Source organism: Acidovorax sp. GW821-FHT09B03, assembly GCF_059418305.1.
Genome location: NZ_JBWKPP010000026.1, coordinates 1 through 54,826, shown reverse-complemented (window position 1 = coordinate 54,826; position 54,826 = coordinate 1). Strand labels below are relative to the sequence as shown.

The 54,826-nt window shown below is 67.9% G+C and carries 53 protein-coding genes and 4 tRNA genes (1 of these 57 cut by a window edge); 34 read left to right on the top strand and 23 right to left on the bottom strand.

All coding sequences use genetic code 11. From position 1 onward, the window contains the following. Nucleotides 1-2,471: the 5' portion of a hybrid sensor histidine kinase/response regulator gene (locus AC07PA_RS29980; RefSeq protein ID WP_494609900.1), read on the bottom strand. It extends 1,147 nt beyond the left edge of the window; only the first 2,471 of its 3,618 coding nucleotides appear in the window; its start codon is at nucleotides 2,469-2,471; the stop codon falls past the left edge of the window. 203 nt (nucleotides 2,472-2,674) lie between these two features. On the opposite strand from AC07PA_RS29980, the gene AC07PA_RS29975 reads away from it, so the two are divergent. From AC07PA_RS29975 to AC07PA_RS29935, 9 genes are all read left to right on the top strand, one after another. Then, on the top strand, nucleotides 2,675-2,977 hold the full coding sequence (locus AC07PA_RS29975; RefSeq protein ID WP_055399013.1) for an urease subunit gamma: 303 nt from the start codon (nucleotides 2,675-2,677) through the stop codon (nucleotides 2,975-2,977). A gap of 25 nt (nucleotides 2,978-3,002) precedes the next feature. After that, nucleotides 3,003-3,599, top strand: coding sequence for a HupE/UreJ family protein (locus AC07PA_RS29970; protein WP_494609899.1), 597 nt, complete (start codon nucleotides 3,003-3,005; stop codon nucleotides 3,597-3,599). A 27-nt stretch (nucleotides 3,600-3,626) separates the two neighbouring features. Beyond that, nucleotides 3,627-3,932 (top strand): urease subunit beta, encoded by a 306-nt coding sequence (locus tag AC07PA_RS29965; RefSeq protein ID WP_007855625.1) that lies wholly within the window; start codon nucleotides 3,627-3,629, stop codon nucleotides 3,930-3,932. Nucleotides 3,933-4,006: 74 nt separating this feature from the next. Continuing rightward, nucleotides 4,007-5,725 (top strand): urease subunit alpha, encoded by a 1,719-nt coding sequence (gene ureC, locus AC07PA_RS29960; RefSeq protein WP_494609898.1) that lies wholly within the window; start codon nucleotides 4,007-4,009, stop codon nucleotides 5,723-5,725. Between the two features lie 32 nt (nucleotides 5,726-5,757). After that, nucleotides 5,758-6,399, top strand: a complete 642-nt coding sequence (locus AC07PA_RS29955; protein WP_494609896.1) for a LysE family translocator — start codon at nucleotides 5,758-5,760, stop codon at nucleotides 6,397-6,399. A 32-nt stretch (nucleotides 6,400-6,431) separates the two neighbouring features. Then, a complete protein-coding gene (gene ureE, locus AC07PA_RS29950; RefSeq protein WP_494609894.1) occupies nucleotides 6,432-7,025 on the top strand; it encodes an urease accessory protein UreE in 594 nt (197 codons plus the stop codon). A 39-nt stretch (nucleotides 7,026-7,064) separates the two neighbouring features. Further along, nucleotides 7,065-7,781 (top strand): urease accessory protein UreF, encoded by a 717-nt coding sequence (locus AC07PA_RS29945; protein ID WP_494609893.1) that lies wholly within the window; start codon nucleotides 7,065-7,067, stop codon nucleotides 7,779-7,781. After that, nucleotides 7,778-8,476: an urease accessory protein UreG gene (gene ureG, locus AC07PA_RS29940; RefSeq protein ID WP_494609892.1), complete on the top strand. Its 699-nt coding sequence runs from the start codon at nucleotides 7,778-7,780 to the stop codon at nucleotides 8,474-8,476. Before AC07PA_RS29945 ends, ureG begins: the two co-directional genes overlap by 4 nt. A gap of 19 nt (nucleotides 8,477-8,495) precedes the next feature. Next, nucleotides 8,496-8,583 (top strand) — tRNA-Ser (locus tag AC07PA_RS29935). A gap of 79 nt (nucleotides 8,584-8,662) precedes the next feature. Here the strand turns inward: AC07PA_RS29935 and AC07PA_RS29930 are convergent. Next, nucleotides 8,663-9,124, bottom strand: a complete 462-nt coding sequence (locus AC07PA_RS29930) for an Lrp/AsnC family transcriptional regulator (RefSeq protein ID WP_494609891.1) — start codon at nucleotides 9,122-9,124, stop codon at nucleotides 8,663-8,665. 103 nt (nucleotides 9,125-9,227) lie between these two features. Here AC07PA_RS29930 and AC07PA_RS29925 point away from each other — a divergent pair, with 103 nt between their 5' ends. Together AC07PA_RS29925 and AC07PA_RS29920 are read left to right on the top strand one after the other, a co-directional pair. Beyond that, the gene (locus tag AC07PA_RS29925) at nucleotides 9,228-11,348 is read left to right on the top strand and encodes an aminotransferase class V-fold PLP-dependent enzyme (protein WP_494609890.1); all 2,121 of its coding nucleotides are present in this window, start codon (nucleotides 9,228-9,230) and stop codon (nucleotides 11,346-11,348) included. A gap of 173 nt (nucleotides 11,349-11,521) precedes the next feature. Then, the gene (locus AC07PA_RS29920) at nucleotides 11,522-12,241 is read left to right on the top strand and encodes a glutamine amidotransferase (protein WP_494609889.1); all 720 of its coding nucleotides are present in this window, start codon (nucleotides 11,522-11,524) and stop codon (nucleotides 12,239-12,241) included. A 278-nt stretch (nucleotides 12,242-12,519) separates the two neighbouring features. Here the strand turns inward: AC07PA_RS29920 and AC07PA_RS29915 are convergent, their stop codons facing one another. After that, entirely contained in the window at nucleotides 12,520-13,122 is a 603-nt protein-coding gene (locus tag AC07PA_RS29915; RefSeq protein WP_007855606.1) for a Csu type fimbrial protein, read from the bottom strand. Between the two features lie 254 nt (nucleotides 13,123-13,376). On the opposite strand from AC07PA_RS29915, the gene norR reads away from it, so the two are divergent. Further along, the gene (gene norR / locus AC07PA_RS29910; RefSeq protein ID WP_494609888.1) at nucleotides 13,377-14,945 is read left to right on the top strand and encodes a nitric oxide reductase transcriptional regulator NorR; all 1,569 of its coding nucleotides are present in this window, start codon (nucleotides 13,377-13,379) and stop codon (nucleotides 14,943-14,945) included. 18 nt (nucleotides 14,946-14,963) lie between these two features. On the opposite strand, the gene hmpA is transcribed toward norR, so the two are convergent. Further along, complete coding sequence (gene hmpA / locus AC07PA_RS29905; RefSeq protein WP_494609887.1) at nucleotides 14,964-16,154, bottom strand: NO-inducible flavohemoprotein; 1,191 nt, start codon at nucleotides 16,152-16,154, stop codon at nucleotides 14,964-14,966. Nucleotides 16,155-16,380: 226 nt separating this feature from the next. On the opposite strand from hmpA, the gene AC07PA_RS29900 reads away from it, so the two are divergent. After that, the gene (locus tag AC07PA_RS29900) at nucleotides 16,381-17,181 is read left to right on the top strand and encodes an aminoglycoside adenylyltransferase family protein (RefSeq protein ID WP_494609886.1); all 801 of its coding nucleotides are present in this window, start codon (nucleotides 16,381-16,383) and stop codon (nucleotides 17,179-17,181) included. A 26-nt stretch (nucleotides 17,182-17,207) separates the two neighbouring features. On the opposite strand, the gene AC07PA_RS29895 is transcribed toward AC07PA_RS29900, so the two are convergent. Continuing rightward, nucleotides 17,208-17,519: a hypothetical protein gene (locus tag AC07PA_RS29895; protein ID WP_494609885.1), complete on the bottom strand. Its 312-nt coding sequence runs from the start codon at nucleotides 17,517-17,519 to the stop codon at nucleotides 17,208-17,210. 1,128 nt (nucleotides 17,520-18,647) lie between these two features. Here AC07PA_RS29895 and AC07PA_RS29890 point away from each other — a divergent pair. Together AC07PA_RS29890 and AC07PA_RS29885 are read left to right on the top strand one after the other, a co-directional pair. Next, nucleotides 18,648-19,208, top strand: a complete 561-nt coding sequence (locus AC07PA_RS29890; RefSeq protein ID WP_494609884.1) for a hypothetical protein — start codon at nucleotides 18,648-18,650, stop codon at nucleotides 19,206-19,208. Between the two features lie 39 nt (nucleotides 19,209-19,247). Next, the gene (locus AC07PA_RS29885; RefSeq protein ID WP_494609883.1) at nucleotides 19,248-19,862 is read left to right on the top strand and encodes a DUF8467 domain-containing protein; all 615 of its coding nucleotides are present in this window, start codon (nucleotides 19,248-19,250) and stop codon (nucleotides 19,860-19,862) included. Nucleotides 19,863-19,889: 27 nt separating this feature from the next. Here the strand turns inward: AC07PA_RS29885 and AC07PA_RS29880 are convergent, their stop codons facing one another. Beyond that, complete coding sequence (locus tag AC07PA_RS29880; protein ID WP_494609882.1) at nucleotides 19,890-21,275, bottom strand: hypothetical protein; 1,386 nt, start codon at nucleotides 21,273-21,275, stop codon at nucleotides 19,890-19,892. 190 nt (nucleotides 21,276-21,465) lie between these two features. On the opposite strand from AC07PA_RS29880, the gene AC07PA_RS29875 reads away from it, so the two are divergent. Further along, nucleotides 21,466-22,404 (top strand): LysR family transcriptional regulator, encoded by a 939-nt coding sequence (locus tag AC07PA_RS29875; protein WP_494609918.1) that lies wholly within the window; start codon nucleotides 21,466-21,468, stop codon nucleotides 22,402-22,404. Next, nucleotides 22,385-23,419 carry a Bug family tripartite tricarboxylate transporter substrate binding protein gene (locus tag AC07PA_RS29870; RefSeq protein ID WP_494609881.1) on the top strand — a complete coding sequence of 345 codons (1,035 nt, stop codon included), beginning with the start codon at nucleotides 22,385-22,387 and terminating at the stop codon, nucleotides 23,417-23,419. Before AC07PA_RS29875 ends, AC07PA_RS29870 begins: the two co-directional genes overlap by 20 nt. Nucleotides 23,420-23,488: 69 nt before the next feature. Here the strand turns inward: AC07PA_RS29870 and AC07PA_RS29865 are convergent, their stop codons facing one another. Beyond that, the gene (locus tag AC07PA_RS29865) at nucleotides 23,489-24,643 is read right to left on the bottom strand and encodes an ABC transporter substrate-binding protein (protein ID WP_007855585.1); all 1,155 of its coding nucleotides are present in this window, start codon (nucleotides 24,641-24,643) and stop codon (nucleotides 23,489-23,491) included. A 192-nt stretch (nucleotides 24,644-24,835) separates the two neighbouring features. Between AC07PA_RS29865 and AC07PA_RS29860 the strand changes: the two genes are divergently transcribed. Further along, nucleotides 24,836-25,270: a hypothetical protein gene (locus tag AC07PA_RS29860; RefSeq protein WP_494609879.1), complete on the top strand. Its 435-nt coding sequence runs from the start codon at nucleotides 24,836-24,838 to the stop codon at nucleotides 25,268-25,270. A 109-nt stretch (nucleotides 25,271-25,379) separates the two neighbouring features. On the opposite strand, the gene AC07PA_RS29855 is transcribed toward AC07PA_RS29860, so the two are convergent. Then, nucleotides 25,380-25,721 (bottom strand): hypothetical protein, encoded by a 342-nt coding sequence (locus AC07PA_RS29855; RefSeq protein WP_494609878.1) that lies wholly within the window; start codon nucleotides 25,719-25,721, stop codon nucleotides 25,380-25,382. A 23-nt stretch (nucleotides 25,722-25,744) separates the two neighbouring features. Continuing rightward, nucleotides 25,745-25,924: a hypothetical protein gene (locus AC07PA_RS29850; RefSeq protein ID WP_494609877.1), complete on the bottom strand. Its 180-nt coding sequence runs from the start codon at nucleotides 25,922-25,924 to the stop codon at nucleotides 25,745-25,747. A gap of 263 nt (nucleotides 25,925-26,187) precedes the next feature. On the opposite strand from AC07PA_RS29850, the gene AC07PA_RS29845 reads away from it, so the two are divergent. Together AC07PA_RS29845 and AC07PA_RS29840 are read left to right on the top strand one after the other, a co-directional pair. Next, nucleotides 26,188-26,529 (top strand): I78 family peptidase inhibitor, encoded by a 342-nt coding sequence (locus AC07PA_RS29845; RefSeq protein ID WP_494609876.1) that lies wholly within the window; start codon nucleotides 26,188-26,190, stop codon nucleotides 26,527-26,529. Nucleotides 26,530-26,676: 147 nt separating this feature from the next. Next, on the top strand, nucleotides 26,677-27,852 hold the full coding sequence (locus AC07PA_RS29840; RefSeq protein ID WP_494609875.1) for an MFS transporter: 1,176 nt from the start codon (nucleotides 26,677-26,679) through the stop codon (nucleotides 27,850-27,852). On the opposite strand, the gene hemW is transcribed toward AC07PA_RS29840, so the two are convergent. The 5 genes from hemW to AC07PA_RS29815 form a co-directional block, all read right to left on the bottom strand. After that, complete coding sequence (gene hemW, locus AC07PA_RS29835; RefSeq protein WP_494609874.1) at nucleotides 27,849-29,129, bottom strand: radical SAM family heme chaperone HemW; 1,281 nt, start codon at nucleotides 29,127-29,129, stop codon at nucleotides 27,849-27,851. The two genes, AC07PA_RS29840 and hemW, sit on opposite strands and share 4 nt — an antisense overlap. A gap of 18 nt (nucleotides 29,130-29,147) precedes the next feature. Beyond that, nucleotides 29,148-29,747 carry an RdgB/HAM1 family non-canonical purine NTP pyrophosphatase gene (gene rdgB / locus AC07PA_RS29830; protein ID WP_494609873.1) on the bottom strand — a complete coding sequence of 200 codons (600 nt, stop codon included), beginning with the start codon at nucleotides 29,745-29,747 and terminating at the stop codon, nucleotides 29,148-29,150. 56 nt (nucleotides 29,748-29,803) lie between these two features. Then, a complete protein-coding gene (rph, locus tag AC07PA_RS29825; protein WP_494609872.1) occupies nucleotides 29,804-30,532 on the bottom strand; it encodes a ribonuclease PH in 729 nt (242 codons plus the stop codon). A 136-nt stretch (nucleotides 30,533-30,668) separates the two neighbouring features. Beyond that, the gene (locus AC07PA_RS29820) at nucleotides 30,669-31,571 is read right to left on the bottom strand and encodes a PP2C family protein-serine/threonine phosphatase (RefSeq protein WP_007855569.1); all 903 of its coding nucleotides are present in this window, start codon (nucleotides 31,569-31,571) and stop codon (nucleotides 30,669-30,671) included. 73 nt (nucleotides 31,572-31,644) lie between these two features. Further along, entirely contained in the window at nucleotides 31,645-32,661 is a 1,017-nt protein-coding gene (locus AC07PA_RS29815) for a serine/threonine protein kinase (RefSeq protein ID WP_007855567.1), read from the bottom strand. A gap of 75 nt (nucleotides 32,662-32,736) precedes the next feature. Here AC07PA_RS29815 and AC07PA_RS29810 point away from each other — a divergent pair, with 75 nt between their 5' ends. The 4 genes from AC07PA_RS29810 to AC07PA_RS29795 all read left to right on the top strand — a co-directional run bounded on the left by AC07PA_RS29810 (nucleotide 32,737) and on the right by AC07PA_RS29795 (nucleotide 36,909). Beyond that, complete coding sequence (locus tag AC07PA_RS29810; protein WP_494609871.1) at nucleotides 32,737-33,654, top strand: YicC/YloC family endoribonuclease; 918 nt, start codon at nucleotides 32,737-32,739, stop codon at nucleotides 33,652-33,654. 37 nt (nucleotides 33,655-33,691) lie between these two features. Continuing rightward, nucleotides 33,692-34,312 (top strand): guanylate kinase, encoded by a 621-nt coding sequence (gene gmk / locus AC07PA_RS29805; RefSeq protein ID WP_007855564.1) that lies wholly within the window; start codon nucleotides 33,692-33,694, stop codon nucleotides 34,310-34,312. 19 nt (nucleotides 34,313-34,331) lie between these two features. Then, on the top strand, nucleotides 34,332-34,535 hold the full coding sequence (rpoZ, locus tag AC07PA_RS29800) for a DNA-directed RNA polymerase subunit omega (protein WP_005794722.1): 204 nt from the start codon (nucleotides 34,332-34,334) through the stop codon (nucleotides 34,533-34,535). Nucleotides 34,536-34,632: 97 nt separating this feature from the next. Continuing rightward, entirely contained in the window at nucleotides 34,633-36,909 is a 2,277-nt protein-coding gene (locus AC07PA_RS29795) for a RelA/SpoT family protein (RefSeq protein WP_494609870.1), read from the top strand. Between the two features lie 8 nt (nucleotides 36,910-36,917). On the opposite strand, the gene greB is transcribed toward AC07PA_RS29795, so the two are convergent. The 6 genes from greB to hrcA form a co-directional block, all read right to left on the bottom strand. Continuing rightward, the gene (gene greB / locus AC07PA_RS29790) at nucleotides 36,918-37,514 is read right to left on the bottom strand and encodes a transcription elongation factor GreB (protein ID WP_494609869.1); all 597 of its coding nucleotides are present in this window, start codon (nucleotides 37,512-37,514) and stop codon (nucleotides 36,918-36,920) included. A gap of 547 nt (nucleotides 37,515-38,061) precedes the next feature. After that, entirely contained in the window at nucleotides 38,062-38,421 is a 360-nt protein-coding gene (locus AC07PA_RS29785) for a hypothetical protein (RefSeq protein WP_494609868.1), read from the bottom strand. A 198-nt stretch (nucleotides 38,422-38,619) separates the two neighbouring features. Further along, nucleotides 38,620-38,696: transfer RNA gene (locus AC07PA_RS29780), tRNA-Arg, on the bottom strand. Between the two features lie 266 nt (nucleotides 38,697-38,962). After that, nucleotides 38,963-40,096: a hypothetical protein gene (locus tag AC07PA_RS29775; protein WP_494609867.1), complete on the bottom strand. Its 1,134-nt coding sequence runs from the start codon at nucleotides 40,094-40,096 to the stop codon at nucleotides 38,963-38,965. 395 nt (nucleotides 40,097-40,491) lie between these two features. After that, nucleotides 40,492-40,568, bottom strand: a tRNA-Ile gene (locus tag AC07PA_RS29770). A 51-nt stretch (nucleotides 40,569-40,619) separates the two neighbouring features. After that, nucleotides 40,620-41,618, bottom strand: a complete 999-nt coding sequence (gene hrcA / locus AC07PA_RS29765; protein ID WP_007855554.1) for a heat-inducible transcriptional repressor HrcA — start codon at nucleotides 41,616-41,618, stop codon at nucleotides 40,620-40,622. Between the two features lie 199 nt (nucleotides 41,619-41,817). On the opposite strand from hrcA, the gene AC07PA_RS29760 reads away from it, so the two are divergent. Genes AC07PA_RS29760 through rapZ form a run of 3 tightly spaced genes read left to right on the top strand, consistent with a single transcriptional unit; the run spans nucleotide 41,818 to nucleotide 45,303 of the window. Beyond that, nucleotides 41,818-42,723, top strand: coding sequence for an NAD kinase (locus AC07PA_RS29760; RefSeq protein WP_494609866.1), 906 nt, complete (start codon nucleotides 41,818-41,820; stop codon nucleotides 42,721-42,723). A gap of 2 nt (nucleotides 42,724-42,725) precedes the next feature. Further along, on the top strand, nucleotides 42,726-44,435 hold the full coding sequence (gene recN / locus AC07PA_RS29755; protein WP_494609865.1) for a DNA repair protein RecN: 1,710 nt from the start codon (nucleotides 42,726-42,728) through the stop codon (nucleotides 44,433-44,435). Further along, complete coding sequence (gene rapZ / locus AC07PA_RS29750) at nucleotides 44,425-45,303, top strand: RNase adapter RapZ (protein WP_007855550.1); 879 nt, start codon at nucleotides 44,425-44,427, stop codon at nucleotides 45,301-45,303. The genes recN and rapZ overlap by 11 nt, the downstream gene beginning before the upstream one ends. 10 nt (nucleotides 45,304-45,313) lie before the next feature. Here rapZ and mutY read toward each other — a convergent pair whose 3' ends face one another. From mutY to mutM, 3 genes are all read right to left on the bottom strand, one after another. Then, nucleotides 45,314-46,384 carry an A/G-specific adenine glycosylase gene (gene mutY, locus AC07PA_RS29745; RefSeq protein WP_494609864.1) on the bottom strand — a complete coding sequence of 357 codons (1,071 nt, stop codon included), beginning with the start codon at nucleotides 46,382-46,384 and terminating at the stop codon, nucleotides 45,314-45,316. After that, a complete protein-coding gene (locus AC07PA_RS29740) occupies nucleotides 46,384-48,357 on the bottom strand; it encodes a dynamin family protein (protein WP_494609863.1) in 1,974 nt (657 codons plus the stop codon). Before AC07PA_RS29740 ends, mutY begins: the two co-directional genes overlap by 1 nt. A gap of 148 nt (nucleotides 48,358-48,505) precedes the next feature. Then, nucleotides 48,506-49,321, bottom strand: coding sequence for a bifunctional DNA-formamidopyrimidine glycosylase/DNA-(apurinic or apyrimidinic site) lyase (mutM, locus tag AC07PA_RS29735; protein ID WP_494609862.1), 816 nt, complete (start codon nucleotides 49,319-49,321; stop codon nucleotides 48,506-48,508). 29 nt (nucleotides 49,322-49,350) lie between these two features. On the opposite strand from mutM, the gene AC07PA_RS29730 reads away from it, so the two are divergent. From AC07PA_RS29730 to AC07PA_RS29700, 7 genes are all read left to right on the top strand, one after another. Next, a complete protein-coding gene (locus AC07PA_RS29730; protein WP_494609861.1) occupies nucleotides 49,351-51,150 on the top strand; it encodes a tetratricopeptide repeat protein in 1,800 nt (599 codons plus the stop codon). Continuing rightward, nucleotides 51,150-51,683 (top strand): lipoprotein insertase outer membrane protein LolB, encoded by a 534-nt coding sequence (locus AC07PA_RS29725; RefSeq protein ID WP_494609860.1) that lies wholly within the window; start codon nucleotides 51,150-51,152, stop codon nucleotides 51,681-51,683. Before AC07PA_RS29730 ends, AC07PA_RS29725 begins: the two co-directional genes overlap by 1 nt. A 24-nt stretch (nucleotides 51,684-51,707) precedes the next feature. After that, entirely contained in the window at nucleotides 51,708-52,565 is an 858-nt protein-coding gene (gene ispE / locus AC07PA_RS29720; protein ID WP_494609859.1) for a 4-(cytidine 5'-diphospho)-2-C-methyl-D-erythritol kinase, read from the top strand. A 30-nt stretch (nucleotides 52,566-52,595) separates the two neighbouring features. Further along, a tRNA-Gln gene (locus tag AC07PA_RS29715) sits at nucleotides 52,596-52,672 on the top strand. A gap of 60 nt (nucleotides 52,673-52,732) precedes the next feature. Then, the gene (locus AC07PA_RS29710; RefSeq protein ID WP_007855540.1) at nucleotides 52,733-53,707 is read left to right on the top strand and encodes a ribose-phosphate pyrophosphokinase; all 975 of its coding nucleotides are present in this window, start codon (nucleotides 52,733-52,735) and stop codon (nucleotides 53,705-53,707) included. 175 nt (nucleotides 53,708-53,882) lie between these two features. Further along, the gene (locus AC07PA_RS29705; protein WP_007855539.1) at nucleotides 53,883-54,515 is read left to right on the top strand and encodes a 50S ribosomal protein L25/general stress protein Ctc; all 633 of its coding nucleotides are present in this window, start codon (nucleotides 53,883-53,885) and stop codon (nucleotides 54,513-54,515) included. A 14-nt stretch (nucleotides 54,516-54,529) separates the two neighbouring features. After that, a partial coding sequence (locus tag AC07PA_RS29700) for a hypothetical protein (protein ID WP_494655410.1) occupies nucleotides 54,530-54,826 on the top strand: 297 nt, incomplete at its 3' end.

Sequence of the window (54,826 nt, the reverse complement as noted above, 5' to 3'; positions counted from 1 at the left end):
AGGCCATCGGCAAAGCGCATGGGCGTGACGTCGAGCGTGAGCTTGCCCGACTCGATGCGCGCGATGTCGAGCGTGCCCTCGATCAACGACAGCAGGTGCTCGCCACCGCGGCGGATCACATGCACGGCCTGCTTGCGGTGCGGCGGCACGCCGCTGTCCTCGCCCATCAGCTGGGCATAGCCCAGGATGGAATTGAGCGGCGTGCGGATCTCGTGGCTGATGGCGCTGATGTAGCGGCTCTTGGCCTGGTTGGCCTGGTCGGCGGTGCGCTGGGCCGCCTCGGCCACCTGGCGCGCCTGCTCGGCCACGCTGCGGGCGTTCTGCAGGGCCTCGTCGGTCTGGCGGTGCAGCTCGATCTCGCGCACCAGCAAGCCGGTCTGGCGGTTCGACTCCTCCTGCGCTACCTGGCGGCTCTTGTGCGCCAGCACCAGCCACCAGGCGACGATGCCGGAGATGACCAGGAGCGCCAGGTAGGCCTTGAGCAGGCCCGAGCGCAGCGCCACCTCGGGGGCGGCCAGCACCTCGGTGTTGGTCATGGCCTGGCCGATGGTGTTGAGCTCCTGGTGGTACAGCAGGCCCATGACGGAGGCCAGCAGCGGCGCGATGACCAGCATCAGCAGCAGGAAGTGGCCCAGGCCGGTATCGAGGTAGCGCCACACGGCGCGCGGCAGCACCCAGCGCAGGGCCGAGGACCACTGCACGGCCATGCTCGCGTGGGGCTTGCACAGGTCACCGCAGCGCGCGTCGAGCGTGCAGCACAGCGAGCAGATGCCGCCGCCGTAGGCCGGGCACTGGGCCATGTCGGGCGCTTCGTACTCGCGCTCGCAGATGACGCAGCGCTGTACCGAAAAGCGGGCATAGGTGCCCAGATCGGCCGCGACCTGCCCACTCACCGGGCCGTGCATGGGCACGGCGGACGGCTCGGGCTGGCGCGCGATGTAGTAGCGCCCCTGCGTGGCCCAGGCGATGAGCGGCGCGGTGACAAAGGCCACGGCCATGGCGATCACCGCCGAGAAGGCCTGCGGCAGCGGGCCGAACAGGCCCAGGTGGGCGCTGATGGAGACCACCGAGGCCAGCGCCATGGAGCCCACGCCCACGGGGTTGATGTCGTACAGGTGGGCGCGCTTGAACTCAATGCCCTTGGGCGACAGGCCCAGGGGCTTGTTGATGACCAGGTCGGCCACCACCGACATGATCCAGGCGATGGCGATGTTGGAGTACAGGCCCAGCACCTCGCCCATGGCGCGAAAGACGTTCATCTCCATCAGCATGAAGGCGATGAGGGTGTTGAACACCACCCACACCACCCGCCCCGGGTGGCTGTGCGTGAGGCGCGAGAAGAAGTTGGACCAGGCCAGCGAGCCCGCATAGGCGTTGGTGACGTTGATCTTCATCTGCGAGACCACCACGAACAGCGCCGTGGCCGCCACCGCCCAGCCATAGTGCGGAAACACGTATTCGTAGGCCACCAGGTACATCTGATTGGGGTCGACGGCGCGGTCGGCCGGCACCATGTGGGTCAGCGCCAGGTAGGCCAGCAGCGCGCCGCCCAGCATCTTGAGCACCCCGAGCACCACCCAGCCCGGCCCGCCGGCGAGCACGCCCAGCCACCAGCGCCCGCGCGTGGCCTGGGTGCGCGCGGGCATGAAGCGCAGGTAGTCGGCCTGCTCCCCCATCTGGGTAATGAGCGCGATGCCGACCGTGAGTGCCGCACCAAACAAGGGCAATTGGAACATAGCGCCCCGGCCGGATTCACCACCATAGTGCGATATGCCCGAAAACGCACCAGGATCGTGCGTTATGACGTAGACGAACGGCACCACCAGCATCACCAGCCACAGCGGCTGGCTCCACACCTGCAGCCGGCTGATGGCCGAGACGCCGTGGGTGACCAGCGGAATCACCACGATGGCGCAGATCAGGTAGCCCCAGGTGGGTGGGATGTCGAGCGCCAGCTCCAGCGCATAGGCCATGACAGCCGCCTCCAGCGCGAAGAAGATGAAGGTGAAGGAGGCGTAGATCAGCGAAGTGAGCGTGGAGCCGATGTAGCCGAAGCCCGCGCCGCGCGTGAGCAGGTCCATGTCCACCCCGTAGCGCGCGGCATAGACGCTGATGGGCAGGCCCGCCAGGAAGATGATGAGCCCCGTGGCGACGATGGCCCAGAAGGCATTGATGAAGCCGTACTGCACCAGCAGCGTGGCACCCACGGCCTCCAGGATCAGGAAGGAGGCCGCGCCGAAGGCGGTGTTGGCCACGCGCCATTCGGACCACTTGCGAAAGCGCTGCGGGGTGTAGCGCAGGGCGTAGTCCTCCATGGTCTCGGTGGCCACCCAGCTGTTGTAGTCGCGCCGGACCTTGACGACCTGTTGCGGGGCCTGGGCGTCCGCACCCATGTCTACGCTCACATCCATGCCGCCCCGCGCGGGGACGCCCGCGTCGGGCGGAGCGATGGTGGCGGCGGTGGGTGGCATGGGGAAGGCGTGGGGGTGGGGAGCGGCAGTCCCTGTGCTGGTGCAGTTTCCATGCCACTGGCGTCGTGCGGGCCAGGGCGGATGCGCCAATCGACGTATGGCCGGCACGGCGCTTGCTCACTATGATGGTGCGGACCAGGGCCACCCCCGCCCCCCGCGCGCGGCACCGCGCTGCCCCACCCGATCACCACACCGCCAAGACCATGGAACTCACCCCCCGCGAAAAGGACAAGCTGCTGATCTTCACCGCGGCCCTGCTGGCCGAGCGCCGCAAGGCGCGGGGCCTCAAGCTCAACTACCCCGAGGCCATGGCCCTGATCAGCGCGGCCGTGATGGAAGGCGCACGCGACGGCAAGACCGTGGCCCAGCTCATGAGCGAGGGGCGCACCGTGCTGACCCGCGCCGACGTGATGGACGGCATCGCCGAGATGATCCCCGACATCCAGGTGGAGGCCACCTTCCCCGACGGTACCAAGCTGGTCACCGTGCACCAACCGATTGTTTAAGCCACTCCCCCGGAGACCCTGACCCATGCGCGCATCCCGCACCCTTGCCTTCATCGCCCTGGCCACGCTGGCCGCGGCCGCCAGTGCCCACACCGATGGCGTGGCGCACACGCACCACGATTTCTTCAGCGGCTTCACCCACCCCCTGTTCGGGCTGGACCACCTGGCCGCCATGGTGGCCGTGGGCCTGTGGAGCGCGCTGGCCGCGCGCCGCGCCGGGCCCGAGCTGCTGTGGGGCCCGCTGGGCTTTGCCAGCCTGCTGCTGGTGGGCGCGGTGATGGGCCTGCAGGGCATCGCCATTCCCGCCGTGGAACCGATGATTGCCGCATCGCTGCTGGCCACGGGCCTGCTCGTGGCATCGCGCCTGCGCGTGCCGGGCATCGTGGCGGCGCTGGGCGTGGGCGTGTTCGCGCTGTTCCACGGCCTGGCCCACGGCTACGAGTTGGCCGGCAGCGACAGCGCCTGGCAGACCCTGGCCGGCATGCTGTGCGCCACGGTGCTGCTGCACTGTGCCGGCCTGGCTGCAGGCTGGGCACTGCGCCAGCGCAGCGTGTGGCTGGCGCGCGCGGCCGGTGCCGGCGTGGCCGCCCTGGGCGGCGCCATGCTGCTGCAGCTGGCTTGAAAAACACCCCGACAAGGACACGCCACCATGACCCCAGGCGAGCTGCTGATCGATGCGGGCGAGCATGCCCTGAACCCCGGGCGCCGCACGCTGACCGTGCTGGTGCGCAACACGGCGGACCGGCCCATCCAGGTGGGTTCGCACTACCACTTTGCCGAGACCAACGGCGCCCTGGGCTTCGACCGCGAGGCCGCGCGCGGCATGCGGCTGAACATCGCCTCGGGCACGGCCGTGCGCTTCGAGCCCGGGCAGGAGCGCACCGTGGAGCTGGTGGACTATGCGGGCGACCGCACGGTCTACGGCTTTCGCGGGCTGGTGCAGGGCGCGCTGTGATGCTGCGCCCTGCCCTCTTCTCCATCGCTATCCATTCGAGCCCCGCGCCGGGCACCAGCAAAAGGTTTTGAACCATGGCAACCATTGGACGACGCGCCTATGCGGAGATGTTCGGCCCCACCGTGGGCGATCGCGTGCGCCTGGCCGACACCGACCTGATCGCCGAGGTGGAGGCGGACTACACCCTGCGCGCCGGCGGCTACGGCGAGGAGGTGAAGTTCGGCGGCGGCAAGACCATCCGCGACGGCATGGCGCAGAGCCAGCGCACGCGCGATGCGGGCGCGGTGGACACGGTGCTGACCAATGCGCTCATCATCGACCACACCGGCATCGTCAAGGCCGACATCGGCCTCAAGGGCGGGCGCATCGTGGCCATCGGCAAGGCGGGCAACCCCGACACGCAGACAGGCGTGGACATCATCATCGGCCCGGGCACCGAGGTCATCAGCTGCGAGGGCAACATCGTCACCGCGGGCGGCATCGACAGCCACATCCACTTCATCTGCCCGCAGCAGATCGAAGAGGCCCTGGCCTCGGGCGTGACCACCATGCTGGGTGGCGGCACGGGCCCGGCCACGGGCACGCTGGCCACCACCAGCACCTCGGGCACCTGGAACATGGAGCGCATGCTGCAGGCGGCCGATGCCTTTCCGATGAACCTGGGTTTCCTGGGCAAGGGCAATGCCAGCCTGCCGGCGCCGCTGCGCGAGCAGATCGAGGCTGGGGCCATTGGCCTGAAACTGCACGAGGACTGGGGCACCACGCCCGCAGCCATCAGCAACTGCCTGGACGTGGCCGAAGAGACGGACACGCAGGTCGCCATCCACAGCGACACGCTCAATGAATCGGGCTTTGTCGAGAACACCATTGCCGCCGTGGGCGGGCGCAGCATCTGCGCCTTCCACACCGAGGGCGCGGGCGGCGGCCATGCGCCCGACATCCTGCGCGTGGTGGGCGAGGCAAACTTTTTGCCCTCCTCCACCAACCCGACCATGCCCTACACGGTGAACACGCTGGACGAGCATGTGGACATGCTCATGGTGTGCCACCACCTGGATGCCGGCATTGCCGAAGACCTGGCCTTTGCCGAAAGCCGCATCCGCAAGGAGACTATCGCGGCCGAGGACATCCTGCACGACCTGGGCGCCATCAGCATGATGAGCAGCGACAGCCAGGCCATGGGCCGGGTGGGCGAGGTGATCCTGCGCACCTGGCAGACGGCGCACAAGATGAAGGCCCAGCGTGGCACGCTCGAAGGCGACAGCGCGCGCAACGACAACACGCGCATCAAGCGCTATGTGGCCAAGTACACCATCAACCCGGCCATCGCCCACGGCATCAGCCACGAGGTGGGCTCCATCGAGGTGGGCAAGTGGGCCGACCTGGTGATCTGGAAGCCCGCCTTCTTCGGCGTGAAGCCGGCGCTGATCTTGAAGGGCGGCTTCATCGCCATGGCGGCCATGGGCGACCCGAATGCCTCCATCCCCACGCCGCAGCCGGTGCATTACCGGCCGATGTTCGGCGCCTTCGGCGGGGCCATCGCGCGCACCTCGCTGACCTTTGTCTCGCAGGCAGGGCTGGCGGCGGGCATTGGCGAGCGCTTCGGGCTGGCCAAGAGCCTGGTCGCGGTGCGCAACATCCGCGGTGTGCGCAAGGAGCACATGGTGCACAACAGCTACACCCCGCGCATGGAGGTGGACGCCCAGACCTACACCGTGCGCGCCGACGGCCAGTTGCTCACCTGCGAGCCGGCCACCCAGCTGCCCATGGCACAGCGATACTTCCTGTTCTGACCGATCGCTGAACGAACCCCGGAGTACCGCCCATGCTGCCCGAAACCCATTTGCTGCTCGCCTTTGCGGGCGCCAGCCTCGTCCTTGCGCTCACCCCCGGCCCTGCGGTGGTCTACATCGTGGCGCGCACGGTGGCCCAGGGCCGCGCCTGCGGCCTGGCCTCGGTGCTGGGCGTGGCGCTGGGCAACCTGGGCAATGCGATTGGCGCGGCGCTAGGCTTGGCGGCGCTGTTCGCCGTGTCGTCGGCCGCCTTCACGGTGGTGAAGTGGGCTGGCGCCGCCTACCTGGTCTACCTGGGCCTGCGCATGTGGTTCGCGCGCCCAGCCGCAACCACGAGCGACGGCACGGCAGCATCCCGCCAGCCTTTGGGCCGCGTGTTCCGCGACGGCTTCGTGGTGGCCCTGCTCAACCCCAAGACCAGCCTGTTCTTCGCCGCCTTCCTGCCCCAGTTCATGGACGCGCAGGGCAGCGCGCTGGCGCAGACCCTGGCACTGGGCTGCACCTTCGTGGCCATCGCGGCCTGCACCGACCTTTTCTATGTGCTGGCCGCCAGCCTGGTGGCGCCTCGCCTGGGCCAGGCCACGCGCCATGCGGTGTGGGGCAACCGCCTGGCCGGCACCTCCTTCATCGGCCTGGGCGTGCTCACGGCCATGGGCTCGCGCCCCACGCGCTGAGCCCGCTCCCTCCTATTTCTCCCTTGGCATCCATGATTTCCGTCGGCAAACTCCTCGCGCAAGGCCATGGCTTGGCCCCCGTTCTGCTCAAGCGCGCCACCACGGTCGAACTCGACTGGGACGTGCGCCAGAAGAGCCGCTTTTCCACCACCGACTCCAGCGGGCGGGAGCTGGGCGTGTTCCTGCCCCGCGGCACCGTGGTGCGCGGTGGCGACGTGCTGGTGGCCGAAGACGGCTCGCTGGTGCGCGTGCTGGCGGCCCCGCAGGCGGTGCTGTACATCACCCACTGCAAGAACCACGGCACGCCGTTCGACCTGGTGCGCGCGGCCTACCACCTGGGCAACCGCCACGTGCCCATCGAGCTGCAGCCCGACCACCTGAAGATCGAGCCCGACCATGTGCTGGCCGACATGCTGCGCGCCATGCACCTGATCGTGCACGCGAAAGACATGGCCTTCGAGCCCGAGGGCGGCGCCTATGCGACAGGGCATGGCGGCGGGCACGGCCACCACGGGCATGACCATGGCGACCATGGCCACGCGCACGAACACTCCCACGACCATGGGCACGATCACGATCACGATCACGACCATGGTGACGGGCACGGCCACAAGCATGCGCACTGAGCGCGGCACCACGCGGCACTGCAAGCCACCCATACCATGATGACGCGCGAGCCCCCCGCCCCCACGGCGCTGCCCGCGGCCAGCCTGCTGCAACTGATCTGGCTGGCATCGCCCGCGTTGCCCGTGGGCGGGTTCTCGTATTCCGAGGGGCTGGAGAGCGCCATCGAGTCGGCCGGCGTGGCCTCCGAGGCGGCGGTGGCCGCCTGGCTGCTGGACCAGTTGCACATCACCCAGGCGCGCGGCGACATGGCCGTGGTGGCCCAGGCCGTGGGCGCCTGGCGCCAGGCCGACATGGCGCATGTGCGCGAACTCAACGACTGGGTGTTGCACACGCGCGAGACCAGCGAGCTGCGCCTGCAGACCGAGCAGATGGGCCGCTCTTTGGCCGACTGGCTGCGCAACCAGCACCAGGGCGATGCGGCGCGCATGCCGGCCGTGCAGGCGCTGGCCGCGCTGCCGCCCACCTATCCCGTCGCCTTTGCGCTGGCCGCATCGACCACCGAGGCCTCGGTCTACGACGTGCTGCTGGCCTTTGCCTTCGGCTGGGCCGAGAACATGGTGCAGGCTGCGCTCAAGTCCATGGCCCTGGGCCAGAGCGCGGGCCAGCGCATCCTGGCCAGGCTCGCGCAGGCCATCCCCGAAGCTGCCACCTACGCGCTGGCGCTGCCCGATGGCGAGCGCCAGGCCTTTTCGCCCATGCTGGCCATTCTTTCGGCCCGGCACGAAACCCAGTACTCCCGCCTTTTCAGATCATGACGACCACCACGACCCACACCAGCGCGCTGCACCACGTTCCCAACCGCACCAAGCACCTGCCCCCGCTGCGCGTGGGCATCGGCGGCCCCGTGGGCTCGGGCAAGACCACCTTGCTCGAAATGCTGTGCAAGGCCATGCGCGACGACTACGACCTGATCGCCATTACCAACGACATCTACACCAAGGAAGACCAGCGCCTGCTGACGGTGAGCGGCGCCCTGCCGGCCGAGCGCATCCTGGGCGTGGAAACGGGCGGCTGCCCGCACACGGCGATCCGCGAAGACGCATCGATCAACCTCGAAGCCATCGACCGCATGCTGGAGCAGTTCCCCAATGCCGACGTGGTCTTCGTCGAGAGCGGCGGCGACAACCTGGCCGCCACCTTCAGCCCCGAGCTGTCGGACCTGACCATCTACGTGATCGACGTGGCCGCCGGCGAGAAGATCCCGCGCAAGGGCGGCCCCGGCATCACCAAGAGCGACCTGTTCATCATCAACAAGACCGACCTGGCCCCGCACGTGGGCGCCAATTTGGACATCATGGAATCGGACACCGTGCGCATGCGCACCACGCCCCAGGGCCTGCGCCCCTTCGTGATGACCAACCTGAAAACCCTGGCCGGCCTGGCCGAGGTGGTGCGCTTCATCGAGACCAAGGGCATGCTGACCAAGGCAGGGGCCGCTGCAGCCGGCTAGAATACGCGCCTTCCCTCCCGGAGACTTGGGTGAGCGGTTTAAACCAGCAGTCTTGAAAACTGCCGACGGGCAACCGTCCGTGAGTTCGAATCTCACAGTCTCCGCCAGATGCCAAGCAGACATGCGCCTCTTGAGGCGCTTTTTTGTTTTGCCCGTCCATACAACGGATGGATATCGGCGGCCGTCCTACTCGACATAGGACAGCGGTAGTGCCGTCGTGAATTTCAGCTCTTCCATCGCGAAGCTGGACGACACATCGAACAGCTGGGTACCGGCGATCAGGCGCTTGTACACCTTGCCATAGGCGGCGATGTCGGGCACCACGACGCGCAACAGGTAGTCCACGTCACCGCTCATGCGGTAGAACTCCACCACCTCGGGAATGGCCTGGATCGTGGCGCGAAAGCGCTCGAACCACTCCTCGGTGTGGGTGCTCGTGCGCACCGACACGAACACCGTGACCCCTACGTTCACCTTGGCTGCGTCCACCAGGGCGACGTGGCGGGTGATCACACCCATCTCCTTGAGGCGCTGGACGCGCCGCCAGCAGGGTGTGGCCGAGAGGCCCACGCGGGCTGCCATGTCCGCGATGGGTGTTTCGGCATCGACCTGAAGAATCTCTATCAATTTGCAATCAATAGAATCCAATTTTATTTTTGCCATGATTTTGAGATTTTAATTCCAATTTTTTGGCCAATCCTTGGAAAGATTGCAAGCCCTTGCTGCACGGGCTCGCCGAGAATTTGGCGCCATGGAAGAAATTTATCTCGATGCCAACGCCACGACACCGGTACTCCCCCAGGCCCGCCTGGCGGCGCTGGCGGTGATGGGCGAAGCCTTTGGCAACCCCAGCAGCATCCATGGCAGTGGCCTGAAGGCGCGAGCGCTCATGGAGCAGGTACGCGACCGCGCCCGCCGCTTGCTGGGTGCGGCCGGTGGCCAACTGTGCTTCACCAGTGGCGCCACCGAAGGCATACAGACCGCCGTGCTGTCGGCCCTGACCGAACTGCGCCGCCGACGCGATGTCGGAGAAACCCAACAACCCCTGCAGCTGCTCTACGGGGCCACCGAACACAAGGCGGTGCCGGAGGCACTCAGGCACTGGAATGCCCTGCTGGGCCTGCACTGGCCGGTGCGCTCCATCCCGGTGGACCACCAGGGGCGGCACGACCTGGCCTGGCTGCGCCAGCAGGCACCGCAGGCCGGACTGGTATGCACCATGGCCGCCAACAACGAGACCGGGGTGGTCAGCGACCTCGACGGCATCTGCGCGGCGCTGGCGGACAGCAACGCGCTGTGGCTGGTCGACAGCGTGCAGGCCCTCGGCAAATTGCCACTGCACCTGGCCGAGCGCCGCATCGACTACGCCCCCTTTTCCGGGCACAAGCTCTATGCGCCCAAGGGCATCGGCATGCTGTACGTGCGCGAAGGCGCACCCTTCACCCCGCTGATGACAGGGGGCGGGCAGGAAGGCGCGCTGCGCGCAGGGACCGAGAACATCGCAGGCATTGCCGCACTGGGCGAGGTGCTGCAGGCCCTGGAAGCAGGAGACACCTTCGCGGACCAGGAGACGCTGTGGGCGCACCGCGAGCGCCTGGCGTTGGCGCTGACCGACTCCTTCCCCGGGCTGGTGTTCAACGCCCCGCCATCGCTGTGCCTGCCGACGACGCTGAACTTCGCCGTGCCCGGCCTTGCTTCCAGGCTGCTGCTGGACCTGTTCGATGCCGCCGGCCTGCGCGTCAGCGGCGGCTCGGCCTGCAGCGCGGCCAAGGCCCAACCCAGCTATGTGCTGGAGGCCATGGGCTTGCCCGCCTGGCAGAGTTCGGCGGCCGTGCGCCTGTCCTTCGGTGCGGCCGACTCCTGTGAGCTCATCGAGCGTGCCTGTGCACGCATCCGCGCCTGCGGCGCCTCGCTGCGCGCCCATGGCTTGACGGTCCATGCGCCCGCTGGCAACACCACGCCCACCGGTCTGGTGACCCGCTTCGTGGTCGATGGCGCCTGCTGCTACCTGGTGGCCGATGCGACCCGCCGCCACTGCGTGCTCATCGACCCCCTGCCCGCACACACCGAACAGATCACCCAGTGGCAGCGCCGCCACCACCACACCCTGGTCGCCGTGCTGGCAACCACCAGCCGCATGGAGCATGCCGCATCGGTGGCCACACTGAGCGCCGCCTTCCCGGAGTCCATGCAGGCGCTGGGCCCCGCCGAACCCCTGGGGTGGCCCCAGGGCGAGCACCAGATTCAGCTGAGTCAGCACCGCATCACGCGGCTGGCGCCACCCGTGCACAGCGCCGAGGCAGCCGCCTATGCCCTGCACACGCCCGACCAAGGCCAGCTGGCCTTTGTGGGCACCTCCGCCATGGCGGACGCGGGCTCCCAGCACTGGTTGACCCAGGCCTTGGCACCCCATGCGCTGCTGCTGCCCGGCCACGACGATGCACAGCACTTCGCCTGGACCCTGGGCCAGGCCGACTCCACGCACCCATCGCGCCTTAAGGAACTGCATGCCGAGCCAGAGACCCTGACTCTGTCCCGGGAGCGATTGCACCTGCAGTTCCGGACGTCCCCAGCCCCGCTTCTGGTCGACGTGCGTGAACCCTACGAGCACGCGCTGGGCGACAGGCCCGATCTAGGGCAAGGCGTCCACCCGAATGTTCAGGCGGTTCCCCTGGGCAGCCTGCTCAATGCCTTGCCCACCTGGCTGGGGCTGGAGGCCGATAGGCCCGTGCTGTTCTACTGTCGCAGCGGCAACCGCAGCGCGCAGGCGGCGCGCGCACTGCGCCGCCTGGGCCATGCCAACGCCTGGAGCCTGGAGGGCGGCCTGGCACTCTGGACGGCACAGGCCACACCGCCGGCCCTGGCCCGTTGAACGGCCGATAAAATCGCCCGTGAAACCCGCCCTGGCGCGAGACTCGGGCACATCAACGCACTGCACTGGATCGCTTCGAATCCAGGTTCCTGCGACCACGGTCTTCGCCAGTGACGAGAACCACAGCGCCCTTTTGGGGCGCTTTTTTCTGGATACCCCCTGCCGCTGCACACATGACCGCAAGCCCCGATCCAAGCTCCTTCAGCAAACCCATCCTCATCGTCGCTGCTGGAAAAACCTTCCCCGGCATCCGCGAGGCCCAGGGTGACTTCGACGACTGGATTGCCGCCGGCCTGGGCGACGCACTTCCCCAGCGGCGCATCGATGCGCAGCAGGATGCAGCCGGCCTCCCCGATCCGTCAGCGCTGTCGGCCGTGGTGGTCAGCGGCTCGCACGCCATGGTGTCGCACCTCGAGCCCTGGAGCGAACAGCTGGCGCTGTGGATGCGGCGCTGTGTCGAGGCGCAGGTGCCGGTGCTCGGCATCTGCTACGGGCACCAGTTGCTGGCGCATGCCTTCGGCGGGCAGGTGGACAACCTGCCGGGCGGGCCGGAGGTGGGCACGCACGCCGTGCGGTTGATGCCAGATGCTGCGCAGGACGCGCTGCTGGCAGGGCTGCCGGCCCAGTTCCCGGCGCAGCTGGTGCATTACCAGTCAGTGTTGCGCCTGCCGGACGGGGCCGTGCTGCTGGCGCGCAGCGATCTGGAACCGCACCAGGCCTTTCGCGTGGGCGGCTGCGGCTGGGGCGTGCAGTTCCACCCGGAATTTTCGGCGCAGGCGATGCAGGCCTATGTGGCCCATGTCAAGGAGGCGCGGGGGGCCCATGTCAGCGCCACGCCGGATGCGGGCAGCGTGCTCAGCCGGTTCGCGGCGATGGTGGCTGCGCGCAGTTGAGGGCTGTTGCCCGTGGTGCGCCTACCAGGGCACCATGATGGCGATCAGCAGAAACCCCACCACGACGGCGATGATGGCGACCGTGCGGCCGGTGGCAGAGCGGTTACGCCCCGAAGAATGGGGAACCTGACCAGAAGACGATGGGGACGGGGGCATGGCGGGCTCCTGGAGCGATCAAATGGATGCCCCGACCTTAGGCCCCACGCCACGCGGGCCGCGTAAGACAATGCTGCGTCCCTGGCAGCGACAAATGGCCGACCTGCAGGCCGACCCTCCCCTCAATAGGTGACCGTGACCTGCAGCGTGTCGGTGTACATGCCCGCGGGCAGGGCGGCCGGGGTCGATTTGTTGATCTGGCCGTGGATGGGCAGCGAGAACGCCGCGCCGCTGGCCGGCACATTGATTCCGGTAACGGCCGAGCCGGCAGGATAGGGCTGGGTATGGCCGGCGTCGCGGTACAGCTCGTAGGGGATGTAGGCGGCGGTGCTGCCATGGCGCATGGCGCGCGAGCCAGTGCCGATACCCGTGCCCTGGCCCGCGTAGGCACCGGGGCCGACCTGGATGCTGATGCCCAGCACCTCGGGCGAGCAGACCAGTTGCGTGGGACCGGAGACGCCCTCGGCGCCCGAGGGCGTGGCGGTGACGGTGCCCGTGAACGTGCCAGGGCGGGTGCCGAAATCCAGGGTGCCGAAGTTCAGGCCCGCCGAGGCGCCGGAGCTGCCAGCGACCATGCAGCCTGCCGTGAGCTGCATCTGCGCCTGCAGGGTGCCGCCCAGCGTTCCCGCGGCCACCGGCCCTGCTGCCAGGCAGCCGGCCAGTGCCAGGCCTGTTGCCAGCCACCGTTGGCGGCCGGTCCATGGTTGTCGTTTGCCCGCGCGCATCGCGTTCACCTCAAAATATTCCCAGAAATCTTGCCTGCGGGGTGGATGGCTGCGGCCACCTTCGGCCACACCCTGCACCCCATCCCAAGCCCCCATGAACTGAACAACGGTGCCTGGAGCTCGACTTGTGCCAATCGTATCAGTTTGTAAACAAAATATGTAGAGGGTTCTCCTCAGATGGCGGTCTGGGCGAGTTCCCGCACACCCCACGAGTCCAATCCGCCCGCGGGACAATGGCGGCACGTTTGCCCCCCATGACCCCCCAGACCCTGCTCACCGCGCTGCTGCCCCTGATGGCCGACCTGGCGCAAGACCTGCCCGAGACCGAGCGCCACCGGCGCCTGCTGGAGGCCCTGCGCGTGCTGCTGCCGTGTGATGCCACCGCCGTGCTGCGGCTCGATGGCGAATGGCTGGTGCCCCTGGCCGTCAACGGTCTCTCGCGCGATACGATGGGGCGGCGCTTTCGTGTGGCCGAGCACCCGCGCTTCATGCAGCTGCTGGCCGCTGGCGGCCCCGTGCGCTTTGCCGCCGACTGCGGCCTGCCCGACCCTTTCGACGGCCTGGTGGAGGGCCTGCAAGGCCACCTGCCGGTGCACGACTGCATGGGTTGCGCGCTGCAGGTGGACGGCCGGCCCTGGGGCGTGGTCACGCTCGACGCGCTGGAGGTGGGCCGCTTCTCGCGTGTGGCGCTGCCCACGCTGCAGGCCTTTGCCAGCCTGGCCGCCGCCAGCGTGGCCGTGGCCACGCGCCTGCATGGCCTGGCGGCCGAGGCCGAGGGCGAGCGCCTGCGCGCCGACACCTATGCCACGCAGGCGGCCGGCGCGCGCGGCGGGCCGCGCCAGCTCATCGGGCATGGCGCAGCGCACAAGCGCCTGCTCAAGGAGATCGCGCTGGCCGGCCCGACCGAGCTGTGCGTGCTGATCCAGGGCGAGACCGGTACCGGCAAGGAGCTGGTGGCCCAGGCCCTGCATGCCGCATCGCCGCGCGCCAGGCGCCCGCTGGTCAGCATCAACTGCGCGGCCCTGCCCGACAGCCTGGTGGAGAGCGAGCTCTTCGGCCACGTGCGCGGCGCCTTCACCGGTGCCGTGGGCGAGCGGCGCGGCAAGTTCGAGCTGGCCGATGGCGGCACCCTCTTCCTCGACGAAGTGGCCGAGTTGCCCCCTCCCGTGCAGGCCAAGCTGCTGCGCGTGCTGCAAAGCGGCCAGCTGCAGCGCCTGGGCTCCGACCGCGAACACCGCGTGGATGTGCGCGTGATTGCCGCCACCAACCGCGACCTGGCGCAGGAAGTGCGCGAGGGCCGCATGCGCGCGGACTTCTACCACCGCCTGAGCGTGTACCCGCTGCCGGTGCCACCGCTGCGCGAGCGCGGGCGCGATGTGCTGCCCATCGGCGGCTTCTTCCTGGAGGAGGCGCGCTCACGCATGGGCCTGGGCGCCGTGCGGCTGGACGCCGCGGCCCAGGCCGCCCTGCTGGCCTACGACTGGCCGGGCAATGTGCGCGAGCTCGAACACCTGCTGGGCCGCAGCGTGGTCAAGGCGCTGGGCCGGCATGCGCAGCGCCCGCGCATCCTCACCCTGTCGGCCGAGGACCTGGACCTCGGCAGCGCGAAGAACACGACCACGGCCACGGCACCACCCGCCACGCCCGAAGCGCCCGCCAGTCACCTGGGCCTGCGCGACGCCGTGGCGCAGCTGGAGCGGCGCATGGTGCTCGACGCGCTGGCACAGCACAACCAGCAGTGGGCACCGGCCGCACGGTCCTTGCGCATCGATGCGGCCAACCTCGCGCGCATGGCCAGGCGCCTCGGGATCGAGAGGGGCTGAGCGCCCCTGTGCCCGCTGTTATTCCAGGGCCGATGCGGGCCCGAAGAATTCGAAGCGCGACTGCGCATCGGGCATGCCCCAGTGGCGCAGGCCGCGGCGCACCTGCTGCATGAAGGGCTTGGGCCCGAGGAAGTAAGCATCCACGTCGCGCGTATCGCGGGGCAGCCAGCGCTCCAGCAGGTCCAGGTCGAGCCGGCCCACGGCATGCGGCAGGCCGGGTGCGCCCTGGGTCACCTCGTCGTAGCAGTAGTAGCGCTGCAGTTGCGCCGGGTGGCGCGTGGCGGCCTCTTCGATCTGCTCGCGAAAGGCATGCACCTCGCCATTGCGCGCGCAGTGGATGAAGGTCACCGGGCGCTCGGTGGCCAGCGCCTGCTCCAGCAAGGCCAGCGTGGGCGTGATGCCCACGCCGCCGCTGATCAGCACCACGGGGCGCTCGCCCTCGGCCAGCACGAAGCCGCCCGACGGGGGCAGCAGTTGCAGGGTGTCACCCTCGTGCACCTGGTCGTGCAGGTGGTTCGATGCCACGCCGCCCGGCTCGCGCTTGACGCTGATGCGGTAGCTGCGCCCGTTGGGCGCGGCCGACAGCGAGTAGTTGCGCCGGATGTCCTTGCCTTCCACGGTCAGGCACAGGCCGATGTACTGGCCCGGCGCAAAGTCCATGAGCGCGCCGCCATCGGCCGGAACGAGGTGAAAGGAGGTGATCTCGGCACTCTCGCGCACCTTGCGCAGCACGGTGAAGGCACGCTGCCCGCGCCAGCCGCCAGGTGCCGCGGCCTGCGCGTCGTAGCGCGCCCGCTCGGCCCCGATCAGGATGTCGGACAGTTGCCCGTAGGCGGCCGTCCACGCGTCCATCACCGCGTCGGTCGCCACCTCGGCGCCCAGCACATCACGTATCGCGCGCAGCAGGCAACGGCCCACGATGGGGTAGTGCTCGGGCAGCACCTGCAGCGCCACGTGCTTGTTCACGATCTGCGAGGCCAGCGGGCCCATGGCCTCCAGCCGGTCGATGTGTTTGGCATACATCAGCACGCCATTGGCCAGTGCGCGCGGCTGGTCACCCTTGGCCTGGTGGGTCTCGTTGAAGAAGGGCCGCACCTCGGGGTGCTCGGCCAGCAGCATCTTGTAGAAGTAGGTGGTGAGCGCCTCGCCCCCTTGTTCGAGCAGGGGCACGGTGGACGAGACGATGGCGCGTTGGGAATCAGTGAGCATGGCGGGGGGACACAGGGATCGAGTGGATGAGACCCTGAACAGTGCAACCGCCGTGCCGACATGCGCGGCCTTGTGGATCAATGACTTGCATCAAGCACAAGTCACAACGACTGGCACGGATGGCTGGTCGTTTTGACTTTTCAATGTCGAAATGACTGGCATGCGAGGGGCACTGATTTCCCGGCGGCGGGATGGGATTTTCCTGACCGAACGTATGCTCGCGGGCATGGAGCCTGCACCCGACATCGTTCCCCAGCTCACAGGTGCGTGCGCCGTGCTCGCCCACCACCTGGGCGATGGCCTGCGCGCCATCCACCTGTACGGCTCGGCGGTGCACGGCGGCCTGCAGCCCCGCAGCGACATCGACCTCATGGTGACCGTGGCCCAGCCCCTGGCCGGTGCCACGCGCGAGGCGCTGATGCGTGCGCTGCTGGCACACTCGGCCCCGCCCGGCAGCCCCGGCGCCCTGCGCGCGCTGGAGGCGACGGTGGTCGTCCTCGACGAGGTCGTTCCCTGGCGCTACCCGGCGTGGCGCGAGATGCAGTTTGGCGAATGGCTGCGCGACGACATCCTGGCCGGCCGCTTCGAGCCCGCCATGGTGGACCCTGACCTGGCCATCCTGCTCACCAAGCTGCGGCTGCACAGCGTGGCACTGGTAGGCCCACCCGCGGTGGACCTGTTCGCCCCCGTGCCCGCCAGCGACCTGCGCCGGGCGCTGGCCGACACCATCGCGCAGTGGAATGCACCGCCCGACTGGCAGGGGGAAGAGGCCTCCATCCTGCTCGCCCTGGCACGCATCTGGTACAGCGCCAGCACCGGCGCCATTGCATCGAAGGATGCTGCGGCCGCCTGGGCGGCAGAGCGCATGCCGCCCGAGCACGCTGCGCTGGTGCAACGCGCGGCACGGGCCTACCTGGACGGACTGGAAGATGGCGGGCTGGCCGCCATGCCCGATGCCGTGGCCGCCACCATCCACTGGTGCAAGGCGCGCATCGCGCAGCTGCTACGGCAGAAGCCCGCAGGCTGAACGCCCTGTAGGCTGGCGCCACAAGGCTACAAGGGCGTCGCCGTCAGATGCAGGCCCTGCCTGGCCTCGTTGGTGTGCATGAGGAACGACGACACGAGCTGGTGCACGCTTGCCTTGTCGAGGTGGGTGTCGAGCCGGATGTACAGGCCGTCGCATGTCGGCTTGGCGGCCCGCAGGCGCGCCTTGGCCCGCGGCATGGAGCGGACGACGTGCTTGAGGACCCCCCTGAATGCGCAATAGGCCTGCAGCACATCGTCCCTGCTGGGCTCCGCCGGGAGGCCAGCCAGCGCTGCAGTGCCCGCTGATGGGGTGTGGGCGATCCGGTAGCTGTAGATCATGCGGCACCTCCTTGCAAAACCTGCACCTTAAGCGCCCAACCGGCGCGGTGGTGTAGGCAAAACCCCCAGCCATGGCGACGCGCTCCAGTTCGCCCTGGCTTGCACCACCGCACCCACCGTCCACAGCCACCGTGGATGACCCTGTGGAAAACGCCGGTGGATACGGCGCAAAGCCAATGCCCGCGCGGCTTGCAACGCGATGCCTGCCATTTCATCAGTGCCCGGTGCAGGGGGTGCCGCAGGCGCGCACACCGTCCACAGGGGGCGTGGATGACCCTGTGGACAAGCACGGTGAATGCGCGCTAGAGCCAGCACTGGCGCGGCCTGCAACGCAGTGCCTGCGAATTCATCAGCCCTGCGCAGTCACCGGCGCCTCTGCCCGTCCGCAGCGAACCTGCCCTGCCCCTTGCCATGCCTGCGGCGCCTGCACAGCACAATGAGTCCACAGCCACCGTGGATGACCCTGTGGAAAAGGCCTGTGCATGCCGCGCAAAGCCAATGCCGGCGCGGCTTGCAACGCGGTGCCTGTGAATTGACCAATGGGCGTGCAGCGGGTGAAACAGGGCCTCCACGGGCGCCCGCAAACTCCACAGCCGGCGTGGATGACTTTGTGGACAACTCCTGTACAGGCACGCCAGAACCAGCACTGGCGCGGCCTGCAACGCGGTGCCTGCGAATTCATCAGCCACGCGCCGCAGCCGCCTCCGCGGCCCGCCCCCAAGCGCGCCGAGGGCGCGGCGTGCAGGCACGGACACGCCATCCACAGCCGCCGTGGATGACTCTGTGGAAAACCCCCGGGGATACGCCGCAAAGCCAGCACTGGCGCGGCTTGCGACGCGGTGCCTGTTCTTTCATCAGCCCGCTGCCGCACGGTGGGGCACGGCGTTCCGGGCAATTTTTCGGCCCTGGCACAGGGCTGGAAAAAGCCCGCCCGTGGTGCTGAGAACAGCCCCGGTGCATCGCGCCCCGCGGCAAGTGGCAACCGTCCACAGCCACCGTGGATGACCCTGTGGATAACACCTGTGCATACCCGCCGGGCCCAGCACTGGCGCGGGTTTCAACGCAGTGCCTGCGATTTGACCAGTGCGCCGGCGCATGCACGGCTACACTGCCCGCAGGAGGTGTGCCATGCAACCAGATTCGTCACCCGCGGCCGGCAGGGGCCCCTTTCTGCCGGACGTTGCCAGGATCGCGCTGGGCGTGTTCATCGGCGGCCTGGCGGCCCTGTTCGCCCACGATGCCATCGTCGGCCAGCGCCCACCGGCACCACCGCCAGCCACGCCCGCAGTGATGCAGTCACGGCCCGTAGGCGACGACAACAACAACAACAACAACAACAGCACGCAGGCCACGCCGCCGCCCGTGGTGGTCCAGCCCGCACCGCCACCACCGCCGCCCGCGCTCCCCGTACCGCCACCGCCAGCCCCGCCACAGGCCGAGCCCCCCGCCAGCCAGCCCCTGCCGGCCACGCAGGATGCGCAGAGCCAGAAGAAAGCCGACGACGACCTCAAGACGGCCCAGGCACTGGCCGCCCGGCTGGAAGCCGAGCGCCAGCAGCGCCGGGCCGACGCCTGGGCCCGCTACTTCCAGCCCAGCCCGGTGTGCCGGGCCGATCCGACCACGCGCCCCTGCGCCGACGCCCACCTGGCGGCGCGCAAGCGCTTCGATGCCCAGTACGTGGACCGCTGACGGCGCATTCCAGAGGCGCGCCCCCGCCCTTCTTCGCCGATGAACAGCCAACTGCGCTTTGTGATGCACCCCGACGACGAGCGCGAGTTCGCGGCGCAGGTCCTTGCCGACCCTGCGGTGCTGCTGATCGACGGCCCGCGCTGGAAGGCCGCAGAGCCACAGACGTTCCGCACCCTCGACGCCATCCGCGGCAGCTATTGCATCCTTTGGTCGCCCGATGACCAGGCCGCGCTCGACGCGCGCTACATCGCCGGCTGCAACGACTGGTACTGCGAATCGGAGTACGCCACCGTGCAGTTCCTGCGCTCCGAGGTCTTCACAGGCGGTGTGCTCACCGAGGGGCGCATCGCGGTCTCCACGGGCAGCGCCAGCGCGCAAGCCGCCCAGGGGGTGGAGCGGCGCTACAAGGCCCTGGGCCGCTTCGTGCGCAAGCACTACGCCAACGCGGTGGTCCGCTGGTGCAACCCCAGCCTGCCCTTCGGCCCGGCCGTGCCGGGGCGCTCCGCCAACCCCGGCAAGCCCGACGCGCAGGTCTGGGTGGGGCCGCACGCACTGCAGTGGCTGCGCGCGGATGCGCAGCAGCGCTGCGTCAAGCAGTTCCGCAATGCGGTGGTGGAGGCACGGCTGGCAGACAGCTTGCCCGCCACGGTTTAGCCGCTCCGCTGCGCCCGGCCCCCTTGATCAGGGCCGCGTGCGCGCTGGCACGCGTGTCTCCAGCGCACCGGGCACATAGGCCGGTGCAAAACTGCAGCCCGCGCCGAAGCGCGCTTCCAGCGAGGTGCAGCGCTGCGCCACACTGGTGGGCGTGGACTTGGTGCGCGTCTCCACCCAGTCGAGCAGCGAGGTCACCAGGGCCGGGTAGGTCGGGTCGCTGATGTAGCTGTGCGTGCCGGTGTTCACGAAGGTCTGCACCAGGCGCTCGCCGCTGCCGCCGCGGTCCATCACGGTCTTGAAGTAGGCATCGAGTTCGACGAAGGCCGTGGGGTCGCTGATCCACTTGGTGGTGAGCACGGGCACGGGGATGGTGCCCTTGGGGTCGGTGTCGTCGCCGAAGCGCTGCACGGCGACCGGGTCGGCGCGGTAGCGCAGCACGCCGGCATTGAGCGCAGCGTCGTCGGCCGAGCCGCTGTAGACCACGCCGGTGTTGCCGAAGGGGCTGGCGCCGCCGGTGCGCTTGGCGGTCACGTCCTGGAAATGGTAAGTGCCCCAGCTCAGGTGGGCGGAGATCGAGCTGGCGGGGATCTTGACCACCTTTTCGATGGTCTCGACCTTGCGCTGCTGCTCGGGCGTGCGCTGCGCGGCGGTCTTGTCCAGGCCCAGGCATTCGTTGGCACGGGCGTTGAAGTCGTCGCGCGCCAGGGTCAAGGTGGCCGGCAGGCCGAGGTTGAGCGCATAGCTCGCTTCGGTGGGCCGCGGGTGGTTGTTGCACAGGTACTGGTAGACCACGCGCAGGTCCAGGCGGAAATCGTAGGAGCGCGTGCCGCCGGCCAGCACGCCGCTGGTGAGCAGCACGGCATCGTAGGGCTGCGATCCCACGGTCTGCGCGGTGAACATCTCGGCGGCCTTGGCCGCCACGCCCGCGCCCCATGACTGCCCGTGCAGCACGGTGCGCCTGGGGACCGCCACGTGCTCGTTGAAGATGCGGCGCAGGCGCTCGGTGTCCTCGGCCGCTGCGCGCACTTCGACGCCGCCCTGGCGGAAGGTGGAACCCGCCCAGGCGTAGCCGGCCTTGACCATGATGGCCCAGCGCACCAGGTCTTCCTGCGCGCGCTCGGCCGTGGGGGCGGCCAGGTCGGGCCCGCCGTGGGCGTGCAGGACCAGGTTGCCGCCCCAGTCCTTGGGCGTGGCGATGAGGTAGTAGGCGCCGGCCGAGTCGCGCCCGCCCAGGCAGGTGGCGGTGGCGGGCAGCTCGGCAGGGCAGGCCACGGGCGTGGGCTTGGCCTCGGGCGGGTACGAAGGGCCGTCGCTGCCGCCACAGGCGGACAGCAGGGTGATGGCCGACAGGGTGGACAGAACGGACAGGGTCGACGAAGCGACCGGGCTGCGCGAGCCGGTGGTGGAAGGCATGGATGGGTCTCCGGTTGTTGTTGTTGAAAAACGCGTGTTCCCGGTGCGTGCTGATACGTGCTGGTGCGCGGGGCACAAGGCCCGCCACAGGGAAACCGACGAGGCCGGCTGCAGGGAACAGGGCGTATCCTAGGAGCGTAGGCTGCACATGCCAAACACCTGAATAATCTGTGGTCCATACGTTATGAATATCGAGTTCCGGCACCTGCGCTACTTCGTCGCCGTCGCGGATGCCCGGCACATCACGCGCGCCGCCGAGCGCCTGGGCATGCAGCAGCCCCCGCTGAGCCAGCAGATCAAGGGCCTGGAGGTGGAGCTGGGCGTGCCCCTGTTCCTGCGCCACCCCAAGGGCGTGACGCTGACCGATGCGGGCCAGCTGTTCTATGCCGAGGCCACGCGCCTGCTGCGCGACTGCGCGGCCATGCAGGAGCGGATGCTGGCCTTTGCCGATGGCAGCCAGGGCATGCTCTCCATCGGTTTCACCAGCTCGTCGGCAGCGCACGACTTCACGCCCGAGGCGCTGCGCATGTGCCGCGCCACCTACCCCGGCATCCAGCTGGTGGTGAGCGAGAACAACGCCGCCGAGATCACCGACGCGGTGGCCTCCTCGCGCCTGCACTGCGGCTTTCTGCGCGTGCCCGTGGCGTGGCCCAAGGGCGTGGTGCTCAAGACCTTGCTGCAGGAACCTGCGGTGCTGGCCATGCCGCGCGACCACCCGCTGGCGCAGCTGCCCGCGGGCAAGAAGCCCGGCGCGGTGCAGCTCAAGGAGCTGCAGGGCGAGAAGTTCATCTTCGTGCGCAAGCCCGGCGCGCCGGGGCTGTATGCCAACCTGCTGGAGCTGTGCACGCGCGAGGGCGTGGCCATCAACGTGGTCTCGGAGGTCGACCGCATGATGACCAACCTGAACCTGGTGGCCGCCGGTGCCGGCATCTCGGTGGTGCCCTCGTCCATGCAGGGCACGCACCACAACGCCATCGTTTACCGGCCGCTGGCCCGCGCGGTGAAGCTGGGTGCGCCGCTGACCCTGGCCTACCGCAAGAGCGACTGCCATGGCCCCACGGGGGCCTTTGTGGAACTGGTCACGAAGATCGCGGCCGAAAGGGCCCGTGGTGCCACTGCAGCCGCCTGAGACCGCGCCGCCTCACACCACCGCCTGGCCGCGCCGCCGCCTGCTGCGCGGGGCCCTGGGCGGTGCTGCACTGGTGGCCGGCATGCCGGCCGTGCATGCCGCCACACAGGCCGTACCGTGGCCCAACCGCCCCGTGCGCCTGATCGTGGTGTACCCGCCCGGGGGCGTGAGCGATGCGACCGCGCGTGCGCTGGCGCAGCCACTGGCGCAGACCTTGGGCGTACCGGTGCTGGTGGACAACCGCGCAGGTGCCGGCGGCGCAGTGGGCATCGACCTGCTGGCCCGCTCCGCCCCCGACGGGCACACGCTGGCCTTCTCGGCCATCACGCCGCTCACGCTGCAGCCTCTGCTGGTGCCAGGTGCACGCGACCTGCTCACCCAGGTCATGCCCATCGTGGGCGTCATGCACACACCGGTGCTGGTCATCGGCACGCCGGCCCTGGGGCCGCGCTCGTTCACCGACATGATCGCCCTGGCCCGCGCGCGGCCCGGCGCCGTGCGCTGGGCCAGCTCGGGCGTGGCCACCACCGGGCACATGGTGCTGGCCCAGACGCGGCTGCACAGCGGTGCCGACATCACCCACGTGCCCTACCAGGGCGGTGGAGTGCAGCTCAACGACGCGCTGAGTGGCCAGTTCGAAGTGCTGTCCACCAACCTCGCGGCGCAGCAGCTCGAGTACGTGGCCGCAGGGCGCCTGCGCGCACTGGCCGTGGGCTCGCCCGACCGGCTGGCGGGCCTGCGCGATGTGCCCACGCTGGCGGAGCTGGGCTACCCGCGCGCCAACCTGAGTTCGCTGTTCGGTCTGTTCGCACCGGCGCACACGCCGCCTGCCCTGGTGCAGGGGCTGAACGAGGCGGTCAACCGCATCCTCGGTGCAGGAGGGCTGGCGGCCTCGCTGCGCGACAAGCATGTGCTGCCCGCAGGCGGTACGGTGGCTGCCTTCGCACAGCAGATCGCCGCCGACCGGCAGGGCAACGAAGCCCTGGTGCGACGGGGCGGGGCGCTGCTGCGCTGAGACGAGACGCCCCCTGAGGCGCTCCCTGCAGTTGGCGCACCATGGACAACGGGGGGTGATAAGCCGGCGCTACTGCCGGATGCGGCCAGTGGCGCTCACGATGGACAGCTCCACGAAGCGCGAGCCACTGCGCTGGCCAGGACGGTAGCCCACGGTGTAGCCGCCCAGGTCCAGGCTGTCGATGCTGTCCAGCGCGGCAGCCAGGTTCTCGCGCGTCGGCTTGGCGCCGGCACGGCGCGCGGCCTCGGCGATCACCTTGGCGGCGATGTAGCCCTCCATCATGGCGTAGCTCACGGGCACATCGGGGTCGCCGCTCTTGGCCTGCACCTCGCGGAATTCCTTGCTCAGCTTGCTCGATGCGCGGTACGGGTTGGGCGTGACCTGGGCGATCGATATGCCCTGCATGTGCTCCTCGGCCAGGCGCTTGGCCAGCTGCTCCAGGTCCACGTCGGAAGAGGCGAAGAGCCGTGCCGTGCCGCCTTCCAGCCGGTACTTCTCGATGAAGGCCGAAGCGGCGGCGCCGCTGGTGATGAGGATGATGGCCTGGGGCTTGGCCGCCTGCAGCAGCTTGTTGGCGTTCTCCATGCGCAGGGTGTCCATCTCGTAGGAGCCCTTGGCCATGAGGCTGCCGCCGTTCTTCTTCACGGCCTCTTCGGCGCTGGCGAGCAGCGCGGGGGCGTCGGGGCCTTCCTCGTACAGCAGGCCCAGCTTGGTGATGCCCACGGTGGCCAGGTGCTCGGCGATCTTGCCGATCTCGTCGCGCAGGCCGGCGCGCACGTTGTAGAGCAGGGGCGAGTCGGGCTGGAAGGTGCTGCTGCGGTAGCCCACCAAGGCAATCTTCTCCTTGGCCAGCAGGCCGGATTTCTGCAGCGCGGCCAGGTTGCCGGCGCCCATGTAGCCAGCCAGCAGCAACGGGCGCTGCTCGGCCAGCAGCTGCTGGGTGGCGGCCAGGGTCTGGTCGGCGCGGCCGGTGTCGTCCTTGCGGGCCAGCACCAGGGTGTTGCCGTTGATGCCGCCGGACTTGTTGACGTGGTTGAAGTACATCTGCATGCCCGCCGAGTAGCCCCGGCCATCGCTGGCCTTGAGGCCCGACAGCGGCGCCACCTGCCCCACCACGATGGGGGCCGCCTGCGCCACCCCCAGCATTGCCAGCAGGGCGCCGGCACAGAGAACGGGGCTCAAAAGCCATGGGCGGACGGGGGTCGCGGCAGCGCTCGGGTTCATGTGTCTCCTCTGGTCTTTGTCGTAGTGGCAGCACCGGCGCCCTCATGCCCGGTGACCGAGCGCGTTTATACCAGCACTGGCACCAGGGCGACAGCCTTCTGTCAGCTTCGATTTCGCAGAAAACTGGTCGTACGGGCTTGCACTCTTGTTCGGAGAGTGCAACCATGGGTATCAAATTCCCGGGGGAATGCCATGAAGAAGCTACTCTTGCTGCTGTTGGCCTTGGCGGTATCGCACGGCGCGCTGGCGCAGGCCAGCGAGGCGCCGAACCTGGATGCAGTGCAGCTGCCGCCCATGGCGCAGCCGGTGGCCAGCCCGGCCACCAAGGGGGCCACCAGCCAGGCCCTGGTGATCGAGCCCACCTACTTCTACACCTACCTGCTGAGCACCAGCACGGGCACCACGTACCCGACGGCCACCCAGTCCATCGGCTACCTGACGCGCAACGATGCCTTCTTGCAGTTGACCGGCTATCTGGGCTGCACGGTGGCGGGCACCTTCATCCCCTTCGACGGCTACTTCGCAGACCGGTACAACTGCCCGTTCTACAACGGCATCATCGTGGTGGCATGGGCGCCCAGCCTGGTCTACTCACCCTGGATCTGGTACTACTACCTGATCCCTTGAAACGGCTGCACGCCGCACCGTCCTGAAGGCAGCGCAGCGGCGGGGTGCGACCAGAAGAAAGCGAGGAAGCCGCGTTAGAGCGGGCTCCTGCGTGGACGCGGTGGCGGGGTCAGCGCGCGACCAGGGCCAGGACCAGCAGGCGCTCGGCAATGTCGTCGGCGTCCCGCTCCATCTCCACCAGGCCGAAGCTGCCAGCGCACCAGCCTCCATACCAGATGCGGAAGGCCTTGACGCCAGCGACCGGCGAATGCTCGCCATACCAGCGGATGGCCTCGTCGATGCGCGAGTGGTAGGTGGGGGCGCCGACCTGGTCGCGCTCATCGAACATGCGCGCACGGTAGCTGTGCGCGCCATCGTGGGCGATGTGCAGGATCAGGCTGCCCGGCACAGCGTCGTCCTCCTCCCGCGCGGGGCGCTGGCGAGGGCTGGGATTGGCAATGGCGGCAAGCATGGTGGTGTCCTTCTGCAAGGGTTTCAGCCCATTGCCTGGAATTCGCCGTACACCGTATCGCCGAACTGCGGCTCCACCTGCACGTGGGCCATGTCGGTGCGGCCCACCATGAGGTATTCGCTCTGCTGGGATTGCGAGGCTGTGCGCATGGGCTGGCCCATCTGCAGGGGATCGGGCTCGCCGATCAGTTCAAGGCGCCTCATGTGAAGGTCTTCGAAGTGCATGGTTTCCATCCTCGCGTGCGGCAAAAACAGGGGCTATGGCTGCATTGGCGCACTTTCGATGAAAACGCGGAGTCGGAGAGCCGAGGAGGCCCGTGTAGGAAATGTCCTGCACCGGGCAGCCTTCCCAGTAGGCAGCGCCATGGCGGTTACGCCGCGTCACAAATGGGTGGCACGCCAGGCAGTATGGTGGTGGACACAAGCCTTCTCTGTACCCCTTCGCCTTTTTCTTTTCAGGAGACTCCATGCGCCGCAGCCCCCACCGCCCCCTTCTCGCCACCTGCGCGGGCCTCGCCCTGGCCCTCCTCGCAGGCTGCGCCGGGACACCCGCGCGCACGCCCGCGACCGACAGCACGCCCTCGGTGGGCCCCGGCCCCAAGGGCGGTACCTGCAATGCCGCACCCGCCCAGGGTGCCAAGGGCAAGCAGCCCACCGCCAGCACGGTGGAGCAGGCACGCGTGGCTTCCGGCGCGGCCATGGCCCGCGTGCTGCGCGACAACCAGCCCGTGACCATGGAGTTCAACGCCGAGCGCCTGAACCTGGTGATAGACGCGAGCGGAAAGATCACCACGGTGCGTTGCGGCTGAGGTTGCCATGGCCGGCCGGGGCCCGGCGGCTGCGGCTGAGAGCCATCGCCCGCCACCCCAGGGCGCAGCCCGGGCGGCCAGGCCTGCAAGTACCATCGGTGTGCAAGCCGCTCTGCTTGCGGTTGTTGTGCGCCACGCGTTTTCCCGATGCCCCTGCCCTCCCCCACCACCCGCGCCATTGCCGCGCTGTCGCTCACCCAGCTCATCGGCTGGGGTTCCACCTTCTGGTTGCCGGCCGTCACGGGGCCGGCCATGGCGGCTGAGCTGGGCATGGGCCTGCCGCTGGTGATGGCCGGGCCCACGGCCATGCTGGTGGTGATGGCCCTGGTCTCGTGGCCTCTGGGCGCCGTGTTCGAGCGCCACGGCGCGCGCCCGGTGATGGTGCTGGGCTCGCTGCTGGGCGCACTGGGCCTGGCGCTGGTGGGGCTGGCGCAGGGCCCTGTGTCCTACCTGCTGGCGTGGACCGTGCTGGGCCTGGCGGGCGCCGGCATGCTGAGCACGCCGGCGCAGATCGCGGTGACCGAGATCGCGGGCGACAAGGCGCGCCGGGCACTCGGTGTGCTGATCCTCGCCGGGGGCCTCACCTCCACGCTGTTCTGGCCACTCACGGGCGTGCTGCAGGCCCAGTGGGGCTGGCGCGTGGCGACGCTGGCCTTTGCAGCGCTGGTGCTGCTGGTGTGCCTGCCGCTGCACTGGGCCATGCTGGCGCGCCGCCCGCGCGGGCAGGCCATGGCGCACGCCGCCGCGGAGCCCGTGGCCATCGACCGGCCGCGCTTCGTGCTGCTGGCCACGACCTTCGCGGCCAACGGCTTCGTGACCTGGGGCTTCGCGCTCACCATCATCATCCTGTTCGAGGCGGCGGGGCTGAGCCATGCCAGCGCGCTGGCGGCGGCCTCGTTCATCGGCATCGCGCAGTGGGCGGGGCGGCTGTTCGACTTCCTCGGGGGCGGGCGCTGGTCGGGCTTTGCGCTGGGGCTGGCGGCGTCGGCCCTGTTCCCCTTGAGCTTCATCGTGCTGCTGTCGGCCGAAAGCTTCACCGGCGCGCTGCTGTTCGCGCTGGTCTACGGCATGGCGGGCGGGGTGATTGCGGTGAGCCGTGCGACACTGCCGCTGCAGGTGTTTCCGGCCGCCGCCTATGCACGCGCGTCGGCGCGGCTGGCGATGCCGCTGAACCTGTCGTTCGCCGTGGCGCCGCCGGCCTTCGCCGCACTGCTGACCGGTGCGGGGCCCCACGCCGCCCTGTGGCTGGCCTTTGGTATCTCGCTCGTGGCGCTGGGCGCGCTGTTCGCGCTGTGGAGGCTGCAGCGCCACGCCATGCACTAATCGGCCAGGAAGAGTTCCTGCAGGTCGCTCAGGAAGTCGAAGCCCCGCTCCGTGGGCCGTACCTGGCCGCCCGGCTCGCGCACGATCAGGCCCTTGGCCTCGGCCCTGTCCAGGGCCTTGGCGATGGCGGTGATGGGCAGGCCGGTGCGCTCGGTGAAGTCCTTGAGCGCAAAGCCCTCGCGCAGGCGCAGGGCGTTGAGCATGTACTCGAACGGCAGGTCGGCGCGGCGCACCTCTTCGTCCTGCGCCACGGCGTGGCCGGCCAGCGCGTTGTCCATGTAGCGGCCCGGGTCGCGAAAGCGCACCTGGCGCACCACGCGGTGGGCAAAGCTGAGCTTGCTGTGCGCGCCCGCGCCAATGCCCAGGTAGTCGCCGAACTGCCAGTAGTTGGTGTTGTGCCAGCACTGGTGGCCGGCCCGCGCGTAGGCCGATATCTCGTAGCGCGAAAGGCCGGCCTTGCCCGTCATCTCGGTGATGCGGTCGAGCATGGCGTAGGCCTGGTCGTCCTCGGGGATGGCCGGCGGGTACTTGGCGAAGTAGGTGTTGGGCTCGATGGTCAGGTGGTAGATCGAGATGTGCGGTGGATTCAGCGACAGGGCCAGGGCCATGTCTTCCTCCAGCTCGGCCGGGGTCTGCCCAGGCAGGGCGTACATGATGTCGAGGTTGAAGGTGTCGAAGGCCTCGGCGGCTTCGCGCACGGCGGCCAGGGCCTGGGCGCGGTCGTGCACGCGGCCCAGGGCCTTGAGGTGCCGGTCGTTGAAGCTCTGCACGCCGATGGACAGGCGCGTGATGCCCGCGGCGCGGAAGGCCTTGAAGCGGTCCTTCTCGAAGGTGCCGGGGTTGGCCTCCATGGTGATCTCGCAGTCTGCCTCCAGGCGCAGGCGCGCGCGGATGCCGCCCACCAGGCGGTCGATGGCCGCGGGCGAGAACAGGCTGGGCGTGCCGCCGCCGATGAAGATGCTGTGCACCGGGCGGCCCCAGATCAGGGGCAGCGCAGCCTCCAGGTCGGCCATCAGGGCGTCGATGTAGCGCTGCTCGGGCACCTCGCCAGGGGCTGCGGCGTGCGCAGCGTCGGCCCCTGCGGCAGCACCCCGGTACTCGTGCGAGTTGAAGTCGCAGTACGGGCACTTGCGGATGCACCAGGGCAGGTGCACGTACAGCGACAGCGGCGGCAGGCTCTGCAACTGCAGCAGGCCGGCGCGCATGTAGTGCTGGATGTCGCGCACCACCGCGGGCTCGGCGGCCTCGGTGTCGGGGACGATGGGGATGTGGGCCATGGGAGCGTCCGGATTGGCTCAGAACCAGCGCTCGCGCATCAGCGCCAGCATCTGCTGGGCCGAGCGGCCGCGGTGGCTGTGGGCGTTCTTCACTTCCACGGGCAGCTCGGCGAAGGTTTTGCCGAATTCGGGGATGAACATCACCGGGTCGAAGCCGAAGCCGTTGCTGCCGCGCGGCGCGCGCGTGATCTCGCCGACCACGCGGCCCACGGCGATCAGGGGCTCGGGGTCTTCGGGGCTGCGCACGGCCACCAGGGTGCTGACCATGGCGGCACGGCGTTGGTCGATGTGCTGCATCTGCTCCAGGATGGCGCGCACATTGGTGTCGTCGCCTTTTTCGTAGCCGAACTGCGTGGCGTAGTAGGCCGTATCCACGCCCGGCAGGCCGCCGAAGGCGTCCACGCACAGGCCTGCATCGTCGGCCAGGGCCGGCAGGCCGGTGTGGGCAGCGGCAAAGCGCGCCTTGGCCAGGGCGTTCTCGACAAAGGTGCGAAAGGGCTCCTCGGCCTCGCCCACGCCCAGGTCGCCCTGGCGCACGAGTTCGACCGCGAGCGGCGCCAGCATGGCCTTCAGCTCGGCCAGCTTGCCGCGGTTGTTGGAGGCGAGGACCAGTTTCATCGTGGGAACCATCTTTGTCGTCATGGGGCCGGCACCCGGCCCCGGGAAAATCGAAATCAGTCGCGAAGTGCCTGCTGCTGGAGCGTGATGAGCTCGGCAATGCCTTTTTCGGCCAGGGCCAGCAGCGCATCCATCTCCTTGCGCGTGAAGGCCACGCCCTCGGCCGTGCCCTGCACTTCCACATAGTGTCCCGCACCGGTCATGACCACGTTCATGTCGGTGTCGCAGCCCACGTCCTCCACGTATTCCAGGTCCAGCAGCGGCGTGCCTTCGACGATGCCCACCGAGATGGCGGCCACCGACTGGACCAGCGGGGATTTGGCGATCTTGCCGGCGGCCAACAGCTTGGTGACCGCATCCTGCGCGGCCACGCAGGCGCCGGTGATGGCGGCGGTGCGGGTGCCGCCGTCGGCCTGGATCACGTCGCAGTCGAGCTGGATGGTGCGCTCGCCCAGCAGCTTCAGGTCGAACACGGCGCGCAGGCTGCGGCCGATGAGGCGCTGGATCTCCTGCGTGCGGCCGTTCTGCTTGCCGCGCGCGGCCTCGCGGTCGCTGCGGCTGTGGGTGGCGCGCGGCAGCATGCCGTACTCGGCCGTGACCCAGCCTTCGCCGCTGCCGCGCTTGTGCGGTGGCACGCGCTCTTCCACCGAAGCGGTGCACAGCACCTTGGTGTTGCCGAACTCGATCAGCACCGAGCCCTCGGCATGCATGGTGTAGTGGCGGGTGATGCGCACGGGGCGCAACTGGTCGGCGGCACGGGCACTGGTGCGGGTGAAAGCGGTCATGGTGTTTCCGGTACAGAAGGAAGAAAGGCCCTCGCGTGCCGCCGCGGTGGCGCAGGTGCGAAAGACAGGTATCTCAGATCGGTGCCAGGCCGGCCACGCCCCCGGGGAGTGCAGGCCTGACGGCGCTGCCAGCCCGTCAGGCCTTGCGTGCGGCGGAGCGGCGGATGGCTTCGTTGATCTCGGCGATCGAGCGCTCGATGGCGGCGTCGTCCAGGTCGTCCACCAGCCCGTCGAGCGGCCCGGCCTGGATGGTGGAGGCGAACACGTCGTCGCTGATGCTGTCGGTGGACACGCCCTGGGTGGACTCGAAGGCATCGGGCGTCTCCCACTCCAGCGCCACCACGGTCACGTTGTCGCTGCTGTCGCCAGCCTTGCGCAGAGCGTCCTCCACCAGTTCGGGCACGGCATGCGACACCGCCTGGAGGGCCATCTGCTTGGCGATCTCTTCATCGCTGAGCGTGCCCCACAGGCCGTCGGAGCACAGCAGGATGCGGTCGCCCTGCTCCAGGTACACCGGGCCGGTGATGTCGTAGATGGGCTTGGTCGGCGATCCCAGGCAGGTGAACAGCACGTTGCGGTTGATGCGCTCCAGCCCCGGCGGTGGGTTGTTGCGCAACTCCATGTACGAGTGGTCGCGTGTGCGCGTGAGCAGGTCGCCGTCGCGCACCATGTACAGGCGCGAATCGCCGCAGTGGATCCAGGTGGCCGTGCCGGCCTGCACCACGGCCGCCACCAGCGTGGTGCGCGGCGTGTCGAGCATGCCCTTGTCGGTGGCGTAGCGCAGGATCTGGTGGTGCGCGGCCAGCAAGGCGCCCGAGAGGAACTCCTGCACGTCCTTGAGCTGGGGCTTGGCCTCGCGCTGGAACAGCGCCGAGACGGTCTGCAGCGCGATCTGCGCCGCCACCTCGCCCTCGGGATGGCCACCCATGCCATCGGCCAGCACGAACAGGCCCGATTCGCGCGTGTAGCAATAGCCCATGCGGTCTTCGTTCTTCTCGCGGCCGCCGCGGCGGCTGATCTGGAACACGGAGAACTTCATAGTGATTCACCCAGGCAAGGGGGCGCCAGGACGGACAGGCAGGGCGCCTGGACCTGCTTTGCGTGCGCCGTGTTCATTTGGGCTTGGCTCCGATCCCGGTGGCTTCACCCACCTTCTGCACATTCTTCTTGGTGTCGGACACCAGGGTATCGAGCTGCAGGCGCATCTTCTCGGCCACCGTGAGCTTGGTATAGCGGCGCTCGCCTTCGCGGCTGAGTTCCTTTTGCAGCGCGAACACCGACTGCGGGCGCGACAGCGGGTCGAGCGCCATGCACCACTCCACCACCTCGATGAGGTTGTCGGAGTACACACCGCGCAGCTTGGTCAGTGCCAGCGAGAGGCGGTCTTTTTCGATGCGCTGGGGCGCTTCGTTGGGCGGAAAGCCCTGCATGCAGGCGTAGATGCAGGCGCCGATGGCGTAGATGTCGGTCCAGGGGCCCATGGACGAGTCGCGCCGGTACATCTCGGGTGCGGCGAAGCCGGGCGTGTACATGGGGCGGATGAAGTTGCCTTCCTTGGACAGCACCTCGCGCGCCGCGCCGAAGTCGATCATCACCGCCTTGTTGTCGTCGGTGATGAAGATGTTGGCCGGCTTGATGTCCAGGTGCAGCATCTTGTGCTGGTGCACGATGCGCAGACCGCGCAGCACCTCGTCGAACAGCGAGCGGATGGTGGACTCGCGGAACACCTTCTGCGTCTTGAGGTCGCGCGCGGTGATGATGAAGTCCTGCAGGGTGGCACCCTCCAGGTAGTTCATCACCATGTAGACGGTTTCGTTCTCACGGAAGAAGTTGAGCACGCTCACCACCGAGGCGTGCGAGATCTGCGCGAGCGCGCGGCCTTCTTCGAAGAAGCTCTTGAGGCCCAGGCGGTACAGCGACAGCTTCTCGGACTGCACCTTTGGCAGCAGCTCGCCCGGGGCACGGGTGGCCAGGGACGAGGGCAGGTATTCCTTGATGGCGACCTGCTGGCCTTCGGTATCGAGGGCCAGGTAAACCACCCCGAAACCACCGGATGACAACCGGCGCACCACACGGTAACCACCAATCGCGGTATCGGGTGGCAAGGGGGCCGGTTTGATTTTTGACATATTTTGCGAAGATGACTCGGGGGTAAGGCGGAACCCGGATAATCGCCGGATCGCAAGCAACCATCAAAAAGTCCAATGCCAGTTTACAGCATGACCGGCTATGCCAGCGCGCAGCACGGCACATCCGCCGCCGGCGCTGAAACCGAGGGCCGCGCCACCCAGGCGCGCCGCCTGGGGCTGGAGATCCGCTCGGTCAACAGCCGCTTCCTGGACCTGTCGTTCCGGTTGCCCGACGAACTGCGCGCCATGGAACCCGCCCTGCGGGCCCTGCTGACCGCCAAGCTCAAGCGAGGCAAGGTGGAAGTACGCGCCGCGCTGGAGAACGAGGACAGCAACACCCTGCAAGATCCGCCCGCCCGGCTGCTGCAGCGCCTCAACTCCCTGCAGGACTCGGTCAAGTCCTGGCTGCCCAACGCCGCGCCGCTGAGCGTGGCCGACGCCCTGCGCCTGTGCGCCAACGCCCATTCGGGCAACGAGGACTGGAGCGAGGCCGTGCCCGTCCTGGCCGAAGAGGCGCTCACCGCGCTGATGTCCGCCCGCGAGCGCGAAGGCAAGCGCCTGGCAGCCATGCTGCTGGACCGGCTCAAGCAGTTGCGCGAGCTGGCCCAGCAGGCCGTGCCCCTGGTGCCCCTGCTGGTGGAGCAGCAGCGCCAGCGTTTCATGGAGCGCTGGAAGGAGGCCATGGCCCTGACCGACGGCGCCACCCTGCCCGAGGCCGCCCGTGACCGTGCCCTTACCGAAGCCACGGCGTTTGCCATCCGCATCGACGTGGCCGAGGAGATCACCCGCCTGGATTCGCACCTCGACGAGATAGAACGCCTGCTCAAGAAGGGCGGCGAAGTCGGCAAACGCCTGGACTTCCTGATCCAGGAACTGCACCGCGAGGCCAACACCCTGGGCTCCAAGTCGGCAGCGCTGGACCTGACCCGCATCAGCGTGGACATGAAGGTCCTGATCGAGCAGATGCGCGAGCAGGTGCAAAATATCGAATGACATTCATGGTTTGAGCGCACGGCGCACACCTTCATCTATGGACTACCCAGGAAACCTCTTCGTAGTGGCAGCCCCGAGCGGCGCCGGCAAATCCAGCCTGGTCAAGGCCCTGCTGGAGCTGGACTCGCACGTTCACCTGTCCATCTCGCACACCACCCGCCCCCCGCGCGGCCAGGAAAAGCACGGGCGCGACTACTATTTCGCGTCGCAGTCCGAGTTCGACGCCATGGTCGAGGGCAATGCCTTCGTGGAATGGGCGCATGTGCACGGCAACCGCTACGGCACCTCCAAGAAAGCCATCGAGGAGCGCATCGCCCAGGGCTCGGACGTGATCCTGGAGATCGACTTCCAGGGTGCGCTGCAGATCCGCGAGGCGTTCGCCAATGCCATCCTGGTGTTCATCCTGCCACCGAGCTGGGAAGAGTTGCGCTCGCGCCTGGAACGCCGGGGCGAGGACTCGCCCGACGTGATCGAGGTGCGCCTGAAGAACGCCGCCACCGAGATGGCGGAGGTCAGCAAATTCGACTTCGTTATAATCAATGAACTGTTCGAGCGCGCGCTTTTTGACCTGAAGGCCGTTGTGCACGCCCAGCGCCTGAAGTACGCCGCCCAGCGACGCGCCCGTGCTGACACCTTCCAGTCGCTCAATATCACCTGAATCCCCGGAGTACCCACCGATGGCACGCATCACCGTAGAAGACTGTCTGGAAAAGATCCCCAACCGCTTCCAGCTCGTTCTGGCCGCGACCTACCGCGCCCGCATGCTGAGCCAGGGCCATGCTCCACGCATCGAAAGCCGCAACAAGCCCGCCGTGACCGCCCTGCGCGAGATCGCCGAAGGCAAGGTCGGCCTGGAAATGCTCAAGAAGGTTCCTGGTTGAGTCTGCGCAAGGGCCCCGGCCCCGAGAGCACCGCTGCCATGCGGTGCTTTTTTTTGCCCTGGCGACCCGTATCGCGTACCCGCGCTACATTTAAGGCATGAACGCGGTGTTCAACACTCCTTCGGCAGCACCTGCCCGGCCTGGCGACACCACCCACGCTCCGGCCAGTGCATCTGCGGCAGCGGCCAATGCCGCGGCTGCCAGCTTTGCCGCGCTCACCGACAACCTGGACTACCTGGACGCCCACAGCATCGAGCAGGTGCGCCAGGCTTACCGCTTTGCCGACGAGGCCCACCTGGGCCAGCTGCGCAACAGTGGCGAGCCCTACATCACCCACCCCATCGCGGTGGCGGCCCAGTGCGCCACCTGGAAGCTTGACGCCCAGGCCCTGATGGCCGCACTGCTGCACGACGCGATGGAAGACTGCGGCGTGACCAAGGTCGATTTGATCGAGCGCTTCGGTGCGCCGGTGGCCGAGCTCGTCGACGGGCTGACCAAGCTGGACAAGCTGCAGTTCAACACGCGCGAGGAAAACCAGGCCGAGTCGTTCCGCAAGATGCTGCTGGCCATGGCGCGCGACGTACGCGTCATCCTCATCAAGCTGGCCGACCGCACGCACAACATGCGCACGCTGTCGGACATGCCGCGCAGCAAGTGGGGCCGCATCTCGTCGGAGACGCTGGAGATCTACGCCCCCATCGCCCACCGCCTGGGGCTAAACCAGACCTACCGCGAACTGCAGGACCTGTCGTTCCGCCACCTGCACCCCTGGCGCTATGCCACGCTGGCCAAGGCGGTGAACAAGTCGCGCAACCGCCGCCGCGACCTGGTGCAGCGCGTGCAGAGCGAGGTGGACGCGGCGTTTTCGCGCATCGGCATGCAGGTGCGCCTGGCCGGCCGCGAAAAGACGCTCTATGCCATCTACCAGAAGATGGACCAGAAGCACCTGAGCTTTGCCCAGGTGACGGACATGTACGGCTTTCGCGTCATCGTGCCCACGGTGACGGACTGCTATACGGCCCTGGGTGTGCTGCACCAGATGTACAAGCCGGTACCCGGCAAGTTCAAGGACCACATCGCGATTGCCAAGCTCAACGGTTACCAGTCGCTGCACACCACGCTGGTGGGCCCCTCGGGCGTGAACATCGAGTTCCAGATGCGCACCGACGAGATGCATGTCATCGCCGAGGCCGGCGTGGCCGCGCACTGGCTGTACAAGGCGCAGGACGGCGATGGCACCTCGGCCGAGCGCCTGGGCACCAAGTGGCTGCAGTCGCTGCTGGACATCCAGAACGAGACGCGCGACGCCGCCGAGTTCTGGGACCACGTGAAGGTGGACCTGTTCCCTGACGCGGTCTACGTGTTCACGCCCAAGAGCCAGATCATGGCCCTGCCGCGCGGCGCGACGGTGGTGGACTTTGCCTACGCCATCCACAGCAACGTGGGCGACCGCACCACGGCGGCCAAGATCAACAACGAGCAGGTGCCCCTGCGCACCGAGCTCAAGAACGGCGACGTGGTGGAGATCATCACCGCGCCCATCTCCACGCCCAACCCGGCCTGGCTGGGCTTTGTGCGCACGGGCCGGGCGCGCTCCAAGATCCGCCACTACCTCAAGACCCTGGCGCATGCCGAGTCCGAGGGCCTGGGCGAGAAACTGCTGACCCAGGCCATCCGCTCCGAAGGCCTGGAACAGTTGCCCCCGGTGAACGCCGAAACCCAGCCCATCTGGGACAAGTTGCTGCGCTTTACCGGCAACCGCACGCGCACCGAGCTGATGACCGATCTGGGCATGGGCAAGCGCATCGCCAGCATCGTGGCCAAGCGGCTCATGGTGCTGATGAGCGAGCACGGCCACCGGCCCGACGCGCTGCTGCTCAGCCGCGAGCGCTACACCTCGCACGAGCGGCTTTCGCAAGGCGCCGTCACCCTGGACGGCAGCGAGAACGCATCGGTGCAGTACGCCCACTGCTGCCGCCCCGTGCCGGGCGATGCCATCGTGGGCTACCTGGGCCGGGGTGAGGGCCTGGTGGTGCACAACACGCACTGCGGCGTGGCCAAGCGCCTGCAGCACAAGGACAGCGAGCGCTTCATCGCCGTGGACTGGGCGGACGAGCCGGTGCGCATGTTCGAGACCGGCATCGTCGTCACCATCACCAACAGCAAGGGCGTGCTGGCCCGCGTGGCCGCCGACCTGGCCAGCGCCGAGGCCGACATCACCCACGTGGACATGGACGACGAGGTGGCACTGGACACCACCGACCTGCGCTTCATCGTCGCCGTGCGCGACCAGGCCCACGTGGAGGCCGCCCTGCGCAACCTGCGCCGCACCCCTGCGGTGATCCGCGCCAGCCGCATCACCCCTGCGGCCTGACCCGCCGTTCAGCGATCAGGGGGCTGCGACCCCTGCGCGGGCGGCGCATCGTGCGGCTCGTAGCGCACCTCCAGCACCTCCAGCGAGCGCACGCCACCCGGCGTGGGCAGCGGCACCTCGTCGCCCACCCGGCTCTTGAGCAGGGCGCGCGCCACAGGCGACACCCAGCTCACCTGGCCGCGGCCGCTGTCGGCCTCGTCGATGCCCATGATGGTGATGGTACTGGTCACGTCCTCTTCGTCCACATAGGTCACGGTGGCGCCGAAGAACACCTGGTCGCTGCCGGCGTGGACCAGCGGGTCCACCACCTCGGCCACCTCCAGCCGCTTGGTGAGGAAGCGTATGCGCCGGTCGATCTCGCGCAGGCGCTTCTTGCCGTAGAGATAGTCGCCGTTCTCCGAGCGGTCGCCGTTGCTGGCCGCCCAGTGCACCACCTCGACGATCTTCGGGCGCTCGTTGTCGATCAGGTCCAGCAGCTCACCGCGCAGCCGGGCATAGCCCGCGGGCGTCATGTAGTTGCGCGAACCGGCGGGGATGGGGGGCAGTGCCGGCCCTTCGTCGTCATCGGCCTGCGGGTCGGATTCCTTGGTGAAAGCCTTGCTCATGGCGGCATGTTACCCCTGCGGCAGCCCCGCGTTCCGGGCACCCGGCCCTTCCCGCCCAGTCTCTCAGCTGTTCGCAGGGCAGGCAGATGCCTTGTTGCCGAACTCCACGAAGTTTTCGTTCATGAGGCGCGTTTTGGCCGTGGTGCAGGCACACAGGGCCCCCTTATGAAGGCCACGATGTCTTCTAGCTGGGCATCCATGCCCGCCACGAAGTGCTCCCGGCTTTTCTCCAGGCACCGGGGCAGCGCCAGGCCATGCACTTCCTGGCGCAGGGCCAGCATGGTGAGGGCGGCGCACCATGGTGGCCATCCTTGAACGGCCACTCGCGGGTTGACGTGTCTACAGGCTGGTGCCTCACATCCTGGGTGGCTTGCCCACGGGATCCCCGGCTTCGTTCTCTTCCTCCCCCGCATAGGGGCCGACTCCATCTGGCGAGGGCCCTGTGCCTGGCTGCTGCGGGGACAGCGGCGGCGGGCCAGCGGGTGGCAGATCGCCAGGCGGCCGGGGTAGGTCCTTGGGCACCTGGTGCAGCGGGTGGTCCTTGGGATCAGTGGCCATGGTGAATACCTCCAGACACGGCGAATCCAGGCGGTGCCACACCGCCCGCGCCCGCAGCAGGAGACGCCCATGCGGTTTCCACCACTGGAGAGACAGCCTCCCAGATAAGCCCGAGCGCCCGGCATTGCCGGTCCAGTTCCTCGGTGGCGGCAGCGCGCTCCAGGTCATCGCATCGCAAGGTCGCCACCAACCGATCCCCCTCCCGCAGCAACACCTGGTAGCCCCGGCCCTCCTGGTCCGTCCAGCTGAAAAGCACGGCTTCCGCATCCACCTCGACCGGGGTCGAGGCAAGATGTTCCGACGCGGGGTCGCGCTTGAATTGGCAGGTGACTGCGTGGGTGGGCATCATCGGTGGGCAATGGTGAGAATTCACCCACAGAGTGCGCCGCCATGTGCAATGGAGGTGTAGGAAGACTGCGCGAGGTGCGCACCACGGCGACTACAGGGCCCAGAGCCCTTACCAACAGCACTGCGCAACGGGCTGGCGGGAAATCAGAGCGCACAAAGGAAAAAGCCCTGATACCTGGCGATATCAGGGCTTACCTGTTGGTGCGGCTGGCAGGAATCGAACCCACGACCCCTTGGTTCGTAGCCAAGTACTCTATCCAGCTGAGCTACAGCCGCTAAGCTTCGAATTATAGCATGGATTTTTCAACATTTCAAAAAATCGCTGCTTTCTGCGCTTGCCTCAACGTGAAACCCTGTGGCAATCACAGAACTCGTCTGCTGCACGTATTGTAGCGCACGCAAAAGGTGCCTCCAGGCAAAAAGGCCAAATTTATTGGCCGGCGCCCCTGATCGGCCGGCTTTCCCTCTTGTCGGCTGCCGCATGCAAAAAGGCCCCGAAGGGCCTTTTTGCGAGATGGGGAAGGCGCCGTGCGCCAACCCGTTTACTGGGGCCAGACCTTGCCCTTGCTGACAAAGGCACCCGTGCTGGTCTTGTAGCCGAAATAGATCTCGATATTGAAGGCGCGCAGGTCCGTGTCCGTCAGGTCCATCGAGGGCGAGAACTTCAAGGTGGTCGCATTCGTGCCCAGGCTGGAGTAGGCCACGTTCTCGGGGAAGGGCAGCAACAGTTGGGCCCAGCCATCGACCTTGCGGAAGAACCAGGCGTCCGTCGTGTAGAACAGGCCGTTGGCGGGAATGCGCGCGGCCACCCAGGTGCTGATCTGGGGATTTGCGGCGACCTCCGTGGCCGACTGCGTCATCGTGATGTCCAGCTTGAGGGACTGGCCGGCGGTGGAAGCCACCGTGGTGGTGACCGTCGTGCCTGCAACCGGTGGATTGGTGGTGCCGCCGCCACCGCCGCCAGGGCTTGCAGCGTCCACAGGGTCCGGGAAGGGGCTGGTGGTCCAGGTGATGGCGTTGTAGCCGGCCGCGTACTTGGGCATGTCCACGTCGATGGCGCCCTGGTAGTCGAAGAGCGCGGCGCCGCTCAGCTGGCGCACATAGAGCCACTTGCCCTGGCTGGTGCTGCTGCGGTTGGCATCGAGCTGGCCGCCCACGAAGCGCAGGGTGCCGCCACCATCGTGCACGACGAAGTGGTCGACATCTTCATTGACCAAGCGCGCAAACGAGGTGTCGATGCGCTCGCCGGTCTGGGCGGCCTGGTACTCGCTGCCACTCAGGGCGGCGACACGGGTCGGCTCCTTGCCGTAGCGCAGCACGAAGGCCGACTGGGTGCCCTGGGCCGCGTAGCCGGAGAACAGGAACGAGCGCGCACCGGCAGGAATGAAGACCTTGAATTCCTGGCTCTGCATCTGGAAGCCGGTGAATTCGGGCAGCGAGAGGGAACCGCCACCAGGGAAGGCGCAGCCGCCGGTGCCGAAGCCGATCGCGCAGCCCGTCACGCCAGTGGGCGCGTACTGCGCCTTGAAGCCGACCTTGGTGTCAAAGGTGTAGTTGAAGGTGCCAGGCGCTGGCGGCAGGGCGATCTTGTGTGCAGACTGGTGCATCGAAACGAAGTTCGCCGCCTGCGCAAAGGTGGTCAGTGCCGACAAAAATAAAACAATGAGATACCGCATCGAGGACTCCAAAAATAAAAATGACCAGGCACGCGCGCGGCGGCCCCCTTCACCATGGGCCGCCAATTTCAGGGCAGAAAACCGCGAATGCCAGGACCGTTTGGCCTATCGTTCTGACATGTCACCATGCCAACGCGCCGCCAGGCCCGCCCCACTGCAGGCCCGCAAACGTGACATAACGTGTCTTTGCATCGTAACGGTAACGTTGCATTGATGCAGTGATTCGGCGCACAAGTTACATGCGGATGCCCTGAGGGGCCCTCCCCGGCCGGGGGAGAGGTGCATGGGCGACGGGGGCCGCTTGTGCTGCGAGAAGGGGGAGAAAATTGACGCGGCATCACCCGCCATGCGGGCAAGAAGCTGCAACTTTGATAGCAACTATGCCAAGAGGGATATGGTAGGGCGTGAGGGACTTGAACCCGCGACCAAAGGATTATGAGTCCTCTGCTCTAACCAACTGAGCTAACGCCCCGTGTACCTGACCGAAGATGGGGCACGCGGTATTGTAGGGGCAAGCCGGTGTTCAACGGCGGTGGCTGAGCGCGTTGGACACCAGCTTGGAAGTGATGTCCACGATCTGGATCATGCGGTCGTAGGGCATGCGCGTGGGGCCTATCACGCCGAGCGTGCCCACCACCTTGCCATCCACCTCGTAGGGAGAGCTCACGATGGAGAGTTCCTCGAACGGAACGACCTGGCTTTCGCCGCCGATGTAGATGCGCACGCCCTCGGCCTGGCTGGAGAAATCCATGAGGCGCAGGATCTGCGTCTTCTGCTCGAAAAGGTCGAAGGCGCGACGCAGGTTGCCCATGTCGCTGGAGAAATCACTCACCGACAGCAGATTGCGCTCACCCGAGATGACCACCTCGTCCTGCGCCTCCCCCTCCGAGCCGACGTTGACGGCGGCCTGCATGAGCGTGCCGATCTCGCCGCGCAGCGCATCCACCTCGGACTTGAGGCGCTCGCGCACCTGCTCCATGGCCAGGCCGGCGTAGTTGGCGTTGAGGAAATTGGCGGCCTCGATCAGCTGCGACTGCGAGTGGTCGATGTCGGTGAAGATCACGCGGTTCTGCACGTCGCCCTCGGGCGAGACGATGATCACCAGGAAACGCCGCTCCGAAAGCCGCAAAAATTCGATGTGCCGGAACACCGAGGTGCGCCGTGGTGCCATCACCACACCCACGAACTGCGACAGGTTGGACAGCAGGTTGGCGGCGTTGGCGATCACCTTCTGCGGCTGCTCGGGAGCCAGCGGGGGTGAAATCAAAGGGTCACGCTGCACCGTCAACATGGTGTCCACGAACAACCGGTAGCCCTTGGCTGTGGGAATGCGCCCTGCCGAGGTGTGCGGGCTGGCGATCAGGCCCAGCTCTTCGAGGTCGGCCATCACGTTGCGGATGGTCGCTGGCGACAGGTCCATGCCGGAGGCGCGCGATAGCGTGCGCGAGCCGACGGGCTGGCCGTCGGCTATGTAGCGCTCTACGAGCGCTTTGAGCAGCAACTTGGCACGATCATCAAGCATGCGGTCGATTTTAATGAGGGAAGTGGGTGTTTCCCTGTCGCGTTTCGTCTATCGTTGTACAGAGAAGTCCGCATGGGATGCACTAGCATTGAACCACCTTTTCGCACCGGACCCTGTGCCCGCCGCCGTTATGGCCACCGCGCCCGACGCAAGGCCCCGCCCAGGCTCCGAGTTCCCACAACAATGATGTAATTTGACGATGCCCTCCAATTTCCGCCATGTAGCGCTCATCGGCAAGTACCAGCAGGCATCGGCTGCAGGCGCCTCCTCCATGACCGAGGGCTCGCGCCAGGCCCTGCAGGACATCGCCCAGTTCCTGCAAGGCCAGGGCTGCATCGTGGCCCTGGAAGCCGAGACCGCCGCCAACACCGGCCTGTCCGGCTATCCTGCGATGGACGTGGACACCATCGGTACCCAGTGCGAGCTGGGCCTGGTGGTGGGGGGCGACGGCACCATGCTGGGCATAGGCCGGCAGCTGGCGCGCCACAAGACACCGCTGATCGGCATCAACCAGGGGCGGCTGGGCTTCATCACCGACATCCCCTTCGGCACCTACCAGACCACCCTGCCCCCGATGCTGCAGGGTGAGTACGAGGAGGACCTGCGCCCACTGATGCATGCCCGCGTGGTGCGCGACGGGCAGGTGGTCTTCGAGGCGCTGGCGATGAACGACGTGGTCGTGAACCGGGGCGCCACCTCGGGCATGGTGGAGCTGCGCGTGGAGGTGGGCGGCCGCTTCGTGGCCAACCAGCGGGCCGACGGCCTGATCATCGCCTCGCCCACGGGCTCCACGGCCTATGCGCTGTCGGCCGGCGGCCCGATGCTGCATCCCTCGATTCCCGGCTGGGTGCTGGTGCCGATCGCGCCGCACACCCTGTCCAACCGGCCCATCGTGCTGTCGGACGCCACCGAGATCGCCGTGGAAGTGGTCAGCGGCCGCGACGTGAGCGCCAATTTCGACATGCAGTCGCTGGCCTCGCTGCTGCACGGCGACCGCATCCTGGTGCAGCGCTCCGAGCACTGCGTGCGCTTTCTGCATCCGCTGGGCTGGAACTACTTCGCCACCCTGCGCAAGAAGCTGCGCTGGAACGAAGGAGGCTCCTGACCATGGCCCTGAGGCGCATCACGCTGCGTGATTTCGTCATCGTTGAGGCGCTGGAGCTGGACCTGCAAAGCGGCTTCACCGTGCTCACCGGCGAGACCGGTGCCGGCAAATCCATCCTCATCGACGCCGTGCAACTGGTGCTCGGCGCCCGCGCCGATGCCGCCCTGGTGCGCGAGGGCTGCGCACGTACCGACGTGTGCGCCGAGTTCGACGCCCCGACCCACATCCGGCCCTGGCTCGAAGAGGCCGGGCTGGAGGGTGAGGAGCTGCTGCTGTTGCGCCGCACGGTGGATACCCAGGGCAAGAGCCGCGGCTGGATCAACGGCACGCCCGCCACGGCCACGCAGTTGCGCGCGCTCGGCGAGTTGCTGCTCGACATCCATGGCCAGCATGCCTGGCAGAGCCTGACCCGGCCCGAATCGGTGCGCGGCCTGCTCGATGCCTACGCGGGTACCAGCGACCGCCCCACGGTCGAGCGCTGGCACCAGTGGCGCCAGGACCAGAAGGCATTGGCCCAGGCCCGCGCCGCGCAGTCCACCCTGCAGCGGGAGCGCGAGCGCCTGCAGTGGCAGATCGCCGAGGTGGACAAGCTGGCCCCGGGCGATGACGAATGGCCCGAGCTTGACGCCCAGCACAGGCGCCTGTCCAACGCCTCGGCGCTGATGGATGCGGCCAACGCCGCCATTGCCGTCTTGTCCGGCGGGGACGGAGATGGGGGCGGCGCGCTGGACGGCCTCTCGCGCGCGCAGGACCTGCTGCAGGGCCATGAGCACCTGGAGGCCGAATTCGCCAGCGCCGCCGACATCCTCAACTCCGCGGTGGCGCAGGCCGGCGATGTCGTGCATTCGCTGCACGCCTACCTGCGCCACAACGACCTGGACCCCGAGCGCCTGGCCGCCGTGGATGCGCGCCTGTCGCTGTGGATGACGCTGGCGCGGCGCTACAAGCGCAGCCCGGTGGAACTGCCCGCCCTGCTGCACGGCTGGAAGGCCGAGCTGCAGCAGCTCGATGCGGCGGCCGACCTGGTGGCCCTGGAAAAGGCCGAGGCCGCCAGCGCCCGGGCCTACCAGGCTGCGGCGCGCGCGCTATCGCTGGCGCGCGCCAAGGGCGCGCCCCGGCTGTCCACCGCCATCACCCAGGCCATGCAGGGCCTGGGCATGGCCGGCGGCCAGTTCGAGGTGGCCCTGGGCAAGCTGGCCGAGCCCGCCGCCCACGGTACGGACGATGTGGCCTTCCTCGTGGCGGGCCACCCGGGCACAAGCCCGCGGCCCATCGGCAAGGTGGCCTCGGGCGGCGAGCTGTCGCGCATTTCGCTGGCCATCGCGGTCACCACCAGCGCCCTGGGTGAAGCCCCCACGCTGATCTTCGACGAGGTGGACTCGGGCGTGGGCGGGGCCGTGGCCGACACCGTGGGCCGGCTCATGCAGCAACTGGGGCGCGACCGCCAGGTGCTCACCGTCACCCACCTGCCCAAGGTGGCCGCGCGCGCCGACCACCACCTGGTGGTCTCCAAGCGCAGCGGCGCCAAGGGCACGGCCAGCCAGGTGGTGGCCGTGCAGGGCGATGGCCGCATATCCGAAATGGCGCGCATGTTGGGCGGCGACGACTCCAGCAAGGCGACCGTGGCGCACGCGCGCGAGATGCTCGCCATCGCACCGCCCGCTGCCCCCGTGCGCCGCCCCAAGAGGAGGAAACAGACCGATGGCGCTTGAGATCGTGCTGATCACCGGCATGTCCGGCTCGGGCAAGTCGGTGGCCCTGCATGCCCTGGAGGATGCGGGCTATTACTGCGTGGACAACCTGCCGCCCGAGCTGCTGCCGGCCTTCGTATCGCTGGAGCACCGCCACCACGGCAACCGCGTGGCCATCGCCATGGACGTGCGCAGCGCCACCTCGCTGCCGCTGGTGCCGCTGGAGCTCGACCGGCTGCGCAAGCAGGGCGTGGTCGTGCACTCGCTGTTCCTGGACGCGACCATCGACACCCTGGTGCGGCGCTTTTCCGAAACGCGCCGGCGCCATCCGCTGTCGCACGACGAGCTGACCCCGGACGCGCTCAAGCAGGGCCGCCGTGCGCTGGTGCAGATCATCGAGCTCGAGCGCGAACTGCTGGCCGACCTGCGCGAGGAGGCGCACGTCATCGACACCAGTGCGATCCGTGCCTCGCAATTGCAAAGTTACGTAAAGACCTTGATGGCGACGGCGCCGGGTCAGCTCACCCTGGTGTTCCAGTCGTTCGCCTTCAAGCGGGGGCTGCCCGTGGACTCGGACTACGTGTTCGACGTGCGCATGCTGCCCAACCCGCACTACGAGCCGGAACTGCGTGAAAAAACCGGGCTGGATGCCCCGGTGGCCGATTTTCTGCGCGCCCAACCCGATGTGGCGCTGATGCAAAGCCATATCGAGGGCTTCCTGGCCCATTGGCTGGAAATGCTGGACCGCAACCACCGCAGCTACGTGACGGTGGCCATCGGCTGCACGGGGGGCCAGCACCGCTCGGTCTATCTGGTGGAGCGGCTGGCAGAAGCCTTCGGCCGGCGCTGGGCCACGCTGCGGCGCCACCGCGAGCTGGACGGGCGCTGACCCGGCTGTCTTACAACAGGCCGCCGAAGAGGCTTGCCAACAGCTTGCGGATGGGCGCGGGCAGGCCCATGGCCTCCCACTCGCTGGCGCCGTACCAGCCGCCCTGGCCGGTCGCATCACGCGCCACCGGCACGCTGAGCACCACGGGGTGCAGGTGCAGGTCGCGGTGGGTCAGCACATGCAGGAAGGCCCCCAGTGCCTCGGTCTGCCCTGGTGCCACCGGGTTGGGCAGGTGGGCCAGGTGGTCGTGCAGGTGCGCCTCGTCGGCGAACACCGGCAGGCAGAACAGCCCGGCCCAGATGCCCGAGTCGGGCCGGCGCTCCAGCCACACGCGGCCCTTTGCATCCCGCATCACCAGCAGCCACCAGGATTCGGCCCGGCGCTTGAGCTTGCGCGTGCGCACCGGGTAGCGCTCGGCATCACCGGCCTGGCCGGCCACGCAGATGTCCACCAGCGGACAGGGTGGGCAATCGGGCGCGCGCGGGCTGCACAGCGAGGCGCCCAGGTCCATCAGGCCCTGGGTGTAGCGCGGCATGGCGTTGGCCAGGTCCTCCACCGGCAGCAGCGCCTCGGCCTGGTCCCAGAGCAGTCGCTCGTTCTTCGCCACGGCCAGGTCGGCATCGAAGCCCAGCACCCGCGTGAGCACGCGGCGCACATTGGCATCGAGGATGGGCGTGCGCTCGGCAAAGCAGAAGGAGGCGATGGCCCCGGCCGTGGACCGGCCGATGCCCGGCAGGGTGGCCAGCACCTCGGCCGTGCGCGGAAAGGCGCCGCCATGCAGGGCCACCACGGCCTGGGCGCAGGCATGCAGGTTGCGCGCCCGGCTGTAATAGCCCAGGCCGCTCCACAGGCCCATGACCTCGTCTTGCGGCGCGCGGGCCAGGGCCTGCACATCGGGGAATTTTTCGAGGAAGCGGGCGTAGTAGCCCAGCACCGTGCTCACCTGCGTCTGCTGCAGCATGATCTCGGACAGCCAGACCCGGTACGGGTCGCGCGTGTTCTGCCAGGGCAGGTGGTTGCGCCCGGCCGTCGCCTGCCAGCGCACCACGCGCTGGGCCACCCCGCCCGCCCGCGCGTCCATCAAAGCGGCAAGGCCACGTCCACGGAGGACTCTTCGGGTGCGGCCTGCTCGGCGTCCGGCGGCGCGATCAGTTGCGCGGTCAGCTCCTGCAGGCGGTGCTCCAGCTGGATCAGCTCACCCTCGCCCTGCTCGATTTCAGCGATGCGCTCCACCAGCCCGCTGGCGGCCTGCTGGATGCGGTCCACCGCCTCCATGCGGCGGGCAAAGCTGCGGCGGCGCTCGCGCAGCTGCGCGTCGAGCTGTGCCGTGGCAGACTTGCTCCACAGCTCCAGGTCGTTGGCGGCGGATTCGTACACGGTGCGCAGGCGCATGGCCAGGGCGCGCACCAGGCGCTCGGAGAATTCGGGCTGGGCCAGCTTGAGTGAGTTGCCCAGGCCCAGGTACTGCAGGTGGCTCTGCTCGATCTGCGAGAGGTCGTGCGCAAAATGCTCCAGCTGTGGCGGCGGAGGCACCTGCAGCGAGAAACCGAACTCGGCATTGAGCTGGCGGAAGGTGCCGCCCAGCATGGCCTGGATCTCGGTGCCCGAGGCCTGGGCCTTGTCCAGCGTGCCGCGCAGCTTGTCGAAGGTCTGCACGTAGATCTTCTTCACGCCGAGCTTGAGGCCCTTTTGCTGCAACAGCTGCGCCAGTTCGGCCAGTTCCACCTTGAGCGCCTTGGAACCCAGCTGCTGGAACACGTCGCGCAGCAGCTTGAGGTGCACGGCACGCACCGCCTGGATCTTGGAGGCGGAGAGGTCGAACTCGTGCTGCTCCTGCTCGATGCGCTGGCGCATGGACTCGATGACCGAGGCGTTCTTGCCGCGCAGGCTGCGCAGCTCGGCCATCTGGTCGTCCAGGTCGCGCCGGCGGATGTTGATGACACGCCCGGTCTCGGCGCGCAGGCCGGCGACGCCCGTGGCCACGGCCGCACGCAGGATGGCTTGGCGCTGGCCCATGATGCCCTTGGCCAGGGCCTCCTCGAGCACCGGCAGGCCGCTGGTCTCCAGCAGCAGGTCGTCGGCCGATATCTTGGCGACCAGGCCCTTCTGGGCAGACACGGGCACCACCTTGTCGGGGGATACGCCCAGCATCTCGGCCGCGGTATTGACCTGGCGCACCATCTGCGCCTGGATCTGCTCGGCGGAATTGAGTGAATCCCACAGGGTGTCGATCTTGTTGAGCACGACCAGCCGGCCGTCCAGGCTCTCGGCCGAGGTGGCCAGGTGCTCGCGCCAGATGGACAGGTCCGAGCGGGTCACCCCGGTATCGGCGCTCAGGATGAACACCACGGCATGGGCCTGGGGAATCAGGTTCACCGTGAGTTCGGGCTCGGCGCCCACGGCGTTCAGGCCCGGGGTGTCCAGGATCACCAGCCCCTGCTTGAGCAGGGGGTGGGGGATATTGATGATGGCGTGGCGCCACATGGGCACCTCGACCAGGCCATTGGCGTCGGGGATCGGGTTCTCGTCCACCAGGTCGTCGTGCCAGAAACCCAGCGCGCGGGCATTGTCCAGACTAACCCGGCGCACCTCGGCCACCTTTTCGAGGGCCTTGGCGATCTGGTCGGGATCGTTCACGTCCAGGGGGATCTCCTGCCAGCGCTCGGGCCGCAGGCGCCACTCGGCCAGGCCGTGCATCTGCAGGCGCGTCTCGATGGGCAACAGGCGCAGGCTGGGTGCGAAGTCGGCGTCGTAGCCCAGTTCGGTGGGGCACATCGTGGTACGCCCCGCGCTGGCGGGCATGATGCGCCGGCCATAGTCCGCAAAGAAGATCGCGTTGATCAGCTCGGATTTGCCGCGCGAGAACTCGGCAACGAACGCGACCATCACCTTGTCGGTGCGGACCTGGCTCTCCAGGCGCTGCAGGCGCTCCTGCACGGATGCGTCCATCAGCTCGTGCGAAGACATCCACTCGGCCAGCTGCTTGAGCTGCTGAGCGAACGCACGTCTCCACGCGCCATGCTGGTCAAACTGCTCGTTGAATGAAGGTCCCACTTTGCTCCCGGCGTTCGATAACGACTGTTTCTGAACTGAACAAAATATAGCATCGACTGCCCGCCAGCCATAGCTGTGGATGGTGCTTACCCGTCACGATGGGCCGCATACGCCACACTCGGCCGGCCAAGCCGCCCTCCGGCAGCCCTCACGCGCGCTGGCAGCGGGGGCAAAAATAGCTGCTGCGCTGGCCCTGGCGCAGGGCCCGGATGGGCGTGCCGCAGACCTTGCAGGGCGCCCCCTCGCGCCCGTACACGTTGGCGTGGGCCTGGTAGCTGCCATAGGCGCCGTCGGCGTTGGAGAAGTCCTTGAGCGTGCTGCCCCCGAGCTCCACGGCACGCTCCAGCACCTGGCGTATGGCGGCGTGCAGGCGCCCCATTCTGGCGGGGCCGATGCGCGCCGAGGGCGTCTGCGGGCGAATACCCGACAGAAACAGTACCTCCGATGCATAGATGTTACCGACCCCGACGACGACCTTGCCCGCAAGCAGCATCTGCTTGATGGGCACGCGGCTGGCCTTGATGCCCCGGCTGAAGGCGTCCAGGGTGAAATCCTCGGACAGGGGCTCCATGCCCAGCCCCCCCAGCAGCTTTTGCGCCACGGCATCGGCCTCGCCCGCAGCATGCACCACCGCGCCGAAACGCCGTGGGTCGTGCAGGCGCAAGGTGCCCTGGGTGGTGACCAGGTCGAAATGGTCGTGCGGGCCCGGCGGCGGCAGGCCGTGCGCAAAGCGCAGGCTGCCGGACATGCCCAGGTGCACCAGCAGGATGCCCAGGTCCAGATCGACCAGCAGGTACTTGCCGCGGCGGCGCACACCCAGGACCTGCCGCCCCACCAAGGCATCGCCGTCGCCTCCCAGCGGCCAGCGCAGCGGCTTGCCCAGCCGCACGGCCGTGACCCGGGCGCCAGCGATGGCCTGCGCAAAGCTGCGCCTTGTTACTTCCACTTCGGGCAACTCAGGCATCCAAAGCCCTCACGAACAGGTAGTCATGCATGGATTATTATGGGTCGATGGTGCCTTCAAACTACTTTCGGTCTGCCGTATTGACAGTTGCTTTTGCAGCAGTGGCCAGCGTGGGCTACGCGCAGCAGCCCCCTGGCAGCACGGCGCCCCCGGCGGCCGAACCGGCACCCGACGACGCCTCCAGCAGCAACCCGGCCCTGGACGCCGAGCTGTTCTATGAAATCCTCATGGGCGAGATCAACGCCCGCACCGGCGAGGCGGGCACGGGCTACGCCCTCATGCTGGAGGCGGCGCGGCGCACCAACAACCCCCAGCTCTACCAGCGGGCTGCCGACATGGCCCTGCAGGCGCGCGCGGGCGACCATGCGCTGGCAGCGGCCAAGGCCTGGCGCGAAGCCCAGCCGGACTCGCGCGAAGCCAACCGCTACGTGCTGCAGATCCTGATCGCCCTGAACCGCATCGGCGAGACCCCGGAGCTGCTGCGCCAGGAGCTGGCCCAGGCGCCGGTCCAGGCCAAGCCCACCATCCTGGGCATCGTGCCCCAGATGTTCGCCCGCGCCAGCGACAAGCCCCTGGCCGCGAAGGTGGTCGAACAGGCCCTGGCAGACGAACTGGCCAAGCCCGCCAATGCGGCCGCTGCACACATTGCCATCGGGCGCGTGCGCCTGGCCGCCGGCGACAAGACCGGCGCGCTGGCCAGCGCCCGCGCCGCCCAGGACCTGGACCCGACCAGCGAAGGCCCCGCCCGGCTGGGCATGGAACTGCAGGAAGAGAGCGTGCCCGAAGGAGAAGCCCTGGTGACGCGATATTTCGCCAGCCAGCCGCAGGCCACACCCGAGATGAAGATGGCCTACTCGCGTGTGCTGCTGGGCCAGCAGAAATACGGCGAGGCCAAGACCCAGCTCGAAGCCGTGACCCGCGCCAAGCCGGACCTGCCCGAGCCCTGGCTGATCCTGGCCACCCTGCAGTTGCAGGACAACCGCCTGGACCTGGCCGAAACCTCGCTCAAGCGTTTTCTGACGCTCATCGAGGGCCCGGACATCAACCGCGAAGCACGCCAGCGCAGCCTGAACCAGGCCTACCTGCTGTACGCGCAGATTGCCGAAAAGCGTGGCGACTTCGCCGCGGCCGAAGGCTGGCTGGCCCGCATCGAGAATTCGAGCGAGCTGTTCAGCGCCCAAAGCCGCCGCGCCTCCCTGCTCGCCAAGCAAGGCAAGATCGCACAGGCCCGCGCGCTGCTGCGCGCCCTGCCCGGCGTGACCGAAGACGACAAGCGCATGAAACTGCTGGCCGAGGTGCAGTTGCTGCGCGACCAGCGCCTGTTCAAGGAAGCCCTGGAGGTGCAGACCGAGCTCGTGGCACTGGCCCCGGACGATGGCGAACTGCTCTACGACCAGGCCATGCTGGCCGAGAAGGTCGGCCAGTTCGACACCATGGAAAAGCTGTTGCGCCAGATCATCGCGCGCCAGCCCGACTACCACCACGCCTACAACGCGCTGGGCTACTCGCTGGCCGAGCGCGGCCAGCGCCTGCCCGAGGCCCGGCAGCTGATTGCCAAGGCCCTGGAACTGGCCCCGGGAGACCCCTTCATCACCGACAGCCTAGGTTGGGTGGAGTTCCGCATGGGCAACAAGGCCAAGGCGCGCAGCCTGCTCGAGACCGCCTTCAAGGCCCGGCCCGATGCCGAGATCGCGGCCCACCTGGGTGAAGTCGTCTGGAGCATGGGCGAGCGCGACAAGGCGCTCGGGATCTGGCGCGAAGGCCTGCGCCTGAACCCCGACAACGACAGCCTCAAGGACACCCTGAAGCGCCTGGGGGCCAAGCCCTGATGCGCGCAACGGGCGGCGGCATCGCCGGAGGGCGTGGCCACGGCCTGCCGCTGCGCCAGTGGATGGCATGGCTGGCCCTGGCCTGCACGCTGTGGCTCACGGGCTGCGCCCAGCCGCCCCGCATTGCCGAGCCCGGCACCGCATCCTGGTCGGGCCGCCTGTCACTGCAGGTGGAGGGCCAGGCATCGCAGTCGTTCTCCTCGCTGTTCGACCTGCAGGGCAACCCCGACAAGGGCGAACTGGTGCTGACCAGCCCGCTGGGCAACACCCTGGCGCGGCTGCAGTGGGAGGCCGGGCGCGCCCAGCTCACCACCGGGCAGGAGACACGCGAATCCACCTCACTCGATGAGCTGCTGCGCCAGGCCACCGGCACGGCCATCCCGGTGGCGGCCATCTTCGAATGGCTGGGCGGCAAGCAGGCCACGGCCACCGGCTGGCAGGCCGATCTCTCGGGCAGTGCTGACGGCCGGCTGGTGGCTCGGCGCCACGACCCCGCTCCCGAGGCCACACTGCGCATCGCCTTCAGCCACTGAGCGCCCTGCCTTTTCCTTCCTCCCATGCAAGCCCTGTACGACGTGCCGGCTCCGGCCAAGCTCAATCTTTTTCTGCACATCACCGGCCGGCGCGCCGATGGCTACCACCTGCTGCAGTCGGTGTTCATGCTCATCGACTGGTGCGACACCCTGCATTTCGAACGCCGCCCGGACGGTGCCATCAGCCGCGAGGACCTGGGCCCGCCCCTGCCCGAGATGGACCTGGTGCTGCGCGCGGCGCATGCACTGCAGTCGGCCACGGGCTGCACCCAGGGCGCACACATCGGTGTCATGAAGCGTGTGCCGGCGCAGGCCGGCATGGGCGGAGGCTCTTCGGATGCGGCCAGCACGCTGCTGGCGCTCAACCGGCTGTGGGGTTTGAACCTCTCGCGCCAGGCGCTGCAGAAGATCGGCCTGACCCTCGGCGCAGACGTGCCGTTTTTTTTATGCGGCACGAACGCTTTTGTCGAAGGAATTGGTGAGACAATAACGCCGCTTGAGAGTGCACAGCAACTTCAGCAAGCGCGCTTCGCGGTCGTCAAGCCCGCAGCAGGTTTGGAGACAAAAGCAATTTTTTCTTCGCCGAATCTGAAACGCGATTCTGAGTGTGCTACAATCTTAGGCTTTGCTGCAACACACTTTGACTTCGGTCGAAATGATCTGCAGCCGGTTGCCGAGGCACTGTGCCCCGATGTGAAGCAAGCCCTGAGATGGCTTGAACAACGCGGGTTGCAGCCCAGGATGACAGGCTCTGGAAGTGCGGTGTTTGCGCAAATGCCACATGCGGTGGATCTGGAAGACGCCCCGGGCGACTGGCAGGTCAGAGCATGTGACAATTTGATGGTTCATCCTCTGGCTGGGTGGGCATCGAACGAGAATTGAGGTTGGCTGCTTTCGGCAGTTGACCTGTGTAGGGGAGTCGCCAAGCTGGTTAAGGCACCGGATTTTGATTCCGGCATGCGAAGGTTCGAATCCTTCTTCCCCTGCCAAATTTCTTTCACGCGCTTTCTCTCGCGTACGGGCTTTTATTTCAGACCGCTGGGACGCTCATGCAAGGCAATCAACCCGACTTCATGGTATTCACCGGCAATGCCAATCCTGGCATGGCAGCTGAAATCGCCCAACACCTCGGGACCACCCTCGGCGCCGCCGACGTGGGCCGTTTCTCCGACGGTGAAGTGACCGTCGAGATCAAGCAGAACGTCCGTGCGCGCGATGTGTTCGTGGTGCAGTCCACCTGCGCGCCCACGAACGAGAACCTGATGGAACTGCTGATCATGGTCGATGCGCTCAAGCGCGCCTCGGCAGAGCGCATCAGCGCCGTGATCCCCTACTTCGGCTACGCCCGCCAGGACCGCCGCCCCCGCTCGTCGCGCGTGCCCATCACCGCCAAGGTGGTGGCCAACATGCTGCAGGCCGTGGGCGTGGCCCGCGTGCTGACCATGGACCTGCATGCCGACCAAATCCAGGGCTTCTTCGACATCCCGGTCGACAACATCTATGCATCGCCCGTGCTGCTCGGCGACCTGCGCCAGAAGAACTACGAAGATCTGATCGTCGTCTCCCCTGACGTGGGTGGCGTGGTGCGTGCCCGTGCGCTGGCCAAGCAGCTGAACTGCGACCTGGCCATCATCGACAAGCGCCGCCCCAAGGCCAACGTGTCCGAAGTCATGCACGTGATCGGCGAGATCGAAGGCCGCAACTGCGTGATCATGGACGACATGATCGACACGGCCGGTACGCTGGTGAAGGCCGCCGAAGTGCTCAAGGAGCGCGGCGCCAAGAGCGTGTACGCCTATTGCACGCACCCCATTTTCTCGGGTCCTGCCATCGAACGCATCGCCAAGGGCTCGGCCCTCGATGAAGTGGTGGTGACCAACACGATTCCCTTGAACGACAACGCCAAGGGATGCGCCAAAATCCGCCAGCTCTCCGTGGCCCCGCTGATCGCCGAAACGATCCAGCGCATTGCCAAGGGTGAGTCGGTGATGAGTCTGTTCTCGGATCAGGAAAACCTGTTCTAAAAAGCCCCGGGCCTCGCAGGAGGCCCTTGGTTTTGCAGAACGCTGGACACCAAGCCTCCTTCGGGAGGCTTGTCCATTGGTTGGTTCGGGAACGCAATGTGGCCTGCCCTGTGGCAGGCCTTTTTAAAACAGGACACGACTGGTCGCGGTCTGTCCTTTTCAGGAGCTAGTTATCATGAACTTCGTCGCTTTTGAGCGCGCCAAGCAAGGTACGGGTGCGAGCCGCCGTCTGCGCAATTCGGGCAAGACGCCTGGCATCGTCTACGGCGGTACCGCTGAACCCCAACTGATCGAGATCGACCACAACGCACTGTGGCACGCCCTCAAGAAGGAAGCCTTCCACTCCAGCGTGCTGGACATGGAAGTCGCCGGCAGCACCAGCAAGGTCCTGCTGCGTGACGTGCAATACCACCCCTACAAGCAACTCGTGCTGCACATCGACTTCCAGCGCGTGGATGCCAAGACCAAGCTGCACATGAAGGTGCCACTGCACTTCAGCGGCGCGGAAGAATCCCCCGCCGTGAAGGTGGACCACTGCCTGGTGAACCCCGTCGTGAACGAACTCGACGTGTCGTGCATGCCTTCGGACCTGCCTGAGTTCATCGCTGTGGACCTGTCCAAGCTGCAAAAGGGCTCTTCGCTGCACCTCAAGGACATCAAGCTGCCCAAGGGCGTGACCGCCGTGATCCGTGGCAACAAGAACAACCCCGTTCTGGTGTCCGTGGCTGCTCCGGTCGTGGTCGTCGAGACCCCTGCCGAAGCCGCTCCTGCTGCCGACGCCAAGGGCAAGGGCAAGGGCAAGAAGTAATTTCTTCTGCTTTTTTGCACATCAAGAACGGCTCACTTCGGTGGGCCGTTTTTGTTTTGTGGGCCTGCCTTGGTGTCGATGGTTGCCACATGTCTTTGCGAAGTGCAGAGGCCGGGATGTGCGCCCGGCGGCGCACCCACCTTCTTTTGCGTCGCCAAAAGAAGGTGGGCCAAGAAAAAGCGACCCCCAGTCTGCGTCCCTTCGCTTCGCTGCGGGCAACCTGCGATGCTCGGCTCTGGGGTGGTGCCGCAGAACTCGCTGCGTTCTTCGAACTCCGCTCAAACAGCTGCGGCAAGTCAGATCACGAAGCG

Excerpts from the sequence above, each read along its gene's own strand:
- AC07PA_RS29975 (WP_055399013.1), top strand. The coding sequence starts at position 2,675 with ATGGAACTCACCCCCCGCGAAAAGGACAAGCTGCTGATCTTCACCGCG.
- AC07PA_RS29970 (WP_494609899.1), top strand. The coding sequence starts at position 3,003 with ATGCGCGCATCCCGCACCCTTGCCTTCATCGCCCTGGCCACGCTGGCC.
- AC07PA_RS29965 (WP_007855625.1), top strand. The coding sequence starts at position 3,627 with ATGACCCCAGGCGAGCTGCTGATCGATGCGGGCGAGCATGCCCTGAAC.
- ureC (WP_494609898.1), top strand. The coding sequence starts at position 4,007 with ATGGCAACCATTGGACGACGCGCCTATGCGGAGATGTTCGGCCCCACC.
- AC07PA_RS29955 (WP_494609896.1), top strand. The coding sequence starts at position 5,758 with ATGCTGCCCGAAACCCATTTGCTGCTCGCCTTTGCGGGCGCCAGCCTC.
- ureE (WP_494609894.1), top strand. The coding sequence starts at position 6,432 with ATGATTTCCGTCGGCAAACTCCTCGCGCAAGGCCATGGCTTGGCCCCC.
- AC07PA_RS29945 (WP_494609893.1), top strand. The coding sequence starts at position 7,065 with ATGACGCGCGAGCCCCCCGCCCCCACGGCGCTGCCCGCGGCCAGCCTG.
- ureG (WP_494609892.1), top strand. The coding sequence starts at position 7,778 with ATGACGACCACCACGACCCACACCAGCGCGCTGCACCACGTTCCCAAC.
- AC07PA_RS29925 (WP_494609890.1), top strand. The coding sequence starts at position 9,228 with ATGGAAGAAATTTATCTCGATGCCAACGCCACGACACCGGTACTCCCC.
- AC07PA_RS29920 (WP_494609889.1), top strand. The coding sequence starts at position 11,522 with ATGACCGCAAGCCCCGATCCAAGCTCCTTCAGCAAACCCATCCTCATC.
- AC07PA_RS29915 (WP_007855606.1), bottom strand. The coding sequence starts at position 13,122 with ATGCGCGCGGGCAAACGACAACCATGGACCGGCCGCCAACGGTGGCTG.
- norR (WP_494609888.1), top strand. The coding sequence starts at position 13,377 with ATGACCCCCCAGACCCTGCTCACCGCGCTGCTGCCCCTGATGGCCGAC.
- hmpA (WP_494609887.1), bottom strand. The coding sequence starts at position 16,154 with ATGCTCACTGATTCCCAACGCGCCATCGTCTCGTCCACCGTGCCCCTG.
- AC07PA_RS29900 (WP_494609886.1), top strand. The coding sequence starts at position 16,381 with ATGGAGCCTGCACCCGACATCGTTCCCCAGCTCACAGGTGCGTGCGCC.
- AC07PA_RS29895 (WP_494609885.1), bottom strand. The coding sequence starts at position 17,519 with ATGATCTACAGCTACCGGATCGCCCACACCCCATCAGCGGGCACTGCA.
- AC07PA_RS29890 (WP_494609884.1), top strand. The coding sequence starts at position 18,648 with ATGCAACCAGATTCGTCACCCGCGGCCGGCAGGGGCCCCTTTCTGCCG.
- AC07PA_RS29885 (WP_494609883.1), top strand. The coding sequence starts at position 19,248 with ATGAACAGCCAACTGCGCTTTGTGATGCACCCCGACGACGAGCGCGAG.
- AC07PA_RS29880 (WP_494609882.1), bottom strand. The coding sequence starts at position 21,275 with ATGCCTTCCACCACCGGCTCGCGCAGCCCGGTCGCTTCGTCGACCCTG.
- AC07PA_RS29865 (WP_007855585.1), bottom strand. The coding sequence starts at position 24,643 with ATGAACCCGAGCGCTGCCGCGACCCCCGTCCGCCCATGGCTTTTGAGC.
- AC07PA_RS29860 (WP_494609879.1), top strand. The coding sequence starts at position 24,836 with ATGAAGAAGCTACTCTTGCTGCTGTTGGCCTTGGCGGTATCGCACGGC.
- AC07PA_RS29855 (WP_494609878.1), bottom strand. The coding sequence starts at position 25,721 with ATGCTTGCCGCCATTGCCAATCCCAGCCCTCGCCAGCGCCCCGCGCGG.
- AC07PA_RS29850 (WP_494609877.1), bottom strand. The coding sequence starts at position 25,924 with ATGAGGCGCCTTGAACTGATCGGCGAGCCCGATCCCCTGCAGATGGGC.
- AC07PA_RS29845 (WP_494609876.1), top strand. The coding sequence starts at position 26,188 with ATGCGCCGCAGCCCCCACCGCCCCCTTCTCGCCACCTGCGCGGGCCTC.
- AC07PA_RS29840 (WP_494609875.1), top strand. The coding sequence starts at position 26,677 with ATGCCCCTGCCCTCCCCCACCACCCGCGCCATTGCCGCGCTGTCGCTC.
- hemW (WP_494609874.1), bottom strand. The coding sequence starts at position 29,129 with ATGGCCCACATCCCCATCGTCCCCGACACCGAGGCCGCCGAGCCCGCG.
- rdgB (WP_494609873.1), bottom strand. The coding sequence starts at position 29,747 with ATGAAACTGGTCCTCGCCTCCAACAACCGCGGCAAGCTGGCCGAGCTG.
- rph (WP_494609872.1), bottom strand. The coding sequence starts at position 30,532 with ATGACCGCTTTCACCCGCACCAGTGCCCGTGCCGCCGACCAGTTGCGC.
- AC07PA_RS29820 (WP_007855569.1), bottom strand. The coding sequence starts at position 31,571 with ATGAAGTTCTCCGTGTTCCAGATCAGCCGCCGCGGCGGCCGCGAGAAG.
- AC07PA_RS29815 (WP_007855567.1), bottom strand. The coding sequence starts at position 32,661 with ATGTCAAAAATCAAACCGGCCCCCTTGCCACCCGATACCGCGATTGGT.
- AC07PA_RS29810 (WP_494609871.1), top strand. The coding sequence starts at position 32,737 with ATGCCAGTTTACAGCATGACCGGCTATGCCAGCGCGCAGCACGGCACA.
- gmk (WP_007855564.1), top strand. The coding sequence starts at position 33,692 with ATGGACTACCCAGGAAACCTCTTCGTAGTGGCAGCCCCGAGCGGCGCC.
- rpoZ (WP_005794722.1), top strand. The coding sequence starts at position 34,332 with ATGGCACGCATCACCGTAGAAGACTGTCTGGAAAAGATCCCCAACCGC.
- AC07PA_RS29795 (WP_494609870.1), top strand. The coding sequence starts at position 34,633 with ATGAACGCGGTGTTCAACACTCCTTCGGCAGCACCTGCCCGGCCTGGC.
- greB (WP_494609869.1), bottom strand. The coding sequence starts at position 37,514 with ATGAGCAAGGCTTTCACCAAGGAATCCGACCCGCAGGCCGATGACGAC.
- AC07PA_RS29785 (WP_494609868.1), bottom strand. The coding sequence starts at position 38,421 with ATGATGCCCACCCACGCAGTCACCTGCCAATTCAAGCGCGACCCCGCG.
- AC07PA_RS29775 (WP_494609867.1), bottom strand. The coding sequence starts at position 40,096 with ATGCGGTATCTCATTGTTTTATTTTTGTCGGCACTGACCACCTTTGCG.
- hrcA (WP_007855554.1), bottom strand. The coding sequence starts at position 41,618 with ATGCTTGATGATCGTGCCAAGTTGCTGCTCAAAGCGCTCGTAGAGCGC.
- AC07PA_RS29760 (WP_494609866.1), top strand. The coding sequence starts at position 41,818 with ATGCCCTCCAATTTCCGCCATGTAGCGCTCATCGGCAAGTACCAGCAG.
- recN (WP_494609865.1), top strand. The coding sequence starts at position 42,726 with ATGGCCCTGAGGCGCATCACGCTGCGTGATTTCGTCATCGTTGAGGCG.
- rapZ (WP_007855550.1), top strand. The coding sequence starts at position 44,425 with ATGGCGCTTGAGATCGTGCTGATCACCGGCATGTCCGGCTCGGGCAAG.
- mutY (WP_494609864.1), bottom strand. The coding sequence starts at position 46,384 with ATGGACGCGCGGGCGGGCGGGGTGGCCCAGCGCGTGGTGCGCTGGCAG.
- mutM (WP_494609862.1), bottom strand. The coding sequence starts at position 49,321 with ATGCCTGAGTTGCCCGAAGTGGAAGTAACAAGGCGCAGCTTTGCGCAG.
- AC07PA_RS29730 (WP_494609861.1), top strand. The coding sequence starts at position 49,351 with ATGGATTATTATGGGTCGATGGTGCCTTCAAACTACTTTCGGTCTGCC.
- AC07PA_RS29725 (WP_494609860.1), top strand. The coding sequence starts at position 51,150 with ATGCGCGCAACGGGCGGCGGCATCGCCGGAGGGCGTGGCCACGGCCTG.
- ispE (WP_494609859.1), top strand. The coding sequence starts at position 51,708 with ATGCAAGCCCTGTACGACGTGCCGGCTCCGGCCAAGCTCAATCTTTTT.
- AC07PA_RS29710 (WP_007855540.1), top strand. The coding sequence starts at position 52,733 with ATGCAAGGCAATCAACCCGACTTCATGGTATTCACCGGCAATGCCAAT.
- AC07PA_RS29705 (WP_007855539.1), top strand. The coding sequence starts at position 53,883 with ATGAACTTCGTCGCTTTTGAGCGCGCCAAGCAAGGTACGGGTGCGAGC.